Origin of the sequence: Erysipelothrix sp. strain 2 (EsS2-7-Brazil) (assembly GCF_016617655.1) — a bacterium.
Lineage (GTDB): Bacteria > Bacillota_I > Bacilli_A > Erysipelotrichales > Erysipelotrichaceae > Erysipelothrix > Erysipelothrix piscisicarius.
In genome coordinates this window covers 115,343-173,013 of record NZ_SCFT01000002.1, presented here as the reverse complement: position 1 = coordinate 173,013, position 57,671 = coordinate 115,343, and the positions used below count along the sequence as shown (strand labels likewise).

55 protein-coding genes, 1 tRNA gene and 1 pseudogene (2 of these 57 running past the window's edge) are annotated in these 57,671 nt (G+C 36.9%); 40 read left to right on the top strand and 17 right to left on the bottom strand.

Annotation, left to right across the window (positions count from 1 at the left end):
• The 5 genes from EPJ90_RS01845 to EPJ90_RS01825 all read left to right on the top strand — a co-directional run.
• Positions 1–409: the 3' end of an HdeD family acid-resistance protein gene (locus EPJ90_RS01845; RefSeq protein ID WP_161637582.1), read on the top strand. Its footprint begins 851 nt before the window's first position; only the last 409 of its 1,260 coding nucleotides appear in the window; its start codon lies beyond the left edge, outside the window; its stop codon occupies positions 407–409.
• 97 nt (positions 410–506) lie between these two features.
• Complete coding sequence (locus tag EPJ90_RS01840; RefSeq protein WP_161637581.1) at positions 507–1,493, top strand: ring-cleaving dioxygenase; 987 nt, start codon at positions 507–509, stop codon at positions 1,491–1,493.
• Positions 1,493–1,918: a MarR family winged helix-turn-helix transcriptional regulator gene (locus EPJ90_RS01835; protein ID WP_161637580.1), complete on the top strand. Its 426-nt coding sequence runs from the start codon at positions 1,493–1,495 to the stop codon at positions 1,916–1,918. Before EPJ90_RS01840 ends, EPJ90_RS01835 begins: the two co-directional genes overlap by 1 nt.
• Entirely contained in the window at positions 1,908–2,501 is a 594-nt protein-coding gene (locus tag EPJ90_RS01830) for an alpha/beta hydrolase (RefSeq protein ID WP_161637579.1), read from the top strand. The genes EPJ90_RS01835 and EPJ90_RS01830 overlap by 11 nt, the downstream gene beginning before the upstream one ends.
• Positions 2,491–3,102 (top strand): flavin reductase family protein, encoded by a 612-nt coding sequence (locus EPJ90_RS01825; protein WP_161637578.1) that lies wholly within the window; start codon positions 2,491–2,493, stop codon positions 3,100–3,102. Before EPJ90_RS01830 ends, EPJ90_RS01825 begins: the two co-directional genes overlap by 11 nt.
• A 28-nt stretch (positions 3,103–3,130) precedes the next feature.
• Here EPJ90_RS01825 and EPJ90_RS01820 read toward each other — a convergent pair whose 3' ends face one another.
• A complete protein-coding gene (locus EPJ90_RS01820; protein ID WP_161637577.1) occupies positions 3,131–4,363 on the bottom strand; it encodes a hydroxymethylglutaryl-CoA reductase, degradative in 1,233 nt (410 codons plus the stop codon).
• Positions 4,364–4,459: 96 nt separating this feature from the next.
• On the opposite strand from EPJ90_RS01820, the gene EPJ90_RS01815 reads away from it, so the two are divergent.
• From EPJ90_RS01815 to EPJ90_RS01765, 11 genes are all read left to right on the top strand, one after another.
• Positions 4,460–5,401, top strand: a complete 942-nt coding sequence (locus tag EPJ90_RS01815) for an L-lactate dehydrogenase (protein WP_161637576.1) — start codon at positions 4,460–4,462, stop codon at positions 5,399–5,401.
• Between the two features lie 152 nt (positions 5,402–5,553).
• Positions 5,554–7,365, top strand: coding sequence for a translational GTPase TypA (gene typA / locus EPJ90_RS01810; protein ID WP_161637575.1), 1,812 nt, complete (start codon positions 5,554–5,556; stop codon positions 7,363–7,365).
• Between the two features lie 17 nt (positions 7,366–7,382).
• Positions 7,383–8,534, top strand: coding sequence for a tRNA guanosine(34) transglycosylase Tgt (tgt, locus tag EPJ90_RS01805; RefSeq protein WP_200542503.1), 1,152 nt, complete (start codon positions 7,383–7,385; stop codon positions 8,532–8,534).
• Between the two features lie 133 nt (positions 8,535–8,667).
• Complete coding sequence (gene queA / locus EPJ90_RS01800) at positions 8,668–9,699, top strand: tRNA preQ1(34) S-adenosylmethionine ribosyltransferase-isomerase QueA (protein ID WP_200542502.1); 1,032 nt, start codon at positions 8,668–8,670, stop codon at positions 9,697–9,699.
• Between the two features lie 9 nt (positions 9,700–9,708).
• Positions 9,709–10,257: a hypothetical protein gene (locus tag EPJ90_RS01795; RefSeq protein WP_125163810.1), complete on the top strand. Its 549-nt coding sequence runs from the start codon at positions 9,709–9,711 to the stop codon at positions 10,255–10,257.
• Complete coding sequence (locus EPJ90_RS01790) at positions 10,254–10,592, top strand: hypothetical protein (protein WP_200542501.1); 339 nt, start codon at positions 10,254–10,256, stop codon at positions 10,590–10,592. Before EPJ90_RS01795 ends, EPJ90_RS01790 begins: the two co-directional genes overlap by 4 nt.
• Before the next feature lie 122 nt (positions 10,593–10,714).
• Entirely contained in the window at positions 10,715–11,449 is a 735-nt protein-coding gene (locus tag EPJ90_RS01785) for a TrmH family RNA methyltransferase (RefSeq protein WP_244660364.1), read from the top strand.
• Positions 11,446–13,200 carry an NAD(+) synthase gene (nadE, locus tag EPJ90_RS01780; protein ID WP_200542500.1) on the top strand — a complete coding sequence of 585 codons (1,755 nt, stop codon included), beginning with the start codon at positions 11,446–11,448 and terminating at the stop codon, positions 13,198–13,200. The genes EPJ90_RS01785 and nadE overlap by 4 nt, the downstream gene beginning before the upstream one ends.
• Positions 13,201–13,350: 150 nt before the next feature.
• Positions 13,351–15,207 (top strand): N-acetylmuramoyl-L-alanine amidase family protein, encoded by a 1,857-nt coding sequence (locus EPJ90_RS01775; RefSeq protein ID WP_200542499.1) that lies wholly within the window; start codon positions 13,351–13,353, stop codon positions 15,205–15,207.
• Between the two features lie 250 nt (positions 15,208–15,457).
• Complete coding sequence (locus tag EPJ90_RS01770; RefSeq protein WP_200542498.1) at positions 15,458–17,623, top strand: ABC transporter ATP-binding protein; 2,166 nt, start codon at positions 15,458–15,460, stop codon at positions 17,621–17,623.
• The gene (locus EPJ90_RS01765) at positions 17,610–19,415 is read left to right on the top strand and encodes an ABC transporter ATP-binding protein (protein WP_161637567.1); all 1,806 of its coding nucleotides are present in this window, start codon (positions 17,610–17,612) and stop codon (positions 19,413–19,415) included. Before EPJ90_RS01770 ends, EPJ90_RS01765 begins: the two co-directional genes overlap by 14 nt.
• Positions 19,416–19,478: 63 nt before the next feature.
• Here the strand turns inward: EPJ90_RS01765 and EPJ90_RS01760 are convergent, their stop codons facing one another.
• A complete protein-coding gene (locus EPJ90_RS01760; RefSeq protein WP_161637566.1) occupies positions 19,479–19,718 on the bottom strand; it encodes a NifU family protein in 240 nt (79 codons plus the stop codon).
• Positions 19,715–20,179, bottom strand: coding sequence for a divergent PAP2 family protein (locus tag EPJ90_RS01755; RefSeq protein WP_125163801.1), 465 nt, complete (start codon positions 20,177–20,179; stop codon positions 19,715–19,717). Before EPJ90_RS01755 ends, EPJ90_RS01760 begins: the two co-directional genes overlap by 4 nt.
• 78 nt (positions 20,180–20,257) lie before the next feature.
• Here EPJ90_RS01755 and EPJ90_RS08535 point away from each other — a divergent pair.
• Both EPJ90_RS08535 and EPJ90_RS01750 read left to right on the top strand, forming a co-directional pair.
• Positions 20,258–20,596, top strand: a pseudogene (locus EPJ90_RS08535) (S1 RNA-binding domain-containing protein); the annotation flags it as partial.
• Between the two features lie 24 nt (positions 20,597–20,620).
• The gene (locus tag EPJ90_RS01750; RefSeq protein ID WP_237558329.1) at positions 20,621–21,889 is read left to right on the top strand and encodes a glucose-6-phosphate isomerase; all 1,269 of its coding nucleotides are present in this window, start codon (positions 20,621–20,623) and stop codon (positions 21,887–21,889) included.
• 383 nt (positions 21,890–22,272) lie between these two features.
• Here the strand turns inward: EPJ90_RS01750 and msrA are convergent, their stop codons facing one another.
• On the bottom strand, positions 22,273–22,806 hold the full coding sequence (msrA, locus tag EPJ90_RS01745; RefSeq protein ID WP_200542497.1) for a peptide-methionine (S)-S-oxide reductase MsrA: 534 nt from the start codon (positions 22,804–22,806) through the stop codon (positions 22,273–22,275).
• Between the two features lie 245 nt (positions 22,807–23,051).
• Here msrA and EPJ90_RS01740 point away from each other — a divergent pair, with 245 nt between their 5' ends.
• Positions 23,052–23,783 carry a tyrosine-protein phosphatase gene (locus tag EPJ90_RS01740; protein ID WP_125163798.1) on the top strand — a complete coding sequence of 244 codons (732 nt, stop codon included), beginning with the start codon at positions 23,052–23,054 and terminating at the stop codon, positions 23,781–23,783.
• Between the two features lie 196 nt (positions 23,784–23,979).
• On the opposite strand, the gene nrdG is transcribed toward EPJ90_RS01740, so the two are convergent.
• Positions 23,980–24,525 (bottom strand): anaerobic ribonucleoside-triphosphate reductase activating protein, encoded by a 546-nt coding sequence (nrdG, locus tag EPJ90_RS01735; protein WP_161637239.1) that lies wholly within the window; start codon positions 24,523–24,525, stop codon positions 23,980–23,982.
• Positions 24,515–26,866 carry an anaerobic ribonucleoside triphosphate reductase gene (locus EPJ90_RS01730; protein WP_161637237.1) on the bottom strand — a complete coding sequence of 784 codons (2,352 nt, stop codon included), beginning with the start codon at positions 26,864–26,866 and terminating at the stop codon, positions 24,515–24,517. Before EPJ90_RS01730 ends, nrdG begins: the two co-directional genes overlap by 11 nt.
• 299 nt (positions 26,867–27,165) lie before the next feature.
• On the opposite strand from EPJ90_RS01730, the gene EPJ90_RS01725 reads away from it, so the two are divergent.
• The 16 genes from EPJ90_RS01725 (at position 27,166) to EPJ90_RS01650 (ending at position 44,772) form a co-directional block, all read left to right on the top strand.
• Positions 27,166–27,372, top strand: a complete 207-nt coding sequence (locus EPJ90_RS01725; protein WP_013852454.1) for a helix-turn-helix domain-containing protein — start codon at positions 27,166–27,168, stop codon at positions 27,370–27,372.
• 246 nt (positions 27,373–27,618) lie between these two features.
• Positions 27,619–27,846, top strand: coding sequence for a preprotein translocase subunit SecG (gene secG / locus EPJ90_RS01720; protein ID WP_125163795.1), 228 nt, complete (start codon positions 27,619–27,621; stop codon positions 27,844–27,846).
• A gap of 30 nt (positions 27,847–27,876) precedes the next feature.
• Entirely contained in the window at positions 27,877–30,066 is a 2,190-nt protein-coding gene (gene rnr, locus EPJ90_RS01715; protein WP_200542496.1) for a ribonuclease R, read from the top strand.
• The gene (gene smpB, locus EPJ90_RS01710; protein WP_237558307.1) at positions 30,041–30,481 is read left to right on the top strand and encodes an SsrA-binding protein SmpB; all 441 of its coding nucleotides are present in this window, start codon (positions 30,041–30,043) and stop codon (positions 30,479–30,481) included. Before rnr ends, smpB begins: the two co-directional genes overlap by 26 nt.
• 135 nt (positions 30,482–30,616) lie before the next feature.
• On the top strand, positions 30,617–31,171 hold the full coding sequence (locus tag EPJ90_RS01705; RefSeq protein ID WP_161637231.1) for a LemA family protein: 555 nt from the start codon (positions 30,617–30,619) through the stop codon (positions 31,169–31,171).
• 42 nt (positions 31,172–31,213) lie between these two features.
• Positions 31,214–33,157: a DUF2207 domain-containing protein gene (locus EPJ90_RS01700; protein ID WP_200542495.1), complete on the top strand. Its 1,944-nt coding sequence runs from the start codon at positions 31,214–31,216 to the stop codon at positions 33,155–33,157.
• 87 nt (positions 33,158–33,244) lie between these two features.
• The gene (locus EPJ90_RS01695) at positions 33,245–34,939 is read left to right on the top strand and encodes an ABC transporter ATP-binding protein (protein WP_161637228.1); all 1,695 of its coding nucleotides are present in this window, start codon (positions 33,245–33,247) and stop codon (positions 34,937–34,939) included.
• Entirely contained in the window at positions 34,926–36,608 is a 1,683-nt protein-coding gene (locus EPJ90_RS01690) for an ABC transporter ATP-binding protein (RefSeq protein ID WP_200542494.1), read from the top strand. The genes EPJ90_RS01695 and EPJ90_RS01690 overlap by 14 nt, the downstream gene beginning before the upstream one ends.
• A gap of 122 nt (positions 36,609–36,730) precedes the next feature.
• Positions 36,731–37,891 carry a diadenylate cyclase CdaA gene (cdaA, locus tag EPJ90_RS01685; protein WP_125163791.1) on the top strand — a complete coding sequence of 387 codons (1,161 nt, stop codon included), beginning with the start codon at positions 36,731–36,733 and terminating at the stop codon, positions 37,889–37,891.
• Complete coding sequence (locus EPJ90_RS01680) at positions 37,872–39,263, top strand: CdaR family protein (protein ID WP_161637224.1); 1,392 nt, start codon at positions 37,872–37,874, stop codon at positions 39,261–39,263. The genes cdaA and EPJ90_RS01680 overlap by 20 nt, the downstream gene beginning before the upstream one ends.
• Before the next feature lie 13 nt (positions 39,264–39,276).
• Positions 39,277–40,599 carry a phosphoglucosamine mutase gene (gene glmM, locus EPJ90_RS01675; protein ID WP_161637222.1) on the top strand — a complete coding sequence of 441 codons (1,323 nt, stop codon included), beginning with the start codon at positions 39,277–39,279 and terminating at the stop codon, positions 40,597–40,599.
• A gap of 10 nt (positions 40,600–40,609) precedes the next feature.
• On the top strand, positions 40,610–41,266 hold the full coding sequence (locus EPJ90_RS01670; protein ID WP_003775921.1) for a response regulator transcription factor: 657 nt from the start codon (positions 40,610–40,612) through the stop codon (positions 41,264–41,266).
• Complete coding sequence (locus tag EPJ90_RS01665) at positions 41,263–42,597, top strand: sensor histidine kinase (RefSeq protein ID WP_200542493.1); 1,335 nt, start codon at positions 41,263–41,265, stop codon at positions 42,595–42,597. The genes EPJ90_RS01670 and EPJ90_RS01665 overlap by 4 nt, the downstream gene beginning before the upstream one ends.
• Positions 42,598–43,323 carry an NYN domain-containing protein gene (locus EPJ90_RS01660; RefSeq protein ID WP_125163787.1) on the top strand — a complete coding sequence of 242 codons (726 nt, stop codon included), beginning with the start codon at positions 42,598–42,600 and terminating at the stop codon, positions 43,321–43,323.
• A 29-nt stretch (positions 43,324–43,352) separates the two neighbouring features.
• Positions 43,353–43,916, top strand: coding sequence for a Maf family protein (locus tag EPJ90_RS01655; RefSeq protein ID WP_125163786.1), 564 nt, complete (start codon positions 43,353–43,355; stop codon positions 43,914–43,916).
• A 259-nt stretch (positions 43,917–44,175) separates the two neighbouring features.
• Positions 44,176–44,772, top strand: coding sequence for a GNAT family N-acetyltransferase (locus EPJ90_RS01650; protein WP_200542492.1), 597 nt, complete (start codon positions 44,176–44,178; stop codon positions 44,770–44,772).
• A 29-nt stretch (positions 44,773–44,801) separates the two neighbouring features.
• Here EPJ90_RS01650 and EPJ90_RS01645 read toward each other — a convergent pair whose 3' ends face one another.
• The 6 genes from EPJ90_RS01645 to EPJ90_RS01620 form a co-directional block, all read right to left on the bottom strand.
• Complete coding sequence (locus tag EPJ90_RS01645; RefSeq protein ID WP_161637214.1) at positions 44,802–45,419, bottom strand: ECF transporter S component; 618 nt, start codon at positions 45,417–45,419, stop codon at positions 44,802–44,804.
• Positions 45,409–46,164: a type III pantothenate kinase gene (locus EPJ90_RS01640; RefSeq protein ID WP_161637212.1), complete on the bottom strand. Its 756-nt coding sequence runs from the start codon at positions 46,162–46,164 to the stop codon at positions 45,409–45,411. The genes EPJ90_RS01645 and EPJ90_RS01640 overlap by 11 nt, the downstream gene beginning before the upstream one ends.
• Positions 46,161–46,709: a phosphopantothenoylcysteine decarboxylase gene (locus EPJ90_RS01635; RefSeq protein ID WP_161637211.1), complete on the bottom strand. Its 549-nt coding sequence runs from the start codon at positions 46,707–46,709 to the stop codon at positions 46,161–46,163. Before EPJ90_RS01635 ends, EPJ90_RS01640 begins: the two co-directional genes overlap by 4 nt.
• Positions 46,706–47,464 (bottom strand): phosphopantothenoylcysteine decarboxylase, encoded by a 759-nt coding sequence (locus EPJ90_RS01630; RefSeq protein ID WP_161637210.1) that lies wholly within the window; start codon positions 47,462–47,464, stop codon positions 46,706–46,708. The genes EPJ90_RS01635 and EPJ90_RS01630 overlap by 4 nt, the downstream gene beginning before the upstream one ends.
• Positions 47,448–48,068 carry a TetR/AcrR family transcriptional regulator gene (locus EPJ90_RS01625; RefSeq protein ID WP_200542491.1) on the bottom strand — a complete coding sequence of 207 codons (621 nt, stop codon included), beginning with the start codon at positions 48,066–48,068 and terminating at the stop codon, positions 47,448–47,450. The genes EPJ90_RS01630 and EPJ90_RS01625 overlap by 17 nt, the downstream gene beginning before the upstream one ends.
• A 92-nt stretch (positions 48,069–48,160) precedes the next feature.
• The gene (locus EPJ90_RS01620) at positions 48,161–48,649 is read right to left on the bottom strand and encodes a GNAT family N-acetyltransferase (protein WP_161637207.1); all 489 of its coding nucleotides are present in this window, start codon (positions 48,647–48,649) and stop codon (positions 48,161–48,163) included.
• A 137-nt stretch (positions 48,650–48,786) separates the two neighbouring features.
• On the opposite strand from EPJ90_RS01620, the gene EPJ90_RS01615 reads away from it, so the two are divergent.
• Both EPJ90_RS01615 and EPJ90_RS01610 read left to right on the top strand, forming a co-directional pair.
• Positions 48,787–49,350 (top strand): Imm64 family immunity protein, encoded by a 564-nt coding sequence (locus EPJ90_RS01615; protein WP_161637205.1) that lies wholly within the window; start codon positions 48,787–48,789, stop codon positions 49,348–49,350.
• A gap of 247 nt (positions 49,351–49,597) precedes the next feature.
• A complete protein-coding gene (locus tag EPJ90_RS01610) occupies positions 49,598–50,167 on the top strand; it encodes a hypothetical protein (protein WP_125163777.1) in 570 nt (189 codons plus the stop codon).
• Between the two features lie 61 nt (positions 50,168–50,228).
• Here EPJ90_RS01610 and EPJ90_RS01605 read toward each other — a convergent pair.
• Positions 50,229–50,302: transfer RNA gene (locus EPJ90_RS01605), tRNA-Thr, on the bottom strand.
• A 183-nt stretch (positions 50,303–50,485) separates the two neighbouring features.
• On the opposite strand from EPJ90_RS01605, the gene EPJ90_RS01600 reads away from it, so the two are divergent.
• Together EPJ90_RS01600 and EPJ90_RS01595 are read left to right on the top strand one after the other, a co-directional pair.
• Positions 50,486–51,388: a nucleotidyltransferase family protein gene (locus tag EPJ90_RS01600; protein WP_161637204.1), complete on the top strand. Its 903-nt coding sequence runs from the start codon at positions 50,486–50,488 to the stop codon at positions 51,386–51,388.
• A gap of 110 nt (positions 51,389–51,498) precedes the next feature.
• Positions 51,499–52,218, top strand: coding sequence for a DUF695 domain-containing protein (locus EPJ90_RS01595; protein WP_161637202.1), 720 nt, complete (start codon positions 51,499–51,501; stop codon positions 52,216–52,218).
• Between the two features lie 65 nt (positions 52,219–52,283).
• Here EPJ90_RS01595 and EPJ90_RS01590 read toward each other — a convergent pair whose 3' ends face one another.
• The 4 genes from EPJ90_RS01590 to EPJ90_RS01575 are packed head-to-tail and all read right to left on the bottom strand — an operon-like array spanning position 52,284 to position 56,319.
• Entirely contained in the window at positions 52,284–53,630 is a 1,347-nt protein-coding gene (locus EPJ90_RS01590) for a PTS galactitol transporter subunit IIC (protein ID WP_161637200.1), read from the bottom strand.
• A 2-nt stretch (positions 53,631–53,632) separates the two neighbouring features.
• Positions 53,633–54,085: a PTS sugar transporter subunit IIA gene (locus EPJ90_RS01585; protein WP_202606003.1), complete on the bottom strand. Its 453-nt coding sequence runs from the start codon at positions 54,083–54,085 to the stop codon at positions 53,633–53,635.
• Between the two features lie 11 nt (positions 54,086–54,096).
• Complete coding sequence (locus EPJ90_RS01580; RefSeq protein WP_161637199.1) at positions 54,097–54,381, bottom strand: PTS sugar transporter subunit IIB; 285 nt, start codon at positions 54,379–54,381, stop codon at positions 54,097–54,099.
• A 12-nt stretch (positions 54,382–54,393) separates the two neighbouring features.
• Positions 54,394–56,319: a BglG family transcription antiterminator gene (locus tag EPJ90_RS01575; protein WP_161637197.1), complete on the bottom strand. Its 1,926-nt coding sequence runs from the start codon at positions 56,317–56,319 to the stop codon at positions 54,394–54,396.
• A gap of 184 nt (positions 56,320–56,503) precedes the next feature.
• Between EPJ90_RS01575 and EPJ90_RS01570 the strand changes: the two genes are divergently transcribed.
• Positions 56,504–57,671, top strand: partial view of an MFS transporter gene (locus EPJ90_RS01570; protein WP_161637195.1) — the 5' portion only. Its footprint extends 32 nt past the window's final position; only the first 1,168 of its 1,200 coding nucleotides appear in the window; the start codon lies at positions 56,504–56,506; its stop codon lies beyond the right edge, outside the window.

Below are 57,671 nucleotides of genomic sequence, written 5' to 3'. Positions count from 1 at the left end.
GTATGCGGTGGATGACGATACAACTGTTTTTCGATTTATTTGTGAGTTGTCAACGGAACAACGTGAATTCGTTGAAAAGCGTTTGGATGGGTTGTTTAAGTCTGCATACTATTTTAAGTGGCCCTATAATTTGGATACTAAAAAAGAACATCATCTTACGAATTTGATTGATGCGGGAGCTTCTGTTGATTATTATAAGTTTAAAGAAGGTGAATTTAAGACCTATAATGTTTTTACCACAAACTGTGTCTTAATTGCGGATTATGTTATTCAATCGACGGGTATGAAACTTTTTCAAATGAGTGGTGTTATTACACCGGGTGCTTATTATGATTATCTTGATAATCTACTCAATAAGCCAGGATCAATCGTTGTGAAGAGAGAAATATATCGCAAAAAAGAAGTTTAATGAACCCTTAGGGGTTCATTTTTTATTATTACCTGGGCATTATCATTGATATTATTTCGAATTCGAAATAATATGGTACTACAACCAGGAGGTAGTTATGAAACAGTTAAAAGGATTACACCATGTTACTGCAATTACAAGCAGTGCTGAAGAGATTTATAAATTTTATACATATATATTAGGAATGCGACTTGTTAAGAAAAATATTAATCAAGATGACATTCATACCTATCATTTATATTTTGCAGACGACCGAGGCAATCCCGGGACAAATATGACTTTTTTTGATTTTCCAAATATTTCTAAATCCCAACGGGGAACGAATGAGTTATCAAGAACGAGTTTTAGAGTTGCGTCGGATGATGCGCTTTCTTACTGGGAGAAACGCTTTACCAACTATGAAATTCCATTTGAATCAGACCAAATGTTCTTTGGTAAAAAAGCAATCACGTTCGAAGATTTTGATGGTCAACGCTATGCTTTAGTTTCAGATGAAACAAATATAGGAATTCCTTCCGGAGAGCCATGGTATAAAGGACCAGTTCCTGATGCTTATGCAATTACAGGGCTTGGACCGATGTTTATGGATGTTTCTAATCTTGAATTAACGCATCAAGTTCTTTCAACAGTATTTGGGATGCGAAAGATGAAGACCGAGGATACCTTAACGCTTTATGAGATGGGCGATGGCGGCAATGGTGGATCAATTATCGTCCGCGAGAATTTAACGCAAGGAAATGCCGTTCAAGGTTATGGTGGGGTGCATCATGTTGCTTTTAGAGTTGATGAGAAAGAAGATTTGATGAAATGGTATCGTGAGTTATCGGAAATGGGGATTCCAAGTTCGGGTTATGTTGAGCGATTTTATTTTGGTTCACTATATATCCGCATTCTTCCAAATATCCTTTTCGAGCTCGCAACAGATGGTCCAGGGTTTATTGATGACGAAGAATCGTATGAAGTTCTGGGAGAGATGTTAACATTACCACCACGTCTTCGTCCAAAACGTGACTATATTGAATCACAAATTAAAAATTTTGATACTGTACGCAGTACGCGTGAATTCAAGAAAGAGGTGTTTTAATGTCATCGCTTAAAACACTTACCATACTTTTCCGAACACATCAGACTATCTTAGATCACGTTAAGGAGAGTATTAAGGATTTTGATATTAATGTGAACGAGTTTCAAGCTCTAGAAGCACTCTATCATAAAGGAAAGCTCACGACTCAGGCTCTTTGTGATACCGTACTTGTGCCAGGCAGTAGTATGACATATGTTGTGGATCAATTAGAAAAGAAAGGTCTCGTTATGCGCTTGAAAGACGAACGTGATCGAAGAATAAACTATGTTATGTTAAGCAATAAGGGACTTTCAGAAATCGAAATTATCTATCGAACGCATGAACAGGAAATGCGAAAATGTTTCGACAGACTTTCGCCCGAGGAAGAGGCGACATTACAAACACTTCTTAAAAAAATAGGGAAAGAGGGATTGTATGATTCATAAGATGATACCAGGAACTTCAGAGCGGACGATTATAGGTTTACATGGAACGGGTGGAACGGAAGAGGATATGTTTCAGATTGCACGTTATATCGATCCAGAAGCTACATATATCGGCATTCGAGGGAATATTGTGGAAGATGGAATGAATCGATATTTCAGACGTATCGATATGAAAACATTCGATCTCGAAAGTTTGGAACAGGAAACAACGAATTTAAGAAATGAGATTCTAAAATTACTTAAAAATTATGATCGATCATTAGAGTGCGTTTCCGTTGTAGGATATTCAAATGGTGCGAATATTACGTTAAACTTACTAAAAATGAATTTTACGCTCTTTAAAAATGCACTGTTATTTCATCCAATGCATGTACAACCCACGATTCCATTTCCACAAAATTTACCAACCCGAGTATTGATAACCAGTGGTGAAGGGGATCCGTATACTGATGTTCAAGATATTGAATTGATGATTGAAAAACTGAACGCATCTAACATTTTCACAACACACTTTCACACGCACCATGGCCATCAATTAATTCCAGAAGAAATTAAACAAGCCCGAGATTTTTATGAAATTTAAAACACAAGATTTAAGTGCGAAAGAGCGTTATAAATTTTTAACAGGCAGTGTCGTTCCACGTCCTATTGCATGGATTACAACCCGAAACACCGATGCTTCAATCAACCTTGCACCATTCAGTTTTTTTAGTCTTGTTTCAACCGAAGTTCCAATTGTTTCCGTTGCAATTAATCGGAATAACGGAGAGCTTAAAGATACCAGTAAGAATCTCTTACAAACACGCGAGTGCGTGGTTCATATTGCAAATTACGAGAATGCGGAAGCAATGAATGAGAGTTCGATGATTCTATCTTATGGTGAAAGTGAAGTAACAAAGCTTAATCTCGAAACACAATCAAGTGTGATGATTGAGACTCCAAGTCTTAAAGATACAAAAATTAAACTTGAAACAGAATTATTTAGTCATCAAGAAATAAAAGATGCAAGGGGTGTATGTACAGATCTGTTTTTACTTAAAGTAATCCATTTAGATTTTGATGATTCAATTTTTGATCGGAAGCAGGGGTATCTTGATGTAAATAAACTTGGTCCGATTGCTCGTCTAGCGGGAAATCAATTCGCAGCATTGAAGCCAGTTTTTACCTTAAAACGTCCTATTTAAAAAGAAGCTCACAATTGAGCTTCTTTTCTTAAAGTTCTTGCAGTAATTTTTTCGCAACGTCCTGATTTAATTTCGGTTCTTGAAGTAATTTCGATACAAGACGTTCAACATCTTCGGATGGACAACCAACAGCTAAAGCGAGCGATTTCGCTTGAAGTTTCATATGTCCACTTTGAATTCCTACGGTTGTAAGGGCATAAAGTGCAGCAAAGTTTTGTGCTAAACCGACAGAGGCAAGAATCATCATCAGTTCTTCTGCATTTTTATATCCTAAAATTTTCCGGCTTAATTGAGCTTTGGGGTGAATTGCAATAGAACCTCCAACGGTACCAATTGGAAGCGGAAGTTTAATAATGCCTTCAATCATATTGTCCGAATTTATATTCCATGTTGCAAGGGGTTGATAACTTCCACTCATTGATGCATAACTATGAACCGCTGCTTCAATGGCACGCCAATCATTTCCGGTTGCGACTACAACGGCATCAATACCATTCATAATGCCTTTGTTGTGTGTTGTAGCCCGGTAAGGATCAACTTCAGCAAGATGACTTGCTTGTTGAATGCGAAGTGCAATATCGTCTGGATAACGAAGCGTTTTTGGATCAATAACGACACGGGCCTCAGCCAGACATTCCGTTGCAAGGTTTGAAAGGATGGACATCAACGGATGTTCATCAAAAACAGACTCAAGATGATTACCGATTGCCTCTAAGATTGTGTTCATCATGTTTGCGCCCATTGCTTCTTGCGTGTCAATGGTACAATAAACAATCAAAAAAGGTGTCTTATTGGGTTTATTTATATACGCGGTATGAATGTGACGCAAACCACCGCCTCGCTGCACAATTGAAGGATAAGCATCACGAGCAATTGTAAATAATCGATCACGATTATCTTCCAAATATTGTATCATTTCTGTTTGCCTTTGAGGATTTGCGAATGCAATTTGTCCGATCATATTGCGTTTATAAATACGAGCATGAATGCCACCATTACATTGCATAATTTTGGCGGCATTACTTGCAGCTGCAATTACAGAGGGTTCTTCGGTCACCATAGGAATCACATAGTCTTGATTATTTATCAAAAAATTTGGAGCACAACCCATTGGAATTTCATAAGTTGTGATTGCATTTTCAATCATATGATCATAAATTTCCGAACTGAGTGGAATATCGAGATCATCGTCATAACGGTTTTGATTTTCCAAAACATTACGGCGTTCTGTTATCGTCCTTTTATAAAATTTATTGTACATAATGAGCACTCCTTTTATAAATATCATACCGAATTTGATTATATATGCCAAGTAGAATTGAGAGGTGTGGTATTATATAAAAAAAGGAGTGATATGATGAAAACAAATAAAGTTTCTATTATTGGTGCAGGTTTTGTAGGTTCGACAACAGCTTTTGCGTTAATGAACAGCAATATTGCATCTGAAATCGTAATCGTTGATATTAACAAAGAAAAAGCTCAAGGTGAGGCAATGGACTTAGACCAAGGTCGTGTGTTTGTTTCTCCAGTTAAAATAATTGCTGGGGATTATCCAGAGACTCAGGGCTCCGATATTGTAATTATTACAGCTGGACTGGCACAAAAACCAGGAGAAACACGGATTGATCTTGTGAATCGTAACATTAAAATTTATGAAGAATTAGTTCCAAATATCGTGAAGTATAATCCAGACGCAATTTTACTTGTGGTTTCAAACCCGGTCGATATTTTGACACATATTACTTATAAACTTTCTGGTTTTCCAGCAGAGCGCGTAATTGGTTCGGGAACGGTTTTAGATACAGCACGTTTCCAATCGATGTTAGCGAATAAATTTGAAGTGGATGCACGAAATATTCACGCAAATATTATTGGAGAACACGGTGATAGTGAAATTGCTACGTGGTCCTTAACGACTGTAGCGGGGCTAACCATTGATCAATACTGTGAGAATGTGGGGATTGAGTTTACGGAAGAAACACGTCAAAAAGTTACACACGATGTGAAGACTGCTGCTTATGAAATTATTGATCGTAAAGGTTATACAAACTATGCCGTAGCACTTGCGATAACGCGTATTGTGAATGCGATTTTACGTGATGAGAATTCGATTTTAACCGTTTCAAGCCTTCAAAACGGAGCATATGGTATTGAAGATGTTTATATTTCTGTCCCAACAGTTGTTGGACGAACGGGTGTTAAGCATGTTATTGAAGTTCCGTACAGTTCCAATGAGGTTGAAGCACTCCAAGAATCTGCAGAGATGTTAAGAGAGATTGTTTCACAATCTAATTTATAATAATGAACACCATGTTTATCGTTAACATGGTGTTTTTATGTAAGCGTTTAAGTGAACTTATACGCAAAAAATGAGCATGAAGAGTGCATTTTCTGTCATTTCATGTTCAATTCATGTATAATGATACAGTTATAGGAAAAGAGACGATGTATATGAAAAAAATTATAAATATAGCAGTTATCGCGCACGTTGATGCGGGAAAATCTACATTAGTTGATGCAATGCTTAAATCAGCTGGTGTTTTCCATGAAAATCAAGTTGTTCTAGATCAAGTTATGGACAGCGATGATATCGAACGTGAACGTGGTATCACAATCTATTCCAAAAACTGTAGTGTAAATTATGGTGACATCAAAATTAATATTGTTGATACACCAGGTCACGCCGACTTCTCAAGTGAAGTCGAGCGTATCATTAAAACCGTAGATACAGTTATTCTCCTTGTGGATAGTGCAGAAGGCCCTATGCCACAAACACGCTTTGTACTTAAAAAATCACTTGAAGCCGGTCTGAAACCAATCTTATTAATTAATAAAATTGATAAGCCAGATCGTCGTGTTGAAGAAGTAATCGAGGAAGTTTATGAACTCTTTATGGACCTCGATGCTACGGATGAACAATTAGAATTCCCAATTCTTTATGGTATTGCGAAAAAATATATTGTTCAGAAGACACTTGAAGAAGAAGGAACAAACATTAAACCGTTGTTTGATACAATTGTGGAACACACACCACTTTACCCAGATTATGACAACGATCCATTACAATTCCAAATTTCTTCACTTGCATACGATGAGTATGTTGGACGTTTAGGAATTGGCCGTATTACGAAGGGTCAAGTTAAACGTGGACAAGCAGTCGTTGTAGCGGACAATGATGGAAGTACGAAACGTCAGAATATTTCTAAAATCTTTACATATGATGGGTTAAAACGTGTCGAAACAGATGTAGCTTATGCTGGAGATATTGTACTTGTTTCAGGTATTGATGATATTTCAATTGGTAATACGTTATGTGATGTCAATCATGTTGAACCATTGCCTCCAATTGTTATTGAAGAACCAACACTATCCATGAACTTCATGGTTAATGCTTCGCCATTTGCAGGAAAAGATGGTAAATATGTTACATCACGTAATATTAAAGAACGTCTTGAAAAAGAACTTGAAGTGAATGTGGGGTTACGTGTTGAAGCAACGGAATCCGCAGACTCATTTAAAGTTTCAGGTCGTGGAGAACTTCACTTATCAATCTTAATTGAAAACATGCGTCGTGAAGGCTATGAGCTTGCAATCAGTAAACCTCGTGTTATTACACAAGAAATTGATGGACGTAAATGTGAACCGATTGAAGAAGTTATTGTTGAAGTGCCAGAAAAATATTCAGGAACAATGATCAGCCAAATTAGTTTACGACAAGGTGAACTCACAAATATGGAAGAAGATCGTGGAATGGTAAAACAATTCTGGAATGTTCCAACACGTGGTCTGATTGGTTTCCGTGGTGACTTTATTAATATGACTCATGGTGAAGGAACGATGATTCGTCAATTCCATGGATATGAACCTATGAAGGGTGCAATTTCACAACGTTCAAATGGTTCAATGGTTTCAACTGAAACAGGTAAATCAATGACATACTCAATCTTCAACCTTCAAGAACGTGGTCAATTCTTTATTGGCGCACAAACAGATGTTTATGAAGGAATGATTTTAGGTATTGCAGCTCGTGATACTGATATGGATGTGAATCCAACAAAAAATAAAAAAGCAACAGCTGTTCGTAGTTCAGGACGTGATGAAGCGATGAAGCTAACACCACCGATTCCATTGACACTTGAATATGCTCTCGAGTTCATTCGTGATGATGAACTTGTTGAAGTAACACCGAACTTCCTACGATTACGCAAACGTTATTTAAAAGCAATCGATCGTAAACGAGCAGGACGTTCAGATATTGATTAATCAAGGAGATCGATAATATGAGTTTAGGTAATAAACCATTGAAGTTGACTTTAATTAAAAAATCAAATGAATCCAAGGCGCGTCTTACAACTATTGAAACGCACCATGGAACAGTAGAAACACCAATGTTTATGCCAGTAGGGACCCTTGCAAGTGTGAAATTTCTCTCACCAGAAGATTTACGAAATATAGGATCTCAAGTGATTCTAAGCAACACATACCATCTCTGGCTAAGACCGGGTGAAGAAGTAGTTCGCCAAGCAGGTGGACTTCATAAATTTATGAATTATAATGGACCCATTCTAACAGATAGTGGCGGATTCCAAGTGTTTTCACTGGGTAAGATTCGTACAATTTCTGAAGAGGGTGTTGAGTTTAGAAGCCATCTTAGTGGTGAAAAACTGTTCTTAACACCAGAAAAAGCAATTCAGGTTCAAAATGCATTAGGGCCAGACATTATGATGAGTTTTGATGAATGTCCTCCCTATCCTGCAACCTATGAGTATATGAAAAATTCGGTTGAGCGCACAATTCGTTGGGCTGCTCGTGGTAAAGCAGCACATCAAAATCCCGAGACGCAAGCGTTATTTGGTATTGTTCAAGGTGGTAAGTATGCAGACCTTCGTGAACATTGTGCCAAAGAATTAGTTGCAATGGATTTCCCAGGTTATTCAATTGGGGGAACAAGTGTTGGTGAACCCAAAGATGTTATGTGGCAAATGATTGACCACACCATTGATTTCTTACCGGAAGATAAACCCCGTTATTTAATGGGTGTCGGAAGTGTTGATGCGATATTTGAAGGTGTATTGCGCGGTGTTGATATGTTTGACTGCGTATTGCCTACACGAATTGCTCGACATGGTACTGCAATGACCTCAACCGGTCGTGTTAATATTAAAAATAAAAAGTGGGAGTATGATTTTTCGCCACTTGATGAAAACTGTGATTGCGAATGCTGTCAAAATTATACGAAATCCTATTTACGACATTTAATTCGTTGTAATGAAGGTTTTGGTATGCGACTCTTATCCATTCATAATTTGCGATTCTTATTAAAACTCATGGAAGATATCCGTGAAGCCATTAAAGAAGATCGATTGCTTGAACTTCGTGATCAAGTTTATGAAAGTTATGGAATTACAGGCGATGACCATCCAGGATGGTAATCAAACTAAAAACTTGGTTCATTCGAATCAAGTTTTTTTATGCAATTTTGTGAATTGCACAAAATCGTGTCAGAGCACGGTCTTTATGGTAAAATAGTGAAGATGTAATACGATACAAACCAAGGAGTAAACTATGAATGTAAATGATTTTGATTTTGATTTGCCAGAGGAACTGATTGCGCAAACTCCTGCTGAAAAGCGAAGTGAATCGCGACTGCTTGTTGTTGATGGTATGAACTTGGAAGATAAACATTTCTATAATATTATTGATTATTTAAATGAAGGGGATGTTTTAGTCCTCAACGATACACGCGTTATTGCAGCACGTCTGTTTGGTGAAAAGCCTGAAACAGGTGCACATGTTGAACTTTTAATTTTAAAATTTGAGGGAAAGACGGCGGAGTGTCTTGTCGGAAATGCAAAGGTTGTTAAGTTGGGTACCGAATTAAGTTTTGGTAATGGAAAATTAAAAGCAGTTTGTACACATGTTGGAGAAGAAGGTTTAAGAAATTTTGATCTGGTCTTTGACGGAATATTCTTAGAAATCTTAGATGAACTTGGACAAATGCCACTTCCACCATATATTCACGAACGATTGGAAGATAAAGAGCGTTATCAAACGGTATATTCTCGCGTTCAAGGGAGTGCGGCAGCACCCACTGCGGGGCTTCATTTTACACCGGAGTTGCTTGAAGCAATTGAAGCTAAGGGAATTACAATTGCCCCTGTAACACTTCATGTTGGACTGGGTACGTTTAGACCGGTTAAAGTCGATAATGTTCTTGAACATAAAATGCATAGTGAAGCCTATACGATGTCTCAAGAAACAGCAGAGATTTTAAATGATGCGAGACAAGATGGCCGCCGAATAATTGCAGTGGGTACAACTTCAGTTCGAACATTGGAAACTGTGATGTCAAAGTACGGCACGTTCAAAGAATGCCAAGGTAATAGTGAAATCTTTATTTATCCTGGTTATGAATGGAAAGCAGTGGATGCAATCATTACTAATTTTCACTTACCAAAATCAACATTAATTATGTTAGTAAGTGCATTTATGGGTAAAGAAGCAATCGATCATGCCTATAAACATGCAGTTGATTCAAAATACCGATTCTTCTCATTTGGAGATAGTATGTTTTTAAAAGCACGTAATACGAAGTAGGAGATATTTATGGAACAAACACAAACAACGGATGCTAAGCCAAGTGGTTTTACGCGACTTAAATTATTTTTTAAGCAAGGGGACTATAAGTTTTTAGGAATTATTCTAATGATTCATGTTCTTCTAGGCACAATACATCTTTTTGCCTATAATTCGCTTCATCCACTCTCAAAACTTTTGGCAAATCTTCCGATGATTTTTCAAATTATTATTGTATCGATCTATGGACTTCTGGCATATGCAATTCCTGGATACCTAATTGTCATTGCAATTAAAAATAAGAGTCGAATTTTAAAGAGTGTTGACTTTGCATTAATCGTTTTATTTATGATCCTCTTTATAACCTTTATCGTGCTCTATATTCTATCGTTTTTTGAATCAAGTCGTGTCATATGGATGATTTATAGTTTTGTAAATCCATTAATGGGGACATTCTCTGAGAAGTTAATGCGCATTCATTGGTCGTCCATTTTATGGATTATTTCCGCAGCGGTTCCGTCATTTGGTTTACTGATTGGGATGTATTTGAGACTTAAATGTGAGGGGGTTGTGGAATGAAACGAACATGGTCTGCTTTATTGGTGATTCTTGCCAGTGCTATTGTTTATAAATTTCTTATTTCTGTTTTACCATCCTCATTAGAGAGCATTGCAACGACAATTTGGATGGTGTTGATGCTTGTGATTGGTTATTTCTTAGCACCGCTTCAAAAGAAGAATAATCGATGGGTGGGAAAAGTAGTACTATCCTTTGTGATTATTTGTGTTTTTGGATATCGCTTGAATGTTTTATCAATTCCAGAATTTTCGACATTGCTCAACGCAATTGGTATAACTGGAACCTTTTTAGATATACTCCTCATTTACTGTGGATGGGCTTTTTTTCAAGTTTAATATACGTCAAGAAACAATAAAGAAAGCAATCTTTGTTGTTTTTTTTATCCAACAGGGATAAGTATTCGTATATCTAATTGGGATTGTTGTATAATTAAGGTAGTAGTCGTAGTCAAGTGGTTATGACGCGTCAAGGAGAAATTATGATTGTATCAGGAAAAATTAGTGTTAAGGCAATACTTAAAGAGCGAAAACGTGAGATTGAATATGTAGCAATCTTGGATAAACACAATGACAAGGAATCACGATATGTTGAGCGTATCGCTGAGGGGATTATAATTAAACGATTATCTCGTGATGAGATGGATTTGCTTGCGTCGAATAAAACGCATGGTGGCTATCTTGTCTCATGTGGGAAGCGAAGCAGTGATTCCCTAAGTCATCTACCGAAACAGACCCTTTCATTAATGTGTATTGAAGGCGTTACTGATCCATTTAACCTTGGAGAAATTTGTAGAACCGTCGCATCCCTTGGATTTGACGGTATTATTACTCCAAATTATGATTTTTATGAACATGAAGCAAAGCTAATTCGTGCCAGTGCGGGCGCAAGTGAATCGTTATGGTGGCTTCAAAGTGATGATTTAAGTTCTGACTTGAAATCAATCCAAGCTAAGAATGTAGTAATGGCAGCAGCATATCGCGGAGATGAGAGCGAGTCACTTTTAAACTATAATTTACCAGATCGTGTATGCATCTGTTTAGGTGGTGCTTTAAGAGGTCTTTCGAAGAGTGTGTTAGAAATTAGTGATGTTCATGTACGTATTGATTACGATGCGCGCGTTTCATTAAGCAGTGTTGGTGCATGCAGTGTGTTTGCTTATGAACGCTATCGACAATTGGAGGCGAGAAAATGAAAATTGCTATTGCACAATTAAGAGTAAAAGCAAATCAACCACAGGAAAATTTTGAAGCAATTCAAGCAATTGTAGAAGAATCGATTGGTAAAGCAGACCTGGTTGTGTTCCCAGAATTAGCGGTAGGCGGTTATCTCATTGGCGATCGCATGAATAATCAAGCAAGTATCGATGAGATGATGGTCTATAACGACCGTATACGCTGCTTATCACAAGAGATAGGGATTGTTTGGGGAAATCTTTACCAAAAAGAAGATAAACTCTATAATGCGGCTTTTTTCGCATATCAAGGCGAATGGGTTAAACGTGCAAACCATGAATCCGAAGGTGTATATACAAAGCACCTTCTACCTAACTATGGTGTTTTTGACGATAAAAGATATTTTGATCCTGGAAATCACAACTTTGAACCGTTCATTTTTAAGGGTGATCGTATTAGTATCCAAATCTGTGAAGATTTGTGGGATGATGCAAGTGATTTAAAACCTACCGCGTTAATGATGCAACACAGTCCCGATCTCATGATTAACATCTCATGTTCACCATGGCACAAAAATAAGGAATCCATGCGCTTAGCAGAAATTAAAAGACAGAATTTGGACATACCTTTTATTTATGTGAATGCGACAGGGATGCAAAATAACGGCAAGAATGTTGTACTGTTTGATGGTGGAAGTATGATTGTATCTCCTGAATCGGTGACATATTTGGATGCTAATTTTAAACAGACACTTGATATATTCGATTTAAATTCTCAAGCATCAAATACACCCGACGATGACGATAAGATGTATCATGCATTGATTTCAGCAATTCGTTACTTTGATGAAGAAGCACTACCTTATGGACCAAAGTGGATTGTTGGTGTTTCGGGAGGATTGGATAGTAGTGTGTCCATTGCGTTACTTGTTAAGGCATTAGGGAAAGATCGTGTGGTGGGGGTAACAATGCCTAGCCAGTTCAATCGCGACATAACCAAAAATAATGCATATCATCTCAGTAACGTTTTAGGATTTAAGTTCTTGGAAATCCCAATTGCTGCAATGACCGATGCAACGGTTGAGAGTATGGCGTTTGGTGGCTACAAAGATGTACAAGGACTCGCATTTGAAAATGTTCAAGCACGACTTAGAGGCCATACGCTCATGACCATCTCAAGTCTTGAAAATGGTGTTGTGATGAATAATGGTAATAAGATTGAAGTGGCACTTGGATATGCAACCCTTTATGGAGATGCAATCGGTGCACTCGCCATTTTAGGTGATCTCACAAAAATGGAAGTCGGTATGATTGGTCGTACTTTAAATCGTATTGCAGGTACAGAAATTGTTCCTCAAAATCTGATTCCTACCGAAATGGAAGATCGTGTCGATTGGGAGTTTGCACCGAGTGCGGAACTTGCGCAAGGTCAATTTGATCCTATGAAATGGGGATACCATGATGCGTTGGTCAATGCCCTCATGCATGGACAGTTGGAAGCCATACTTAAATCATATCTCGATCAATCGATTTATAAGTCGGAACTCGGGAAGTATTTAACATCATACGGTTTAGAAAATGGTAAAATGTTTATCGATGATTTAAAATGGGTTCTTAAGACGATGAATACTGCAGTCTATAAACGTGTACAAATGCCGCCGATTGTAATGGTATCAGATTGTGCATTTGGGACACCGTATCGTGAGAGTCAATACGCGCTACATCTTACAGAGACTGAATTGAAATTAATGAATATAATCTATAATCTCTAATTAAAAACCATCCGAAAGGGTGGTTTTTCTTTCAAAAAGTATTGTTTATAGTACTAAATTTACTACTGAAAAGAGTATATTTCAGAATGTATTTACAAATTATGCCATCATATATTATTCTTCAAGTGGAAATCAAGAGGGGGATAAATTATGAAAAAGAAAAAACACCTATTTCCGAAAGTAAGCCTTATGTCATGCTTACTTTTAACCGCAATGCCATTACAAACAGCGTTTGCAGATGCGCCCAATTTTTTAGTTGAGCCTATAGCAGGAACTCAAATCGGAACACTTCCAATCATACCTGGAATTCATGATGATATGATTCAAGAAATGATCGAAGCATATAAAGAACAAACTAAAAAATTAGTGATTCAAAAAATAAAGCCCTTTTTAATCAATGAGGCACAATATCATCGTGATGTTGAGTCAATCAACAATGACATTAATTCATTGATTGAAGAGATTGAATCTGAAGAAAATGGATTGTACGGAATCCATTTAGCACTCAAACAAGAAATTCAGCGTATTGCTGCAGAGTTGAGCTACTATAAGTTTACGCAAGAGGCAAAGTATCTTGAAGATTCTGGGAAATTAACATTTCCGGAATTGGATGAAGCTTATATTGATTTGCTCGTGAACCATAAAACATCACACCGTACACTTGTTAAGTACGAGAATAAGGTTGAAGGAAGAGCACCACTTGAAGCGCTCATCGTCCCGTTAAGAAGTCGATTGAGAACGATTCATGGCCTTTCTTTTGAAGTGAGTCTCCTTCCAGAGACCCACGAGTCATTCTTAGAATACCAAGCTTCAAACATTCAAGATAAAATTGTGGAAGTGAGCCGTGTGCTAGCACAAGGTGTGAGCGAGTTTATTGATTACAAACGCCTTGAAAATCTTATGGAAAAAGAAGTAAATCCATTACTCTTAGAACTCTCTACATTGAGAAGAAATCGACAAATTCAAATGCTACGCGATGTTTATCCAGATTTTGAACAAGCTAATGAATTAGTTGAATCTCTAAAAACAACTCAAGATTCGAAAGAAAAATATAAAAAATTCCACGAACTTCTTGAGTTGTATATTCAAAGGGGAGGTGATATTCGAAAACAAGATGTGTTTCAGAGATTTTATAGAACGTATCAAACCGTAGTTGAGGCAGAAAAAGAAAATCTTCGCGATTACTTAGAATCTAATATCTTTGATTCTCAATTCGTACAAGGAGAAAAAGTAAAGAATAAAGAAGTAAAACTCGTGAATCGAGACGCCTTTTTAAATATGATTCAAAATGCTCGAACGATGGTGGAAATTAAAGGCATTCAGTTAGAACTTGATTCAATCGCTAAATCTTTCCAAAAAGGAAAGGGAGATGGCAAGGTTGAACCTGAAAGTCCTATTAAAGTAGAAAAACCGGGTGATCAAAAGAAACCGGGTGATCAGAAGAAACCAATAGATCAGAAGAAACCAATAGATCAGAAAAAACCGGTGGATGAAGCAAAACCAGAAAAAAATCAAACGCTAAAAGAAGGCTGGAATAAGAAAGACGATAAGTGGTACTATGTTGAGAAATCCGGAGCGGTTGCGAAAGGTTGGAAGAAAGTCTCAAACAAATGGTACTACCTTGAGAAATCCGGCGCAATGGCAACAGGTTGGAAGAAAGTCTCAAACAAATGGTACTACCTTGAGAAATCTGGTGCAATGGCAACAGGCTGGAAGAAAGTCTCAAACAAATGGTACTACCTTGAGAAATCCGGCGCAATGGCAACAGGTTGGAAGAAAGTTTCAAACAAATGGTACTACCTTGAGAAATCCGGTGCAATGGCAACAGGTTGGAAGAAAGTTTCAAACAAATGGTACTACCTTGAGAAATCCGGCGCAATGGCAACAGGCTGGAAGAAAGTCTCAAACAAGTGGTACTACCTTGATAACTCAGGAATGATGGTTACAGGTTCAAAGACCATTAATGGGAAAAAGTATACATTTAAAAGTGATGGAAGTTTAAAATAGACGGTAAAGCCGTCTATTTTTTTTATCAATTTATGAAAGTCGGATTTGTATAAATATTTATACATTTTTTTAAGTAAATGTATTGCACAATAAAAAAAATAGGAATATACTAATAAATGAACATTGTTCATTATATCGATAGTGAACTACAATATGTAATATTTTTGAAACATCTTTAATGTGAGGGTTTAATAAAATAACCTAAACTTTGATGTGCTAAGATATGCATAGATAAGAAAGAGGTTAGTATATGAAACGAGTCCTAAAAAATTTAAAACCATTCTTAGGTGCAATACTCATTTCAATTGCGTTCTTGTTTGTCCAAGCTTTCGCGGATTTGAAGTTACCAAATTACATGTCTCATATCGTTAATGTTGGTATTCAACAAAATGGTGTTGAACATGCAAGTCCCGATGAAATAAGCAAAGATGGTCATGACTTAATTGTAGCGATATTGCCACAAGAACAAGGTAAAGCATTCTCATCATCATATGAGATGAGTGGTGATCGATATGTTATTAAACAAAATATTGATCGCGAAGCAACAGATATTCTTGTAGGTGAGAGTGTTTGGACCTTAATGAATCTTGGTGAAGGTTCAGGCTCAGAAATGCCTGCATTGAGTGGTCAAATCACAGATGATTTTGACATCAAACAAATGTATGCTTTAACACCAATGTTCCAATACATGGATCCTGCAACCAAAGCATTAGCATATGAAAAGGCTGCCGGGATGGAAGACAGTTTGAAAGAACAAACGGGTGTCGTTTTCGCGAAAATGTTCTATGAAGAACTCGGAAAAGACATTCCAACAATGCAAAATCAATATATCTTAAAAAAAGGTGGCGGAATGATCGGAATTACGATTATTGGTATGATTGCAACCATTGCGGTAGCATTCGTATCTGCTAAAATCGGATCTGGTTTTTCTAAAAATCTCCGTAAAGAAATTTTTGAAAAAGTTCAAAGCTTTTCTTCGGAAGAGTTTGATAAGTTTTCATCATCATCGATGGTCGTTCGAACTGTCAATGATGTAACACAAGTTCAACAGATGATAACAATGGGAATTCGGATGTTCTTCTATGCGCCAATTATGGCAATTGGTGGAATTATTATGATTTCTCAACGAGATACATCGATGACATGGATTATCGTCGTAACATGTGCTGCCCTCCTCGCATTTTTAGTTGTTATTTACTTTGTGGCGGTACCTAAGTTTAAGGTTATGCAAAAATTTGTTGATCGATTGAACTTAGTTTTTAGAGAAAATCTAAGTGGTGTTATGGTTATTCGTGCATTTGGAAACAAAGATTTTGAAAATAAACGCTTTGATAAAGCAAACTCGGAACGTGCAGATCTTGCGCTCTTCATCAACCGTGTGATGTCATTGATGATGCCGCTGATGAACTTCCTTATGAATGCGACAATGCTTGCCATCATTTGGTTTGGTTCACATCAAATCTCTGAAGGAATCCTTCAAATTGGGGATATGATGGCGTTCATGCAATATTCAATGCAAATTATTATGTCATTCTTAATGATCGCAATGATGTTTATTTTTGTACCACGTGCTGTTGTATCATTGAATCGTATTAATGAATTGCTTAATACAGAAAATACAATTCATGAGCCAATTGAAGCAAAAACATTTAACGCTTCAGAACGTGGACTCGTTGAATTTGAGAATGTAGACTTTAAATATGGTGATGCGGATGAATATGTACTTCATGATATAAACTTCGTGGCAAAACCAGGAGAGACAACTGCATTTATCGGTTCAACCGGATCCGGTAAATCTACCTTAATTAACCTAGTACCACGATTCTATGATGTCACTTCGGGTACCGTTAAGGTGAATGGAGTCGATGTTAAAGATGTATCAACCCATGATTTACGTGAAGAAATCGGATATGTACCTCAAAAAGGTGTGCTTCTTACAGGGACCGCAAAATCAAATCTTGTCTACGGTAAAGAAGATGCAACAGATGAAGAAGTAACGAAGGCACTTGAAATTGCGCAAGCAAATTTCATCCTTGATAAAAAAGATGGACTTGATTATGAAATTGCCCAAGGTGGTACAAACGTATCAGGTGGTCAAAAACAACGTCTAAGTATTGCGAGAGCACTTGTAAAAGATGCATCAATCTTTATTTTTGATGACAGCTTCTCAGCTTTAGACTTTAAAACAGATCAACTTCTACGTAAATCAATTCATGAAAACTTAAATCATGCGACCCTGCTTATTGTTGCCCAACGTGTCAACACAATTATGGATGCAGACCAAATAATCGTTTTAGATGAGGGACGAATTGTTGGTAAGGGGACTCATAACGAGTTATTGAAAACCTGTCCAACTTACTATGAAATCGCATCATCACAATTATCGGAGGAGGAATTAAACTATGAATCAAAATAAAGCTTCAGTAAAACCTTCGAAACCAGAAAATTCTAAAGCAGTTCTTAAAAAAATGATTGCACTCATTAAACCATACAGTGTAAAAATGATTGTTGTGATTATCTTTGCGTTGTTATCCACAATCTTCGCGATTGTGGGTCCAAAAGTAATGGGTCAAGCAACGACCGTTTTATTTGAGGGATTAATGGCGAAAGTACAGGGAGTTGGCTCGGTTGATTTTGATAAAATCAAAGGAATCGTGTTATGGCTACTTGGTATCTATCTTGCAAGTTTACTCTTTAGTTATATTCAAGGGTGGATTATGGCACGTGTATCACGTGACTTAACATACAACCTTCGTAAACGTATGCATGAAAAAATCGAGAAACTACCGTTAAAATATTTTGATGGAACGACAACAGGGGAAGTGCTCTCCCTTGTTACCAATGACATCGATGTCATCGATCAGAACTTAACAAGCAGTATTACTCAAGTTATTACATCCATCACGACGATTGTAGGGATTCTCTACATGATGTTCTCGATTAACTGGCAAATGACCTTAGCGGCATTATTGGTCTTACCACTCTCCTTTGGACTTATCTTCTTCATTATGTCGAAATCACAAGTGTTCTTTAGAAATCAACAAAAATATCTAGGATCCCTTAATGGTCATATTGAAGAAATGTATGGAAGCCATGTTGTTGTGAAAGCATACAATGGTGAAGCACGGTCAATTGCAGAATTTGATGATCACAATAATAATCTTTACGATGCAGCTTGGAAGAGTAGTTTCTTTTCCGGGATGATTCACCCAATTATGAACTTTGTTGGGAACTTCGGTTATGTTGTGGTAAGTATTCTTGGTGGTTATTTTGCTTCCGGCGGAATTATTAGTGTAGGGGATATTCAGTCTTTCATTCAATATATGAGAAGTTTTATGAACCCGATTGCGCAATTGGGTAACTTGTCTTCTACGTTCCAACAATCTCTTGCTGCTGCGGAACGTGTCTTTAACTATTTAGAAGAACCTGAAGAAGTTGAAGATGCAGATACCGTTATTGATGTAAGTAAGGTAGAAGGTCATGTTTCCTTTGAAAATGTTAATTTTGGATATGATCCAGATGTAACGATTATTAATAATTTCAGTGCCGACGTTAAGCCAGGTCAAAAGATTGCGATTGTAGGTCCAACGGGCGCTGGAAAGACAACGATTGTTAAACTTTTGATGAGATTCTATGACGTAACTTCCGGATCGATTAAGGTTGATGATCATGATATTCGTGATCTTAAACGTGAGGATCTTCGTAATTTAATTGGGATGGTTCTTCAAGATACTTGGTTGTATAGCGATACCATAAATGAAAATATTCGCTATGGTAAATTGGATGCAACGGATGAAGAAGTCCACGAGGCAGCTATGAAGGCTCAGGTTGATTACTTTGTACGTACACTACCAGAGGGCTATCAAACTGTTCTTAATGAAGAAACGACCAATATCTCTCAAGGACAAAAACAACTCTTAACGATTGCACGTGCGATTCTTGCGGATCCAAAAATCCTCATCCTTGATGAGGCTACCAGTTCCGTAGATACACGTACAGAGGTTCTGATTCAAAAAGCATTGGATGTTTTAATGGAAGGACGCACAAGTTTTATTATTGCGCACCGTCTATCAACAATTCGAAACGCTGATTTAATCCTTGTTATGGATAAAGGGGATATTGTTGAAAAGGGAAGTCATGATGAGTTACTTGCTCAAAATGGATTCTATGCAACACTTTACAACAGTCAATTTTCAGAAGAAGACTAGGGAATTTTCCCTAGTCTTTTTTATTGGAGATGCGAATGCAAAAAAAAATGAGAACGTTAGTTCTCATTCAAAATAATCTTGGGCAATAACGCCGGTAACTTCAGGAATTTCATCCATGAGTAAGGCTTCAACACCGCCTTTTAAAGTATAATCGATTAATCCACAGCCGATACAAGCACCGAGGAGTTTAACGGTAACAACACCGTGCTCATCAACACTGACAAACTCCATGTCACCGCCATCACGTTGGATGTAGGGACGTATTTTATCGAGAGATTCAATAATGCGTTCTTCTAGGGTCATGATGGTATCCTCATAAAGTAGAGTAGTGAAGCAGTAATAAAGCCTAGTAAAAAGCCACCAACGACCTCAACCCATTTATGGCCGAGGACTTCTTTTATTTTTTGTCTATAAATTGGATTCTCTAATGTTGTTTGTGTTAAGACTTCAATATCCTGAATTAATTGTTTGGTAATTTTAATGTTTTGTCCGGCGTAATAGCGTACATTCGCAGCATCATAAATCACTGTTAATGAAAAGACAAGTGAAATAAAGAAATATTGCGAAGAAAAGCCAGATTGGTATCCAAGTGCAAGTGTTAAACCAATAACAAGAGCGGTATGGGAACTTGGAAAGCCACCACTTTCAAAAATCATACTTAAGTTCTTTTCGCCTGTTTTTAAATAGTGGAAAAATGGTTTTAGAACTTGAGCTAAAATATTTGCAACAAGTGCAGAAACAATGGGGTAAAAATTATCGCTCATGTGGTCACCTCTTCGGAAGTTATTATATCATACATTAGATACTGTGTTATAATAACAATGTTATTGAGGTAGAGATTTATGAAAAGAATGTATATGAACGGACAGATTGTTGAGGGGACCATTACAGGAATTCAGCCTTATGGAGCCTTTGTCTCAATCGATGAAAATACAACTGGATTAATTCACATATCTGAAATTTCAGATGATTTTGTGCGTGATATTCGCCAATTTGTGAGCCAAGGTGAACGTATCATTGCGAAAATAATTGATGTGAGTGAAGGACCACATCAATTACGACTCTCGTTGAAAGCATTGAATTACTCTTCACGTAAAGATCGTCAGTCAAAAGATCACAAGAGACCTTTAGTCCCAAGTGATTCCATTGGCTTTGAAACGCTTGCGGATATGATGCCTCAGTGGTTATCGGAAAAGGAGAATCCAATGATTAGAGTAGATTTAAAACATGCTTTATTAGAAGAAGATGTATTAAGTTATCAAGACGATGTGAGTCGTATTCATGAAATGATTCATTCACGAAGCGGTAAAGGTAATGATTACCTGGGTTGGCTTGATTGGGCAGAACGCTATGATGTTGAAGAGTTTGCACGTATTAAAGAATGTGCAAAACGCATTCAAGATCAAGCTGACGTTTTACTTGTTTGTGGAATTGGCGGTTCTTATTTGGGAAGTCGTGCGGCGATTGAAATGATTCAAGGGCCTTTCCCAAAAAATGATTTAGAGATTATTTATGTTGGGAATACATTCTCATCAACTTCTGTAGTTCGTATTTTAGACTATATTAAAGATAAAGAAGTTGCATGTAATGTAATTTCCAAATCCGGTACTACAACCGAAACAGCATTAGCATTTAGAATGATTCGTCAATTTATGGAAGAGAAATATGGCGCAGATGCTTCTAAACGTATCTATGCAACAACGGACAAAGAACGAGGACTTTTAAAACCCCAAGCAGATGCCAAGGGATATGAATCGTTTGTAATCCCAGATGATATTGGGGGTCGTTTCTCAGTTATTACACCTGTGGGATTATTACCAATGGCAGCAGCTGGCTTAGATATCGATAAGTTTATGGCTGGTGTTAAGAAAGCAACATTTGAGTTAAATAATCCTGATTTATCTGCCAACCCTGCATATGTATACGCTGTTGTACGTCGTATGCTTGAGAAGCAAGGGAAATCAGTGGAAATGTTTGTTAGTTATGAATCACACCTTGTGTTTCTTGCGGAGTGGTGGAAACAACTTTTTGGAGAATCAGAAGGAAAAGACGGAAAAGGCTTGTTACCTGCAAGTGTAAACTTCTCAACCGACCTTCATTCAATGGGGCAATTTGTTCAAGACGGGAATAAAGTTTTATTCGAGACTGTTGTTCTTGTGGATAAACCTATTGCTGATATGGTCGTTCCGACTGAAGAAGATGACTTAGACCAAATGAATTATTTGGCTGGTAAGAGTTTGCACTGGATTAATGAGAAAGCATTCGAAGGAACTTTAGAGGCACATGAAGTAACAGGTGGTGTGCCCAATGTTCTTATTCATCTTGATGAAGCCAATGAAGAGAACTTAGGTTATGCGATGTACTTCTTCTTTAAAGCACTTGCAATGTCGGTGTATATGTTGGATGTGAATCCATTTGATCAACCCGGTGTTGAAGTTTATAAGAAAAACATGTTTAAGCTTTTAGGTAAATAATAAAAAACCACCAATCTGGTGGTTTTTTATTATTTATTTATGATTCCATTCGAATTGAAGTTGAAGGGAATTTTTTAATTAAGGACAGGCACAATTGCCTTAATTAAACCTTTTGTTGAAAAAGGAAGTTGTGTTTAATCGATAACTTAGATGAGATTAAACGATTTGAGTATTAGAATCAATCATCCTACCAAAGATGATATCATACTGAATTAAATCAAAATCTAATTCACAAGAATATTATATAGTAGGATTTATTATGTGAATCAACAAAAACATGAATTCAGACACAATCAGCCTCTATTTGTATCGTGTTAAACACGAACAGCACAAATATGTGAAATTAATAATAAACTTCCACAAATTCAATCTAAAACACGTTATCAATTTTGTTGTTCTTTTAACTCAGTTTTCTTAGCACGTGAAAAGTCAATGTGACAATATCCACCAGGATTCATTTCTAGATAATCTTGATGCTCTTCTTCAGCCCTTGTGAAGTTTAAAAGTGGAAGCACTTCAACTGCAAGTGGTTTTGAATATTGCTCTTGATATGCAATTAATAGGGATTCAAGATGTTCGTAATCACTCTCGTGTTCAAAATAGATTCCAGTACGGTATTGTGTCCCGATATCATTACCTTGTTTGTTGAGGCTGGTAGGATCGATAATTCGAAAAAGGTGATCGACGATTGCATCAAGAGAGATGACTGCATGATTGTATTGAATCATTACAGCTTCTACGGCCCCTGTGTTACCTGAACAAACATCACGATATGAAATGTCTTCTTGATTACTGTTTGCATAACCCACAGCAGTATTCTCAATTCCTTTTAACCGCTTATAATATTCTTGAACTCCCCAGAAACAGCCACCGGCTACAAATATTGTTCGTAATTCTCGTGTATATGGATTTCTCATTGTAGTACCTCCTATGGTTAAAAGATACCATAACTCCAGTGTATTTCTAAAGCAAAAGGCACTTTGAAGTGCCTTAAACCCAGTGGTCTATGCTGGGATAGAATACGATCATGGAGTCGATTGTATTCTATGAGCGTGTGCTCTATTTAATAATATAGTGTATAATCGTTATAATATGATGAAGGAATTGTTAATTTTACGTTAAAACGTGATTTATGATACAATGCTTAAATGGAGGAATTACTATGAGTGAATTAATAAATTTTAGAGATTTTGGTGGTTACCCGACAAAAGATGGCCGAAAAATTAAGACGGGTATTTTCTATCGTTCTGGTTCATATCGTGATTTGACAGAAGCGGATCGTGCTTACGTTAAAACATTAAACATTCAAAATTTACATGATTTTAGAGAACCAACAGAGTTGGATAAGGATGAACGTAAAGAAGGACTTGCAAAGAATGTTCATGATATTTCCGCATCATTACATCTTGGAGGGTTTGAAGAAGATCCAAGTGTTCCGTATACTGTTTTATCTTCCGAAAGTATGATTGAGTTTTACGAAAAATTACCTTTTTCAAATCCTGCATATCAAAATGTTTTTAAAGTGTTACAGGAAGACAATGCTGTTCCTTACTTACATAATTGTACTGCTGGAAAAGATCGCACCGGTGTCGCAACTGCATTAATCCAATTAGCGCTCGGTATGCATGAAGATGCAATTATTTATGATTACATGCTTTCTATGGAAGCTTATGACGCAATCTTTGAAAACGAAGTGCGTCGTCTTAAAGAAGGACGTACTGTGGAAACATTACTATATAAAGTTCCAGGACTCATTATTAAGCCGGGCTATTTAAAGAGTGCACTTTCAGCTATCCTTGAAAAATATGGATCATACGAATCCTATTTCGAAGAAGAGTATGGATTGGATGCTGATAAACTTGCAGCGATGCGCGATCGTTACACTGAGCGATAACATAATCTAACATAGTTTTAGAGTATCAATAACACAATTATTTTGTATACTCTAGGTGTAAGAAGAAATCTTACCTGTATGAACCTCTTCTCCAAAATATTCATATCCCCTTATGAATAACAACAATAATAATATTCATACAGAATTCTTTCCCCTTAATATAAAGAAAGCACCTTAGTTCGCTAAGGTGCTTTCTTTATATAAAGATATCGTTTACCCGTTCAGTTTTTTCTGAGAATTCATCACGGTATTTTTCGGCGATAATGGCCTCACCTTTTTGGAGTGATGCTTGAACATCAATAATTCGTTGGTTTGTAGAACCTCTGAACAGCGCAGCGAGGTTTTTCTTTTTTATTAAAAAGCGTCCGTCAATGAGAATGTCTAATTGTGAAAGAAATTTTTGTACAAAAGGATCTCGATGACGTAAGAGTGCTTCAAAGGTGTAACCGCTGTATGACCATAAGTTGTAGCCTTCTTCTTTTAGTCTTTTCGCAATGAAATAAAGTTGTTCAGCCTGGACAAAGGGTTCACCACCAGAAAAGGTCACTCGTTTTAAATCAGCTCGAAGAATTTGTTGAATCACTTCGTCAACTTCAATAAGCTCACCACCATCGAAAGGAATGGACCTTTGATTATGGCATCCAGGACAGTTGTGAGGACAGCCCTGTGTAAAAACTACAGAGCGTATCCCTTCACCGTCCACAATGGAGTCTGAAATAAATGAAGCCAATCTAATTTTCATAGCGATGTTTAACTCGGTCGTGTTCTTCAGAACGTTTTGCATCATTAAAGCGATCTAGAGTCCCAACAAGATACCCGGTAATCCGACGGATGCGTTCAAATCCATAATCACCGTCGTTTTCAAGTCGTCCACAACTTGGACATTCTTCGTTAATGATTCCTGTATAACCGCAGATTGGATCGCGATCAACGGGATGGTTGATTGCACCATATCCAATTTCGTTGTCATGCATCATACGCACGACTTCTTCAAATGCTTCAAGATTTTGGGTCGTGTCCCCATCAAGCTCTACATAAGTGATATGACCACCATTTGTGAGTGCGTGGTAAGGTGCTTCAATTGCCAATTTATCTTTGATAGAAATATCATAATAAACAGGAACATGGAATGAATTTGTATAGTATGTACGGTCAGTAACTTCTGGAATTGATCCGAAAATTGAACGATCAATACCAACAAATCGACCTGATAAACCTTCGGCTGGAGTTGCAATGAGTGAGAAGTTAAGTTGTTCTTCTTCAGTGTATTTATCGGCTAAATCACGCATAAATCCAACGATTTCAAGTCCAATACGTTGGGACTCAGGACTTTCACCATGATGTGCACCCGTTAACGCTTTTAGACATTCTGCAAGACCGATAAATCCAAATGCAAGTGAACCGTGTTTTAATACTTTACGTAGGTTGTCTTTAGGCTTAAGATCTTTTGAATTTTTCCAAACCCCTTGACCCAATAAAAATTTAAAATTCGATACGGATTTACTACATTGAATTTCGAAACGCTCAAGCAATTGATCTTTCACAAGTTCCATAAGGTGTTCAAGTTCTTTATAGAAACCATCAAAGTCCGGTTCGTCATGATTCAGAATTCCATGCTTGATTCCAAGTCTCACAAGATTAATAGATGTGAAGCTTAGGTTACCACGGCCGGTTACTTCTTCGTGTTCTGGATCTGTAACATCTCCCATTACACGTGTACGACAGCCCATATACGTGATTTCAGTTTCATAACGACCATCTTTGTAATATTGTTTATTAAATGGTGAGTCAATAAATGAGAAATTTGGGAAAAGACGTTTTGCGGATGTTTTAATTGCAAGTTTAAACAAATCATAGTTTGGATCTTCAGGATAGTAGTTGACACCTTCCTTAATTTTAAAGATGGAGATTGGGAAAATAGGTGTTTCCCCCTTACCGAGTCCCTTATCAAGTGCTTTAAGGTAGTTTTCCATAACCATTCTACCTTCAGGTGTTATGTCCGTTCCAAAGTTTATTGAACTAAATGGAACTTGAGCACCTGCACGAGAATGCATGGTGTTTAAGTTGTGGATAAATGCTTCCATTGCTTGGAATGTAATACGATCAGTAGTTCTTAGAGCCTTATCATAAGCCTTATCCACCAAGTTCATTAAGACATCATTCTTTTTCATGAGGGGTTCAAACGCTTGGATGTCAACGGTGATTGATGGCAGCTGGTCAATATGCTTAATAACTTTCGAAAAATCAACTTCGTCGAGGTGTTCTGTTATTTCTAAAAAATCATAAAGCTTTTGTTTGAATTGTTTTTTAAAGGTCGCAAGCACACCAGGAGCCATATAATAATCAAATGCAGGAATACTTTGTCCTCCATGTTGGTCATTTTGGTTTGATTGAATTGCGATTGCGGCCAATGCGGCATACGAAATGATATCCTTTGGTTTGCGTAAGTGTCCGTGTCCTGTTGAAAAGCCATCCTCAAAGAGTTGTTCTAGATTAATTTGGTTACAGGTTGTTGTTCCCATGGGTAAGAAATCCATATCATGAATATGAATTTGTCCAGCATCATGGGCTTCATAGTAATCCTCACTCATTTGATAAGCTTTTGCGAATTCTTTAGAAACGGTTGAGCCAAACTGCAACATCATCCCCATTGGACTGTTTCCATCAACATTAGCATTCTCACGCTTGGAATCTTCATCGACGGCCTCTTTTTGGTTTAATTTTTCAATTGCCTTCAAAAATTTATGCTGTTTAGAGATGAAAATTTTTCGTGATTCATTTCGACGATTACGGTATTGGGAAAATGATTCGTAAACATCAGTATAATTTTGACGGAGTAGTTCACGTTCAATTAAGTCTTGAATATGTTCAATGGAAATATAGTCTTCATGCACTGCGATTTCTTCGATTTGTTTTAAAACCTCCATGTAGACGTGGTTTGCATCATCGTTTGAATATTTATTTGATTCGAGTGAATCAAAACCTTTTTTGATTGCAATTGCAATTTTCTCGCCATTAAATTTCATTTTTTGATTATCACGCTTTAGTATCGTGATTTTATCTAGGTGTTCTAATCCTTCCATTTTTACCTCCTACAGTATTTTGATCACGGACTTTTATCCATGATTATCTTGTATATCTATCATACATTTAGATAGAAATCTTGCCAAGATGAAATGGGGTCGCAATCGATTAGTACACTACTTCACAAGTAAAAGCGTATAATATTTAATGATAATCGTTATTAATTCAAGAAACATTCATGTTTTTTCTTGTTTTTTTAGGTTATAATGCCTTATACAGTGTATAAATGAAAATCGTGAAAATATATGATGATTATCATTGTGTGATATAATCAAATTAGAAAGATAGGGGTGACGAAGTGATAATTGTAAGACTAGATCGGGTCATGGCAGATCGTAAAATGACTCTAAAAGAGTTGTCGGAACGTACAGGGCTTTCTGAAGTGAACCTTTCGAAATTAAAAAATTCTCGTGTCAAAGCGATTCGGTTTTCAACCTTGAACGCCATCTGCACAGAATTGAAGTGTCAACCACGCGATATCTTGGAGTTTGTTTATGATATCTAGTGGTGAATGGGTGAGGGGTTATCGATTCGTGATACTTATTTAAAACCAAGAGGGTGATCTCTTGGTTTTTATTATATATATAAGGATAGTTTAATAATATGGATAATATTATTTATGTAGCGGTTAGAATGATTGACATATATGTTGGAATAGCATAAGGTGTTTTTGGTATATATAAGAATAAATTGTATTTTGAATGAATATTTGTTAAAATTAATCTAGAAAAGATAGAAAAGGTTGGATATTATGGCAAAAGTATTATTACTAATCATATCTGCGGTTATAATTGTTTTATCTCTATTACAAAGTGGAAAATCAGAAGGATTTACAGGCGCTTTCTCAGGCGGAAAAGGATTGGACTTATTCTCGAACACAAAAGAACGTGGTGCTGAGAAGGTTATCTCTAATCTAACAATGGGTGCAGGAATTATATTCTTTGCTCTTGTTTTGTTTATCCTAAAAACACAAGTATAGGAGAAACCGCTTAAAGCGGTTTTTATTTTTATGAGTAAATATAAAAATTATGAAGCAGTAAAGACTCAGTTGGAGTCATTAAAAGAACAAGTGTTGTTAAGTACGTTTATAGAGAGCGTAGTTGAAAACAAAAAATTAAATGTTGATGAAATTAATGAGGTACTTGAAGAAATGTCTTTGGGTAAAGAGATTGTCATCGATGGTGAAAATCTTTACTATATTGATAATGTGAAGTATGGTATTGGTTCTTTTCGTGTTGTCCGAGAAACATTTGCGTTTGCGGAAACACTAAGTGATTCATTTTATATCGGGAAAGATGATTTTAATGGAGCGCTCGATATGGATGATGTACTCTTCGAAATTAAAAGCAATGAAAAACGATTTGGGGTTGTGATTAAATCATTAAAACGAAACCGTGATGTAATTTTAGGTACGATGAAAAAAGATGGAAAAAAATTATTCTTTATTCCTTATGATAACAAAATTACATTTAAAGTTGAGTATGATCCATTGAATCATGATTTGAAGGAAAATGATCGTTGTATTGGTCGTATCACTTCAGTTGGTGAGCGCATTCATGTAGCGATTATTTCTGTGTTAGGTCAAGCGGATGAACCAGGAATGGATGTTCTAAGTGTTCTTTTTGTTTATGGCATTGATAATGAATTTAAACAAGAAGTTTTAGATGAAGTGAAGAATGTTCCGACTGAAATTGATCAAAATGAAACGAAACATCGTATGGACCATCGTGATCAATATGTTATTACAATTGATGGTGAAGATGCGAAAGATTTGGATGATGCGATCTATATGGAGGCATTAAACGGTGGATACCGTCTCTATGTCCATATTGCGGATGTTGGCCATTATGTTCAACCTCAAACTGCTTTAGATCGAAGTGCCTATGAACGTAGTTCCTCAGTCTATATGGTTGATCGTGTGGTCCCAATGTTGCCGAAAGAACTTTCTAACGGTATTTGTTCGCTTCATCCTAACGTCGATCGATTGACGATGACATGTCAGATGGATATCAGTTATGCAGGGGAAATTATTGACTATAACATTTATGAGTCTGTTATTTGTTCCAAACGTCGTATGAGCTATAAAGAGGTAAATACATCACCCGATCTTGGTGAAGTTCAAGATATGGTAAGTATGATGCTCGATTGTGCACGACGTCTTCAATACAAGCGTAATCAAGCAGGTCAAATTGGTTTTGATAGCGCCGAAAGTCAGTTTGTTATTGATCACGAAGGAAATGTATTGGATATTTTCTTAAGAGAACGTGGTGAAGCAGAAGAGATGATTGAATCCTTTATGGTTATTGCGAATGAGGTTGTGGCACAACACTGCCGTTATCAATCGATTCCAGTATTATACCGTGTCCATGAAGCACCTGACCGTGAAAAGATGCAAGAGTTAAGTCATACACTTCGTATTCTCGGTTATCGCCTTAAAGGGAATTTAGAAGAGATAAGACCTAAAGAAATTCAAAAAGCATTGAAGTATTTTGAAGGGAAACCAGAATATCCTGTTGTATCACGTCTTATGTTGCGCTCGATGACCAAAGCGAAGTACAGTCAAGAACCGCTTGGCCATTTTGGTCTCGCCCTAGAAGACTATACTCACTTTACATCTCCAATACGACGTTACGCTGATTTATTACTACACCAACGAATCAAACAATATGCTGTTAAACATGATTTTTCTAAATTAGAAAAAGATGAGCAGTTTACGATTGAAGCTGGTTTGCATGTGTCGAATAAAGAACGCTCGATTTTAGATGCAGAACGTCAAGTTGAGAAGATTAAAAAAGCTCAATTTATGTCTAATAAAATTGGCGAAGAGTATGTTGGTTTCATTAGCGGGATTAGTAATTTTGGAATTTTTGTGGAGCTCCCCAATACAGTCGAAGGACTCATCCATGTTAGAAATTTAAATGATGATTTTTATACCTTTGATGGCCCTTCACAAAAAATGATTGGTGAGCGAACTGGAAGAACATACTCAATTGGTCAAAAACTTAAAGTAAAACTTGTTTCGGTTGATGAGCTTGAACATGTTGTTAATTTTGAGATCATCGGTCAAAAGAAAATAAGTCGTCGTAAACCAAACTCAAACAAGGACAGTTTCAAGCGCAATGAACGTCCGAATGAAAAAAAATATAAAGAAAAGCGAAAGGGGCGAAGAATTAATGACCGTCGTCGCAAAAAATCGTAAAGCATTTCATGAATATTATATTGAAGATCGTTATGAGGCGGGTATTGTTCTAACAGGTACAGAAATTAAATCTGTACGACAAGGTAAGGTTCAATTAAAAGATGCCTTTATCTCGATTGTTAACGGTGAAGCCTATATTAAGGGAATGCATATCGCTCAGTTTGAACAAGGAAATCGATTTAATCATGATGAGACCCGCGAGCGTAAGTTATTGTTGCATCGACATGAAATTGAAAAACTTGTTAAAGCTCAACAACTTCAAGGGTACACAATTGTTCCGTTAGATCTCCATTTATCACGAGGTCGTGCTAAACTTGAAATTGCGACAGCAAAAGGGAAGCATCTCTTTGACAAACGCCAAGTTGAAAAAGAACGAAGTATTAAACGAGACATTGAGAAAGCGATGAAACGATAAGAAGCATTTATGCTTCTTTTTTTAAGGGGAGGAATGATTGGTTACAAATTTAGAAATGCACGAATGCTCTAGAGGATTTATTGACTTATTTCTGATTAAGTTGTACTATCAAGATAACACATGGAGGTGTTGAATATGAAACTTTGGATGATAATCTTAGCGATTGTAGTTGTAATTGCTTTGTTTGCGATTTCAGCTTACAACGGATTAGTTAAACTTCGAAATATGGTTGAGGAAGCTTTCTCAACAATGGATGTATATTTGAAAAAACGTTATGACTTAATTCCAAACCTCGTTGAAACGGTTAAGGGATATGCAGGTCATGAAAAAGATACACTTGAAAATGTCATTGCAGCACGAAATAAAGCGGTAAATGCTCAAGGTATGGAAGAACAGTTAGCTGCTGAAGGTGATTTAAGTAAAACAATGGGACGTCTATTTGCGCTTACAGAAAGCTATCCTGATCTTAAAGCAAATACAAACTTTATGGATTTGCAAGGTCAACTTAAAACGATCGAAACAGAAATTGCACAATCCCGTAAGTACTATAATGGTGTTACACGTCAATATAATATAAAACGTGAAACATTCCCTACAAATATTTTTGCGAATATGTTCGGATTTGCACGTAAACCTCTTTATGAAGTTGATAATGAGACAGAACGTCAAAACGTTAAAGTTCAGTTCTAATTGAGGGAGGTTACTCCCTTTTTTTATAAGGAGGATTCTTTTATGAAGCGTATAAAACAGTTAATATTTGCAATGGTACTCGCTCTAACATTATTCATCACTCCTTTATCAGCAAATGAAACAAGGAGTAAAGTCGCGAGCTTACCGAGTCCTAATTCTTCTGATATTCAGAATCATTATAAAGATTATGGTTTTCCAGTTGTCGGAGAATCGTTTGATATCGCTTTAGATGTCAAAGAAGATGGTCGTATAAACGTTAATATTGTATTGGATGCATATTTTCATGAACCAAGACAAGGGATTTTTGTTACAATAGCGGACCGCTATAACGATTATGATTTTGGTAATGGTCCTAAAGATTATGTATTTCCGACCTCTGACATTCGTGTGAAAAATCGTGATGTGGAGATAGATCATAATAGTGATGGTGCAGTGTTAAAAATTGGGACACCCGGAAAATTTTTACAAGGTTCTCAACGCTATGAATTTTCGTATGTGATTAACACAAGAGACTTAGAATTAGAACAAGGTGATTTGTTATATCAAAACTTAATTACACAGTACTGGGATTTTCCAATGATGAAAACTTCATTTAAAATCCAAATGCCAAAGTCTTTTGATGCAACACCCAAGTTTTATGCAACAGCGCATAATCTACCAGTGGAATACAAAGTAGATGGAACAACAATCACAGGATCCTTTAATCAACCCCTTTATCAAGAGGCGTTGAGTGTGTGGTTGGATTTACCTCATAACTATTTCGTTTTTCCAATTTTCGATAAGACCCCAATTACTGTTGGGATATCGGGCGTGTTAGCGCTAATCATGGCTATACTTTTCTTCAAATACGGTCGTGAATATCCAATTGTGGATACGGTTGAATTTAGTGCGCCTTACGGACTTTCGAGTGCTGAAACTGGATACGTTTATCGCGGTTATTCGAAGGCCAATGATATTGTCTCGTTAATCATTTACTGGGCATCTAAGGGCTATCTAACAATTGAAGAATTGGATGAAAAAGGAAAGAATATAAAATTAACAAAAATTGCTGAGTTATCGGATGTCCGCAATCGTGAAGAATTGCGTGTATTTAATGCACTCTTTAAAAATCGAGAAGAAGTGACAACGAAAGAACTCAATACAAAATTTGGGAACGTAATTAGTAATGCTACGGCATCCTTGTCACTGAGATTCAGACAGAATAAAGAAGAACGTATTTTTTCGAAATCTTCAACTGTTTTAAAAACAATCGGTATGTTTGTGGCACCCATTGGTATTGCAATCGTTTTAGCATCAGTAGGTTATGCACGTATGGGTATTGAGGATGATGCGTATATCTTTGGGATAATGGGATATAGTTTGTTTATGGTACTCGGAATTTTTGGTTATTACGCTACGTCATTTGATGGTGTTGCGGGAACTCGAAAACCTAAGAGTATGTCCCTATTGTTTATTATCATAAGCGCAATTGCGACCGTCGCATTGACCATCGCAACCGGATGGGGTTTTAAAAATCCGCTTCCAATGATCTTGGCGTATGTTTTTTTCTTAATAAGTGTTGTAAGTGTTGCGAATATGGGCCGAAGAACAAAAATCGGTTCAGAATGGTATGGACAGATTCTAGGGCTCAAGCGCTTTATTGAGGTTGCGGAGCAAAGTCGTCTTGAAGCATTGGCTGAAGAAACTCCAGAAATCTTCTATGATATCCTTCCATATGCTTATGTTCTGGGTGTAACGGATGTTTGGTCTAAGAAATTTGAATCCATTGCAATCCAACAACCGGACTGGTATATTTCATCTCAACCGAATTTCTCTACATACTATATGTGGCATTCTTTGAGTCGATCGATGAATACATTACAGGCTTCTATGGTTTCAATACCTGCACCAACTGCCTCTTCAGGTGGTGGCGGGTCATTTGGCTCTGGCGGCGGTGGCGGATTCTCCGGAGGAGGATTTGGCGGTACCGGTGGTGGAAGCTGGTAAAAGCATCTCGTAAGAGATGCTTTTTTCTTTATACTCAGGAAAATAAAATATGAGGTATAATATTAGTAATGTATATAGGGGGTTATGATGGATTTTTTTAGAGGCTATAAATTTAAAACAATTATCGCGATCATCTTTAAGTTCATTGAGGCAGTTTTTGAACTGCTCTTGCCACTTTTGATGGTCAAGTTAATTGATGTCGGAATTGTGGGCAATGATTTAAACTATATTTATAAAATAAGTGGTTTCATGCTGCTGTTTACAATTTTGGGTTATTTATCATCAATTGTCTGCCAATATTTGGCATCACAAATATCACAGCAGGTAGGAGGGCGTATTCGTCTTTCGTTGTTTGAAAAAATTAATTCATTATCACTTGGTGATACAGATTTATTTTCCAGTTCAATGCTCACAACGCGTGTTACAACGGATGTGAATCAAATTCAGGAAATGATTGCTAAGACCATTCGGCTTGCGGTTCGAGCACCCATGATTATGTTAGGAAGCCTCTATGCGCTTTACCATCTTAGCCCAATACTTGGAAAGCAGTTATTGTTTACGCTTCCTCTGTTTCTTATCGTTGTGGGTTTGTTTATGCGTTTTTCGATGGTCTATCATCTTGATGCACAGTCTAAACTTGATCAAGTCGGTCAAAAAGTTAAAGAATATCTTAGTGGTGTAAGAATTGTTCGTGCTTTTTCTCAGACTGAGAGAGAAATTAATAATTTTTCACGTCGTAATAAGTCTTTAGAACAGAAACAACTAAAAGTTGGTTTTGTGTCTACCCTATCAAGCCCGCTTACCTCGTTTATGATGAATCTCGTTCTTGTGGTATTAGTTTATTCTGGAGCACTCCAAATCAATGAAGGATTCATGACACAAGGCCAAATGGTTGCCGTTATTAACTATTGTACTCAACTTGTTATGACCCTCATCGTTTTTATGAACCTCGTGATGATTTTTGCTAGAGGGTATACCTCTAAGAAGCGCGTTGATGAGATTTTACACTTAGAGTCCAGTATGGATATATCAGGGAAAGAAGGTCTATATGCTGGTCCCTTGGACATCGAATTTCAAAATGTATCGTTTGCATATCCGAATACCAATAGAAATGTACTCAAAGATATCAATCTAAAAATCAGACCCAAAGAAACATTAGGTATTATTGGTCTCACCGGGAGTGGTAAAAGCAGTTTAGTAAAACTCTTGCCACGTTTATATGATGTGAGTGAGGGAAGCATTCAAATTAATAATCAAGATATTAAGGTTTATTCTATAGATTCATTACGAGAACATATTGGTTATGTTTCTCAAAGTGCTTCATTTCTAAGTTTGACAATGGAGGAGAACATAGAAATGGAACAGAAGCGAGATGTCGTGAGTGCACTTCATCATGCTGAAGGGAAAGAATTAATTGATAAAGGTTTAGATTTTCAAATTCAGGAAGGTGCAACGAATTTATCCGGTGGCCAACGTCAACGTCTAAGTATCGCAAGAGCCCTTGCGAAAAATCCAGGCCTCCTAATTTTTGATGATTCATTCAGTGCGTTGGACTACCTCACAGATAAGCGTTTACGTGAAAATTTAGAACGTTATTATGGGGAAAGTACCAAAATCATCATTAGTCAGCGGACGAGTTCGGTTATGAACGCTGAAAATATTATTGTGATCGATAACGGCGTCATCATCGCACAAGGAAACCATCAAACGCTTCTAGAGAGCTGTGATTTATACAGACGCATCAACGCATTGCAAGAGGAGGGAAATGATGAGAAACAATAAAAAACTTCTTTTGTTATGTGTCCTAGCGAGCATCATTTCGAGCTTCGCCTTGGTTATAACTCCATATTTCCTAGGAAAAGCCATAGATGGCATGGTGGGATATCAAAATGTCGATCTCCAATTTGCCACAAAAATGTTAAGCTACACCGCGGTGGCGTATTTTATGCACTTTATTTTGAGCTGGGCGACAAACCGTATGGCGAATCGTTTTTCAGTTCGATTCGTATCAAATTTGCGAAGTGATCTCATGAAGAAAATTACGCACTTACCAATTTCATTTATTGATCAACATGCGCATGGAGATCTTCAAAATTTATTTGTTATGGATAGTGAACTGATTATTGATGGAATGTATCTTTTGTTGACACAGTTTTTAGGTGGTGTCTTCGTAGTCTTGGTTGCAGCTTATTACATGATTCGTATTAACTTAGTAATGAGTCTTGTGGTATTTGTGATGGTGCCAATCGTTTATTTTACCTCGAAATTAATTTCTCGAAAATCGTTTGGCTACTTCCAAAAACAACAAGAGCTTTCCGGGAAACTTAGCGGTAAAACCTCTGAATTTGTAGACAATTATCATCTTGTGCTTACAAGTAATTACAAGAACCAAGCCATTCAAGAATTTTCAAATATTAACAATGAACTAAACAAGGTTGGTGAAAAAGCACAATTCATGTCTGCATTAACCAACCCGACAACTCGATTAATGAACAACTTATCCTATGTTTTATTAGGATTAACGGGCGCTTTCGGCGTATTAAATAACACCCTTACAGTAGGGTTGATGACAAGCTTTTTGAGTTATTCGATGATGTTCTCAAAACCGTTTAATGAATTCAGCGCAATTATTTCGCAAATTATTGCAGCGAAAGCAAGTTATCAGCGGCAACAAAAGGTTTTTAACGAAACAAACGAAGTAGATTGTCTTCAAGAAACAAAATTAGAAGGAAAGACAGTTGCATTTGAAGATGTTAATTTTTCATATGATGGAAAACATACCATTATAGAAAATCTTAATTTACAAATAAATCCTTTAAGTAAAGTTGCGATTGTCGGTCCTACCGGTGCGGGGAAATCGACACTGCTAAATTTATTGATGCGATACTATGATGCAGATTCCGGCTCAATACTCATTGATGGATTAGAAGTAAATGATGTGTCTCGATCAAGTATTCGTCAGACGATGTCAATTGTCTTACAAGATCCGTGGCTGTTTGAGGGTACAATCCGTGAGAATATTTCTTATGGCAATGAAAAAGCGACGGAGGAAGAAATTATTCGTGCGGCAAAACAAGCGGGATGTCATGATTATATTATGTCACTTGATGGTGGATACGATGCCCCTATAAAACTGGGGTCACAAAATATATCTTTAGGTCAAAAGCAACTTATTACAATTGCGCGTGCTCTTTTAATGGATGTTCCAATCATTATACTCGATGAGGCAACAAGCAGCGTTGATGTTGTAACGGAACGACATATTCAAAATGTCTTCACCCAGATCATGAAATCTCACACAACATTTTTTGTAGCACATAGACTTTCAACGGTAACAGACTCAGATATGATTCTTGTTATGAAATCGGGAAGGCTTGTCGAACAAGGGACACACGAGGAACTGATGGAACTTAGAGGCTTTTATTATGAACTCTACACGAGTCAGTACTGATGTGAAGTTATGTGACAATCTTATGAATATATTTAATAAAAACACAAAATATGATATTCTTATAGACAGTCATGAATATTCACCGATAGCGTGATATAATTAATGAGAATAAGGAGGTTCTTATGCCATTCGCCTTAATAACATTTCAATCAATTATCAATAGTTTAAAGGCTATCGTAGACTTTTCAATTATTTGGGTTTTGGTTTATTACATTCTGAGAATTGTTAGAAACAACTCTCGAACTGTTCAAATTTTCAAAGGTATCGTATTAATCATTGCGATGCGTTTTGTTGCTCATAAACTAAGTCTCACTACATTAAAAGCGCTACTCGATCTATTGATTCAATATGGATTCTTGGTCGTAGTCATTATTTTTGTACCAGAAATTCGAGCAATGTTGGAACGACTCGGGAAAACATCTGTTTTTTCTGCGCTCCATTCTTTATCAGGTAATGAAAAGGAAAAACTTGTGGATGAACTTGTGGATGCTGCAACAGTGCTAGCTGAACGCAAAACAGGTGCACTTATCACACTAGAACAAGGGCATTCATTAGCGGATTATATTAAAACAGGAACTCCAATTAATTCATCCGTTACTTCTGAACTTTTATGTTCAATTTTTGTTACGTCGACGCCTTTACATGATGGTGCTGTAATTATTCAAGGGGATCGAATTGCATGTGCATCTGCATATTTCCCACCAACCGCTCAAGATTTACCAACGCGCTATGGTGCACGCCATCGTGCTGCAATTGGATTAAGTGAAGTTACCGATTCCGTAACAATTATTGTTTCTGAAGAGACAGGGACAATTTCAATTGCTGAGGGTGGAAAACTTCGCGAAATGGATGCAGCAAGTCTTCGAGAGTATCTCAATTTGTTAATCCAAAATAGCGAAAAAGAAGTAAGTCAAAGCTTAGGTGCTCATCGTAAACAGCGTAAGTTTAACTTATCAAAATTAAATGTTGATCCTATTAAGATTGAAAAAGTTGATAGCTCAGATTTAAACCTTAAATCAACTGAATCTGTAGAATCAAATGCTGAAAAGAGAGACTTTTCAAAATTAATGGGTATTTTCAAAAAGAAACCTAAAGATAACGATGCTAAAGATAAAACTGGAGATGACGCTAAAGCTGTAATAGGTAGCGAAACCAGTGCTCCTCAAGAAGATGAATCAAAAACGTCCGAAAATGTGGATCCCGTAACGACCGTAGATGATACGAATTCATCCGATAAACTAAACGATGAAGGAGGTGAGCCAAATGAGTCCGAAGAAAGATAAAAAGAATAAAAAATTTGATTCTGAGGATAAACTTGAGCTTGCGCAGATTATCGCAGAACGATCTGAAAAAATTACGAATCTAACGGAATCAGTCGGCGATGCATTTTTACGCGTTTTACGTTGGTTAAGTGCATGGTTTGACCGTATTCTCTTTAACCCTCGACACGCTAAACTTGTTGCGTTTGCAGTCGCATTGCTTATTTATTTTGCATTCAATGTTTCTGCTTCAACACCATCACCTGTGAACCAAGCACGTCAAATTCCAGATGTCCCAGTTGTTGTAAAATATAACTCTGAAATGTATGAAGTTGTGGACTTTGATGAAAAGGTTGATGTGATTGTGTTTGGGGATTATAGTGATATATCAATGGTAAACCCACAAAACGATCTTAAGGTTGAACTTGACTTAAGTGGACTTGCAGAAGGTACACATCAAGTAAATTACAAAACAAATATTACGTCTGCACGAATTCGAACAACGATAACACCAGCCTCTGCGAATGTTACAATTCGAATCAAAGAGGCAAAACGTATGACCTTAAGTACAGAATTTGTAAACCAAAATAAACTCGGAAGCCAATATGTCTTAGGTACTCCTGAGCTCGAAACACAAGATGTTACAATTAAAGCCTCGAAAGAAACAATGGCTCAAGTTGCCTTTGTAAAAGCATTGATTGATGTAAGTGGACAAACTGAACAGTTCACAACAGACGCAGAAATCGTTGCATACAATCAACAAGGAGAACGCTTAACAACTGTTGACGTACTACCGAAGACTGTCAAAGCGAAGGTAGATGTAACATCACCGAATAAAACAGTTCCGATTAAACCCGTCTTCCAAGGTGATATTCCGGAAGGTAAGGCAATTGCATCGCTATCGATGGATAATGAAGCGATGACAATTTACGCACAGCAATCGGTACTTGATAGTATTGAAGAAATTAAAGTTCCAATTCAAGCGAGCGGTTTAACAAAAGATACGAAACTCGTTCATAATATTAGTCTTCCTTCAGGAGTCCGTCATGGTACGGTTTCAAAAGTTAACTTTGATATCAAACTCGGTGAAGGGGAAACTAAGAAATTTGATGATATTCCAATTCTATTTGTTCATAATGTCAACCAGTTAAAAATCTCACCAGGTACTTCGGGTGATCAAAAGACTGCGACAACAACATCTCTAGAAGTATTTGGAACCAAAGAAAATATTGAGAAATTCAAACCTGAGAACGTTAAAGTATATATTGATATGCGTGACATTGAACCAGGTGATAATCAAGAAGTGAAACTTTATGTTGAGTATAACGATCCAACATCGTCACTCTACTCAGTTAAATCAACAAAAGAAACGGCAGTATTTAGTTTTAGAAAATAAGAGGTAAGTATTTATGGGTAAGTATTTTGGAACAGACGGACTTCGCGGTAAAGCGAATGATGCTCTGAGTTTAGATATTGCAATTAAAGTGGGACAATACTTGGGTTACTCGTTTAAAGGGCAGAGAATTGTAGTTGGACAAGACACAAGACTTTCGTCAGGAATGTTCGCAAGTGCAATTGCTGCAGGGGCGACATCAATGGGTGCTGATGTATATCTACTAGGTGTTTGTGCTACACCGGCACTAGCATATGCAGTAAAAAACGAAGGCTTCGCAGGAGGTGTAATGATTTCTGCGAGTCACAATCCTTACTACGATAACGGTTTAAAATGCTTTGCTTCGACGGGTATGAAAATATCGGCAGAATTAGAAGAAAAAATTGAGGCATACATCGATGGTGAAATTTCCATCGATGTTGCCCAAAGCAATGAAATTGGACGTGTAGTGGAATTTCCGGAAGGATTAGAAACATACATTCAATATCTCGAATCTTTAATTGATGTGCGATTTGATGGATTAAAAATTGTTCTTGATACCGCAAATGGATCGGCTGTATCTTCTGCGGAAAGACTGTTTAAAGATTTAGGCGCTCAGGTGACTGTGATGAATAATAATCCGGATGGGATTAATATCAACACGGAATGTGGATCAACACATCCCGAATCATTGCAAGCAAAGGTCGTAGAGTTAGGAGCAGATATGGGATTTGCTTTTGATGGTGATGCAGACCGCTGTTTAGCAGTTAACCATAAAGGTGAAATGGTTGATGGTGATGAAATCTTATTTATTCTTGGTCGTTTCTTTAAATCAAGAGAGCAACTTAAAGAAAACACAATTGTATCAACTGTTATGGCAAATTTAGGGTTTTTAAAATCATGTCAAAAATCGGGTTTGAATGTAATTACTACAGACGTTGGTGATAAGCATGTTTATGCATCGATGAATGAGAATGATTTTAAACTTGGCGGAGAACAGTCGGGACATATTATTTTAAAAGACTATGCGACAACAGGTGATGGTGTACTTACAGCACTTGTTATTGCGGAAGTAGCATCAAAAGCTGGAAAAACATTAGCAGAGCTCGGTTCGGAATGTATTCGATTCCCACAACTTCTTCAAAATGTTCGTGTTAATGATAAACAAGCAGTTATGAACCATGAAGCTGTTAAAGAAGCAGAGCAACGAATTCATCATGAACTTGGTGATGAAGGTCGTTTGCTTCTAAGACCTTCAGGTACAGAGCCACTTGTCCGCGTCATGGTTGAAGCACAAACAGATGATTTGTGTGAACACTATGTCAATGATATGATTAATGTAATCAATAACATTGAGTAAGGGTGATAATATGAAATATGTGATCAGTATTGTAGAAGATGAAAAAGATTTAAATGAGCTTGTCAAAAGTTATTTAGAAAACGCTGGTTATGAAGTCCGCTCTTATTATACATATGATGAAGCAAATGCTCATGTCCAAGATGATGATGTTCATCTTTGGATTTTGGATATTATGCTTGATGATAAGAGTGGTTTTGACTTGATTGAACGGATAAAAATGCACTCACCTGCAACACCTGTAATCTTTATGTCTGCGCGAGATAAAGAGTTTGATCGAATCATTGGTTTGGAAAAGGGAAGTGATGACTACATTACAAAACCTTTTTCGCCCAAGGAATTGGTATTGCGTGTTAATAACATTATTAAACGTTCTTATAATCAAGATCTTCAAACCGAAGTTGATGGTTATGTCATTGATGAGAAACAACGTAAAGCGAGCAAAGATGGCTATGAACTTGAACTTACAACAAAAGAGTTTGATCTCCTGATGCTTTTCGTCAAAAATAGAGGTGTCGCCTTTACACGTGAACAAATTCTTGTTCATGTATGGGAAACCAATTATTTTGGGTCAGATCGAGTTGTTGATGATACCTTAAGACGTCTTCGAAAAAAAATGCCTGGTCTTAATATACAAACAATATACGGATTTGGATATCGTCTTGGATGATGAGAAATATTCGTGAGTTTATTAGAAAGCTATCGTTAACACAGCAATTAATTGCAATTGTTGTTTTTACGTTTGCTTTCTTTTTAGTATTCTTTTTTGGAGCGTTATCACTGAATATCGATAAGTTTGTGGATAAGCAAATGTATGACTTAATTCATCGAACGCAACAGAATGTTATTTATAACTATAAACGGGGCTTAGATGATGTCGATTTATATGGAGCTAATGACCCAAACATTATCCATGTTATTCGTAACAAAGATGGCAGTATCAAATCAAATGGTTTAAGTTTGATTAATGTCGATTTACTCAAACAAGTTAAAATTCAAATGGATGCAGTTGAGTTGGAACAGAGCATCAACTATCGTTTTAAGGATAGTAGCCTCTATACAATTACAAACATCCCTGATAAACAAGCTAGCATTGCGACACTAATTTCTCGAAATTACCAAAATGAGTTTAAATCGTTATTACTTAATAACGTAATTAATATGATTTTGATTATCATCGGTGTTGTATTTTTACTGTTACTTGTATGGGTAAGTTATATTATCCATCCTTTAAATCAAATTCGTGCGTACATCGAAAAAATCAAACGTAATGAGGATGCGGAATTGAATATTGAGCGTCATGATGAAATCGGAGAATTGGCAGATGTTCTCGTCGAAATGAATGAAGAGTTAAAGCGGCAAGAACGTGTAAAAGAAGAGATGATTCAAAATATATCTCACGATCTTAAAACACCGATAGCAACAATTAAATCATACAGTGAAGCGATTAAAGACGGCGTGTATCCTTACGAAACACTTGAAAAATCAGTGGATGTTATTATTCAACATGCTGACCGGTTAGAGAAAAAAGTCTATAATCTATTAATGTTGAATCGGATGGATTATATGACCCACGAACAAATTGATCAGGATAGTAATGTTGAACTGCGAGAAACAATGGAATCTGTAATCGTTTCTTCAAGTCAAATAAGACCAGAAATTGACTTAATTTTAAATGCAGAAGAACAGAATGTGTTTTTTGGAACGGAAGAACCATGGCGTGTTGTGGTAGAAAATCTTCTTGATAATGCATTACGTTACGCAGAAACCAAAATTGTGATTACATTAAAGAATGATTATTTATCCGTATACAATGATGGTTCGACCATTAATGAAAACCGAACAGAACAAATTTTTAATGCTTATGAAAAGGGAGAGGGAGGTCAATTTGGACTGGGGCTCTCTATTGTAAATAAAGTAGCGACAAATTATGGTTATGTCGTTAGTGCTTCAAACGTCGATGAAGGCGTAGTTTTTGAAATTAGAAAGGCAGGAATTTAAATGAAACAAAAAATTGATTCACGTATTGCTGTACTGATTGATGCAGAGAACGTTCCATATGCTAATATTGGCGGTGTATTAAGAGAAGTTGCACGTTATGGTACGCCAACCGTTAAAAGAATATACGGAGACTGGACGAAACAAACAGCTTCAGGTTGGAAAAGCCACTTATTGGAACATGCAATTACACCAATCCAACAATACTCCTATACAACAGGTAAAAATTCATCCGATTCCGCGATGATTATTGACGCGATGGATATTTTGTATGAAGGAAATGTTGAATCCTTTTGCATTGTCTCTTCTGATAGCGATTTTACTCGTTTAGCGGTGCGTTTAAGAGAAGCGGGCAAGTATGTTATCGGTATTGGCGAACAGAAGACACCAAGCGCTTTTATTGCTTCATGCGATAAATTCATTTATATAGAAATTATTGACTTGGTTGAAACGGAGCGTGTTGATTCTAAAACTAAACTTTCAGTTGATAAGAAAAATAAATTACATCAACTGATTGCTTCATCAGTAAATGATCTCGCAGATGATAATGGTTTTGTTTTTATGGGGGATTTAGGGAATTTAATTATGAAAAAGCAACCGGATTTTGATCCTCGGAATTATGGTTATTACCAACTAACCCCGCTCATCAAAGCACTTGGACAATTTGACATCGACGAAAGAAGGATTCCAAATAGTAATGTTAAACATGTGTACATCCGAAACAAATAGTTTATAATATAAGTGAAAAGAGGATTTGTATGCATAAGAAATTAGTTTTAGCGAGTCAATCACCAAGAAGACGTGAATTAGTAACGAAACTTGGGGTGGCTTTTAATGTTGTTTCACCAACCAGTGATGAGACCCTTGATTTATCACTTACAGTTGAGGAGCAAATTGAAAGAATATCTGAAGAGAAAGCATTAAGTGTGTTTGAAAACTATCAAGATTGTGTTGTTTTAGGATCGGATACCGTCGTTGTGTTCAATGGAGAAGTCCTAGGAAAACCCAAAAATGAAGAAGACGCAAAAAATACATTAATGAAATTATCCGGATCAAAACATGACGTCATTACAGGTGTATGTCTTGTTTCATCAGAATGCAAACGTGTATTCTCAGTAAAAACTGAAGTTGAATTCTTTGAACTAACAGAAGCAGAAATTGATGCTTATGTTGCTACTAAAGAACCTTTAGATAAAGCTGGCAGTTACAGTATACAAGGGTTTGGTTCTGTATTTGTGAAGTCAATTATTGGAGATTTCTATTCGGTAATGGGACTTCCAATATCTCAAGTAAATCAAGAGTTAATCCACAACGAGTGGTAAAAAAACGAAGAAATTCGTTTTTTTTTATGCATTTTATATCAAAAATTATAACTTTTATACCATATTTAACCTAAATTTCAATAAACTAAGGTATTGTTAGGAAGTAATAACTATTGGTAGCAAAACTATCATGCCTTTCAAATGAAGGAATAGAAGGTGCGTGGGGCATCTTTTATTTACAATAAAAATAGCGATTCATTCGTTATTTTTTTTTACGCATTTGCATATTTTGCTCAATATGTCATGATATACATAGAGAATGAAAGTAGAAGGTATTAATGTGGATTACGAAATAAAAGAATTGGATTATGAGGCGTTCATTCCCATCTACAACAATTTTATGATCAACGATTTCCCAGATGATGAATTGAGATCGTTACACAGTATTAAACGGATGTTTAAAGACGGACGTTACTCCGTTTTAGTCATGGTTGAAGATGAACGTGTACTCGCTTATGCAAACTTTATTACGGATGAAGATGAACGCGTTGCACTTTTAGATTATTATGCTGTTACCCAAGCAAGACGAGGACAAGGAATCGGTACGTTGTTCTTACAGAAAATACGGGAGACACTTGATGTGGACGGGTTACTCATTGAGAGTGAAAGACCGGATAAAGCGGAAACAGAGGATGATCGTATTATTCGAATGAAGCGTATTGATTTTTATGAACAAAATGATTCGGTCGTAACAGAGTATACATGGGAAGCTTATGGTGTTATCTATAATCTTCTTTATCTACCCATTGCGAAAGATGTGGATGCGGTTGATGTTGGCTTCAAAATTAAGGAAATGTATGGTTTTACATTACCCAAGGCATTGTTAGAAAAGTATACCAAGTTGTATGTAGAATAAATAAAAAATCTCGACGAAATCGAGATTTTTTATTTATTTCTTCGTATTTTATAGAGTGCCTTCGCTACAGGAATCGTAATGATTGTGGATACAAACGCTTCTGGAATCCCGTTAATAATGATAACACTAAGGATTGCTTTTGTAACTGCAATACCTTCAATACCACGCGCAGATCCGTAGGCATCTTTAAAGAGAAGATAGATGAGCCCCATTACGAATATTGTATTGGTCATGGAACCAAGGAATCCAGCAAGACCTAAACGTACTGAATCGTTTTTAATGACACGACTTTCCACAATATAGTAAGGAATAACACCGACTAAAATACGAGGGAAAAGTGCAATGACAAGGGCTAAGGGACTTCCCGATGTTGTACCAATAACAGGAACAAGTGGTGAAAATGCGAATGATAGAATGGATGGGCTAAGGGTGTTGTTGATCATTGAGTTTATCCCAAAGATTAAACCCAATCCTGCACCCGCCGTTGGCCCAAGGATAATTGAACCGATAATGACAGGGATATGTACAATTGTTGCTTTTATAAAGCCGAGATGAATAAACCCAAGGGGTGTCATTGATAGTAGGATGATAATCGCGGCAAAAAGCGTAAAGAGTGTATAATTGAGCGTTTTCTTTTTAGCTTTCATAATTGTTTCCTTTTTGTATCCACCATGAGAGGAGGCCTTGTAGTAGTAAGTCGGGTTCGAAATGCCAAGATCCATTACATAACGGTAAGATTGCCTTTGAATTGCCACCGGTTACGACAAAGGTTGTACTTGGATAATCTTCAGATATAAGCGCACGGTAGTTTTTTAATATGGAGGCAGTACCATATAATGCACCTGATAATATATTCTGTTCTGTATTGAGACCAAGGTAATGAGGTGTATCATTAAGATTAATGGTCGGAAGAAGTCCAGTTTTTTCACCCAGAACGCTTAAACCCAGGCGTACCCCAGGCATAATAGCGCCACCTTTAAATTGATTCTCAGAGAGCACATTAACGGTCGTGGCTGTTCCTAAATCAAAAACAGCAATGTCGTTGCCATAAAGTTCTTTAGCACCATACAATGCGAGGATACGGTCCATACCCAGTTTTCCATCGGGATAAAGGGAGAAGTCCATTCCAAAATCATCGCTGTGTTCTAGAACTTTCGCATTCAGTTTGAAATAGGAATCCATAGAACTTTTAATTAATTGAGTTTTATCAGGTCTTACGGATGCGATAATACAAACATTAATCTTTTGATGTCTATTTTGCATTTCAAAATACTTTAAGAAATCATTTTGGGTTTGGTAAGCATGAGTCGGAATGGTAAATTGATCTGATAATTCATATTCACCAAATCCAAATGCGGTATTAGTATTCCCAATATTAATCACACAAATCATGCGGAAACTCCTTGAAATAAAGCATCAACATGATCGAGAATTGTGTCAATTTCGGCAAGCGCTCCTTTTCCTTGATCGCCACATGCAAGTACTGAACTTCTTGGCTCAATTTCAACCCAACCTCGTTTTTCCAAAAGTTCTAAGTTATCTTGTGTTGCTTCGTTTTCATACATATAAGTATTCATAGCGGGTGCAATGAGTTTCGGAATACCATGTACGGCTAGCGTTGTTGTTGATAACATATCATCGGCAATGCCATGAGCGATTTTCGCGATAATATTTGCGGTAGCTGGTGCAATTAAAAGAAGATCTGCAGACTTTACAAGGTCAATATGCATGATTTTATTTGGATCACCCTCACTTAATACATCATAATGAACAAGATTTTTAGTGAGTGACTGGAACGTTAAAGGGGTAATAAAAGCTTGTGCAGAATGGGTCATAATAACGTGGACTGTATATCCGCGTTTTGTCAGCTCGTTGGCTAAATCTGCAGATTTATACGCGGAAATACTTCCACTAACACCTAATATAATTGTTTTCATATTGACTCCTGACTCTGTGTGTAGAGTAATTGTACGAGTGAAGACGCAATGGCTTCCTTGGTATGCGCTTGGTGAATCAAGCCGGTTTTATCAATAAAGTACGCTATGTGTTCGCTGTGATGAATATCCTCTAACCGATTCGCAACAACAAGGTCGCTTCCAGCCTGGTTTATTTGAGATTCGGCTGCGATTTTTAAGGATTCTAAGTTTGTATTGGATAATAATTTAAAGCCGACCAAAAAAACATCGGGTTGTTTTAGTTTAAGTTGATTTATGACCTTCGGTGTTTGTTTCAAGGTCAGTACCAGGTTTTTATTGGAAGAAGATATCTTCGCACTCATGGGTTCTTTTGAATCCAATAAAACTTGTCTAATATCTTCTTTTGTTGGTTGTGGATTCTGTTGCAAGAATTCAAAAACATTGGATGTCATGCGATCAAGAGACGTAATTGCATCCACTTCATAATCACTTATAGCCATAGCATGAATCATTACATCAAAAGAAACGGTATCAAAGAGGTGTGTAAGCACTCTAGAAACGGAGGCTACCGTATCCACTTCAAATTGTCGACACGACAGGGTAGGAAGGGCACTGCCTCGTGCATAGACATAATAAACATTTGCCCCTGCTTCGATGAATGCATCCGCAATTTTGCTTCCTAAACGACCCGTTGAGGTATTGGTGATGCGACGAACCGTATCGATGGGTTCAGAAGTTCCACCAGAAGTAATACATACATTAAAATTCGTTTTCATAAGAGACATCCTTTGCTAAAATCATGGCCCGAAGTTGTTTAAATTGTTCATCAACATTTGCTTCGGTAAGCCCTCCTAAAAGGGAATACACACTTAACCCTTCAATCATAAACATCATATGGTCGCGGAGCGCGTCGATATTGGGGCTTACAACATAATTTTGTTTAACCCCTAAAGACAACATCTCCTCAAGTGTGTTACGAATGCTATCCACTTGAGCCTCACGAAATGCAAAATCTGCTTCAGATCGATGCGTAAAGTTGTATTCATACATGGCTCGTAATAAACTCTCGCTCATATTGAGAAGACGTTTCTTCTGCGTTAGAAAATAAGCGTCCAACAATTCCAAAAAATCAACATTTTGATGAACAGAGTCGCGAATCCCTTCGAATTTACGACGTTCTCGGGATAAGACAACATCTTTAAATATTTCTTCGACAGAGCTAAAATAAAGATAAATTCCTCCACGACTAATCTCACATTCTTCGATAATATCTTTCATCGTAACGCCAGCATACCCTTTACGGCAAAACACAAGGCGTGCTTTCTCGAGAATCAGTTCATATTTTGCCTTTCGCATTGCTTCATTTGAAACACGAGTCATCGAAACACCTCACTTAATGACACCAGTGTCATTTTTCTAAGCTTATTTTATGACACTGATGTCATTAAGTCAAGCGCAAATAAAAAAAGCCATCAAAATGGCTTCGTCTCACAACACAATGTAATGACTTGATCGGCTTCATCAAGAATTTTGAATCCAAGGTTTTGAAATAAGCGTAAAGAAAACGTATTGTGGTTTCTAACCTGTGCAAAGATTTCGGGGATACCTAATACAGTTGCTCGAAATAACAATCCTTCGACCGCAGCAGTTCCAATATGTTGGTTTTGATATTTTGGATCGATGATAATCTTAATTTGATTTCGAATAAGGGCGATACTACCACATTGATGGAAGGTATCCCCATGAAGAATTTCTATATAGTAAAGCTCACCATTCTCAGCAAGATTTGCATAATACGATTCGACTTCTTGATCCGAAAAAATCATACGATCGCCGCGAAGCGCAAACATCAAATCTTCGTTTTCCATCCATGATCGTGCTTCATCGGACAAAACATCAAATTTCACAAGATGTAAGGATTCTGATAAGTGTATAAAAGCTGGTTGATTCTTTGTATTCATAGTTACCCCTCCTTTAAGACAGTTTATCATGTGTCCCCTTCGAACTTGGTGAATGTTTATGGAAAATTCCCAAGCGCGTGTGTCTTTACATAAACGATTAGGTATTGTATATTTGTTTTACTTTAAAGGAGGATACGATGAATACAATTATAGGACTTGGTATTGTACTTGAAGCCTCAGATAAAACAATTGGACAAATTGAGAATATCATGGATCTTGTGGATAGTTATAAAACTAAAATGGAAATAACACATCCGAAAGAAGGGGATTATCACGATTGGATTACCGAAACTGTGGATGGAAATATCTATTCCACAATCGAAAAACTTGCCTATCGAACATCCTATGCTGATATTGAATTTAGAATTGGCGATACAGATGTGGAAGCGCGCATGAGCATCACGAATGAAACAGATGCATTGGTCGTGAAATTTGATATTGCGGAAGAACACATTCTACCGGAAAAGAGTGTAGAGCATTTAGAATCTGCGACACAATTAATAACACAAATTTTTGAGATTATTGATCGCAATGTCGAATATGAGTACTTATTCTGTGATAATGAAGCGGAATACCTCTATTCAAAAGAACGCCTCTTAGAAGTGGGTCATCAACCCTATGCGCTCTTCAAAATGAATGATCGCAATACAGTGTATGCACAATGGTATCTTGATGGTTTTACATTGAGAGGATCCCATTAAAGAATCAAAACCAGGTCTTTAGACCTGGTTTTTTTATAAAATAACTAGATTTTCATGTAAGCGATATGCGCTTGAACCAAATCGATTTCTAAAATAACCAATAAAGCAAGCACATTTAAGGAAGAAATTTATTTAAGCCGCTACAAATCACATCCGTTTTACGGTTTTTATCTCAAGATGGACAAGAAAAGGGCAGTATTTAAGGTGTAAAAGAAGTATGCTTAGTACTGTTTGGGAGGCGATGTCCATGGAAGAAACTAAAAAAATTAAGAGAAGAATCTTTTTAAGTGTTTTTGTATTAATCGTTGCATGCGCATGTCTATATTTCTTAGTAACATTTGAAGCGAGTGCAAGCCCTCAAGAATTTCCGCTTGAGAGTGGAAACTACATTGTGGGAACGGATCTCGAGCCAGGAGAATATATGCTTCTGACAGATCAAGAAGGGTATTTTGAAATAAGAAATCAAAATGCGACTCAAATTAAGAGTAATGATAATTTTAAAGGAAACTCAATTATCACGTTAAAGGAAAACGAAACAATTGAAGTATCAAAAGCACGTTTATATCCTTATGCCACATCACCGAAACTTAACCCACAGGCCGATGGCATGTATAAGATTGGTGAGCATTTAGAAGCGGGAACGTATAAACTACAAACTGAATTAAGTGGTTATTATGAAATCACAACAACATCCAATCACAATGTGGATGATATACTTGAAAATAATAATTTTACGGATCCAGTTACGATATATGTTAAGGATGGAGAGTATCTAAAGCTTAATTCAGCCTCAATTCTTGAACGTCCATCCTCATAAAATGAATAAAAAGCACTTACTGGAGACGGAATCGCCAATAAGTGCTTTGTTTTAATTAAAATGGTGCCGCCACCGAGAATCGAACTCGGAACTGAGCATTACCATTGCTCTATTTTGCCATTGAACTATGGCGGCATTGCATTACTATAATACTCAATGTAATTCAAAAAATCAAATACTATTTCAAATAAACTTCAAGGAAATATTTTTTAGTTAAGAATTCCCGTTATTTAGTAATGCTTTACTAATTTTTAGAAGTAACTTTTACTGATGAAAGCGTTATAACTGTGGTACAATGTTAAAAAATAGGAGGCAAGTATGAAGGATTTAACTTTAGTAATATTAGCTGCTGGAATGGGAAGCCGTTACGGTGGATTAAAACAAATTGACAAATTCGGAAAAAGTGGAGAGGCAATCATTGATTTTTCAATCTATGATGCAATTCAAGCAGGATTTAATAAACTTGTATTAATTATTCGTGAAGAGCATGAAGCAATTTTTGAAGCAGAACTTGTTGGGAAAATTCGTCCATTTATTAATGTGGAATATGCTTTCCAAAGCACAAGTGATGTTCCTGAGTGGTTTGAAGGGGTTGAAGGCCGTGAAAAACCTTGGGGAACAACACATGCGCTGCTTGCTGCACGGAACCATGTATCGGGACCTTTTATGATTATTAATGCAGATGACTACTACGGAAAAGCTGCTTTTGTGGAAATGGCACGATTCTTAAATGAAGAAGTTACAGATCAACAAGCTGCAATGATGGGATACATTGTGGACAATACGATTACTGATAATGGAACAGTAACGCGTGGGGTCTGTAAAAATGTAGAAGGTTTCTTAACGGATATTGTGGAAACAGATGGCATTAAGCGTACAGATAAAGGGGTTGTTGGTGGACCTGATGAAACCCTGATTCCTGATGGAACACAAGTTTCAATGAACTTCTGGGGCTTTACACCGGCAATCTTTGATCTAATGGAAACAAAATTTGAAACATTCTTAAAAGAAGATGTTGCGAAAAACCCTATGAAATCAGAAGCATTACTCCCTAATGATGTGGGATCTTTAATCCATGATGGTAAATTATCGGTTAAGATTTTAGATACACCCGATCGTTGGTTCGGTGTAACCTATCAAGAAGATAAACCAATGGTTCTTGCGCAGTTTGCGAAGTTCCAAGAAGATGGTACATACCCGGAAAAACTTTGGGATAAATAATTTACAAAAGGCTACGAATTATCGTAGCTTTTTTTTATGGCTTTATCGATACACGGTGGCATTAATTGAAAAGCTGTCGTATTATAGAAACATAAAGGTAGGTTATTGTTATGTATGAATCAAATTTTCAATTTTATCCAATCACAATGGATGAAAAACCACACAGTGTTCGTGTGGATCTTAATGCCCTTGTTATTGAACCGGATTATCCCCATCTCTATGTTGTTAGAAAGCCGTATAACGGGCGAGACAACGGATTTCCTACGGAGTTAGCTTTTGATACCCTAAATGAATTTGAAACTGCTGTCACAGATTTCTTAAGCCCTATGGATGTTCAGTTAATTGGAGCGATAACTGGAAATGATGTTTGTGACTATTTCTTTGTTTCAAAAGCGTGTATAAGTCTTGAATCCATCCTTAAAGAACGCTTCCCCCAAGAAGTCATGGGTGTCATTGTTCGTGAACATGATGATTTTGAAATCTACAAAAGTGTTCTATTCCCCAACGAATATCAATTAGCGATGATCTACAATCAAAATCTTTGTTTGAACCTTGAACGCGAAGGAGAACGATTTGAAGTAGAACGGGATGTCGAAGTGTTAACGGTGTTTGAACGACAAGAAGATGCACAACTATTCAGTCAACACTTTGAACAATTTGCACATACCCAAACCATCGAGCCAAGGGAAGATGGTTTGATTCAAACCCGAATGATTGCTTCAATTGTTCCAACATTACCCACTATGAATGGTATTTCACAACACATCGTATCCCTCACGAATCAATATAACGGATCATACGAAGGTTGGTATTGCAACGTTCACAAATAAAAAAAGGATTGAAATCGGCACCATTACCGAATTCAATCCTTTTTATTTTTTTAATCGAAAAGAGACTAAGCTTGATCTTTAATTGCTTGTTCTTTAAGAATTAACTTACGGTTCCAAACCATAAGAACCGCTGAGATAGCACCGGCAATTGCAACACCGATCCATTTATACTCAACAAGTTTTACCATCATAAATGGTAACCATGAACTACCATAATCAATACTTGAAATCAATGCAGAACCGCCTGGGATTGCAAAGTTGGCTGCTTTTGCAGCTTCAGTAAAGATTGGAGCAATATTTGTACCAATTAAAAGACCAATCGATACGGTAAAGATTCCAACGATCAGTGTACGGAAGAAGTCTCCACCACAAAGAGGTGCAATTAAAACAAACATAAATGGTAAACCAGCAAGACTTGCGAACGGCAAGAATTGGTTACCTGGAATGATAAAGGCAAGAATAATTGTGATGGGAACCATTACAAGTGAAATGGTAAGGGTAACAGGGTTACCAACACCGACTGCTGAATCAAGTCCAATAAGAAGGTTTGAGTTTTCTCCATATTTCTTTTGGATTTTAGCTTGAACTGCTTCACTAATGGGCATTAAACCTTCCATAAGAATTGCGGACATTTTTGGTGTTAAGACTAAAACAGCCGCCATCACGATTGCAAGGTTTGTAATCCCTTTGAAATCATAACCGGCAACAAGACCTAATAAAATCCCAACAACAGTACCAAGGATTGCAGGATCACCAAACATACCAAATTTTTTCTGGAATGCTTTTTCATCAAGTTTAATTTTATTAATACCTGGAATTTTATCAATAATTGCATTTAAAACATAAGCGATGGGTGCAAAAGATGCGGTAAATGCATGTGGAATTGAAATACCGGGTAACCCAAGTTGTTTTTCAACAAGTGGTGCGGTACGGTCTCCAATAACCATGATAATCACCATATTAAAGGCTGCCATTAATAGACTCACAATTAAATCATTGGTAATCATAAAAACAAGAGAACCTGTAAAGGCAAAATGCCAGAAGTTCCAAATATCAACGTTAACCGTTTTTGTTGTTTTTGTTGATAACATAAGAATGTTAACCAAAATCCCAACAGGGATAATTAATACCCCAACAGCAGAACCGAATGCAATAGCACTTGCTGCAGGCCAACCAACATCAAGAACCGTTAAGTTTAGACCAAAATTCGCAACCATCTGTTTTGCAGCAGGTTCCAAATTCTTTGTAAGTAATTCAATAACGATATTTAATCCAATAAAACCAATACCAACCATTAATCCTGATTTAAATGCTTTACTAAACTTAACCCCGAGCGCTAACGCAAAGATGGTAAAGATGATCGGCATCATTACAGCAGGACCAAGGTCAACAATAAAATTTAAAATTGACATGACTATGCTACTCCTTTAGTTAAAATATCTAAGATTTCCTGATTCGTTTTTCCTTGTAATAATTGATTTAAGAAATCGTCATCGGAAAATGTCCCCATAAGTTTACTTAAAATTTGCACTTGTTCTTCTTTGTTTTTCACAAGTAAGAAAAAGAACAGTTTTACATTGAGATCATTATCCGTAACCATTTCTTTATATGCGATTGCTTCAGATACACGTACAAAGGCAATCCCTGGTTTATGAATGTATGTTGAATCGACATGAGGGATTGCAACGCTGCATACAGGGGCTGCAAGTCCTGTTGGATAGGTAGCTTCGCGTTCCTTTAGTGCACCTAAATAAGCTTCATTAACGTATCCAAGATCGAGAAGATGTTGATTCATCACATCAAACAATTCATCTTGCGATGATACGTCTAAATCTAAAAATACTAAATCTTCATTAAACACTGTCATCACCACGTTTTCTATAAGCCGAGAATTTCAATAACGTTATCAATGGTTGCTTGAGCACCCATTCCCGTTAAAAGGGATAGCCCTGATACAACAGGAATTCCATAACCTTCTCCACCTTGAGCTGTAGTTACGATTACATCTTGATCCGATGCAATGGATGGCAATTCAGCAAGTGAAGTTTGAATAAATTTAACGTGGTCAAGAAGCCCTTTTGCTTCGAGTCCTGCTTTAAGTTTTGATGTGGCAACAGTACTTGTTGCGATACCAGAGCCGCATGCTACAATAATAGTTTTCATAAAATACCTTTCCTACTCAGTAAAGAGTGATTTCAAATAAGAAATATTCTTATTTTTAATAATGTTTGACACTTTGTATTGATGGTCGATTTCCGTATAGAGTTCTGCGAATAAGTCGGAATATTGGGTGCGATGGTCTTGATCAATGAGAATCATGAGAATAAGTTGAACGTGATCATATTTCCACGGGATGGGTTTATCGAGAACACATGCCACAATGGAGGGTCGGTATACAGAACCTTCGATATTGTGAGGGATACAAACAAGGTTACCGACCTCAGTAGAACCAAGCGCTTCGCGTTCTAGAATCGATTCTTGACACGCTTTATCGATATAGCCAAGGGTGAGGGCTTTTTGGCTCATCATTTCAAGAAGTTCTTGAGGTGATTGCGCATCAGGATTAACTAAAAAAAGTTTCTCGTCGAATAAATCTGCGACAGAATGAGTGTTTGTGGGTTCGCCTTTGATATATCGCTTAATATGTGCGATATCCTGGTCGGTAACAATTGCGGAAACTACAACTGTAGGAACCCCTAAATTACGATCGATGTGGACCGTAGAAATAAGCAAATCCACATCATCCATATCGTGTTTATCAAGTTGATAAAGAGCACTTACTTTTTTAATTTCAAGTGCCTCTTTAAATTGAGACTCTAATTTCGCTTTCAGAAGCATTGCAGTCCCGACTCCTGTCGTGCATACAACAATTGCGCGTGTTGTTTCACTTTTTTCGTCGTGCCGGGCGCGTTCGCGAGCACCACAGAAATGAAGGGCGAGGAACCCAATTTCATCTAAGTTAAAGGCTACTGCGTTTGTTTTTAAAAAATGAAAGGCAAGAACTTTCGCAATTTGAATTTCAAAAGGATAATTCTTCTCGATATCATCCAATAATTCGTTACGGATTGAAAGTCCAAGTTCAATGCGTTTGAGCGCACTTTCGAGGTGAGTCATCAAGCCTTGTTTTAGAATCTCATCGTTACGGAAATCACTACCATAAATCCGATAAATGTCATCGAGGGCTTCATTGAGGATCTGTAAATTGCGATGGGACTCAGAATTGACATTATCAACATCTGTATGGAGTTTTTTTTGAGAACTTAAATGGATATAAATATTAATGATTTCACTCTTCGGAATTTTAATGGCTAATGCCTCTTCCAGCATCACCGCTAACGCTTCGGCACATAAATAAGCTTTTGAATCCGTTTGAATTGATGTGGTTGTATTGCTTAAACCCAGCTTACCTTGTTCAATACGTGTCAAAGCAATTTCAATGTGAATCGAAAGATTTTTAAATCCAATATCTGTGAGATGGAGTTGATACTCTTGAATGCATGTCACAATAATGCGCTCAATGATATCCATGCGAGGGGTATTTTGTCCGATAATACGATTCATGTCAATGGTAGATTTTTCCATGACAAGGTAATCATTGATGAGACGACGAATGCTGTTTTCATCACCGGTTAGGACCAACCCTCGCTTATAGTCATTTTCCAGGAAAATATGATATTCCCTTAGAATCCGTCTTACACTAACAAGATCTCTTTTGAGTGTTGATAAACTTATAAATAAATTATCAGCAAGTGCTTCTAATGTAAAATAAGTACTGTTCAAAGTTCCGTTCGCAATTTTACGAATAATCCATTCAACCCGAGATTGTCTTACATTCGGTAATACGTTATTATCGAACTCATCATTATAGAAATAGGTTTTCCACATTTCGTTTTTGTATGAGTCATCGATCAGATAACCTTTACCGCGTAACGAGGTGATGGCCATGTTGCTTTTTTTAAGGATGTGATCGATTGCCTGAACTTCCCGTTGAACCGTTTTGCTCGATATATTCAGTTCAGTTGCAATATCATCACTTGTAATTGCATCATGTGCATTGATTATCAACAACAGAATACTACTTTGTCTTTGTGTTAATTCCATCAACATCACCTCTCACACATAGTTTACTTTATTCTATATAGTGTGCAGTTCGTGTTTGTCCTTTGTCAACGGACATGCTTAGGGTGAGAAGTCTGTTGGGAAGCGACAGGGTAAAAAGCGAGTTGATAAGAATTTGGGAAGGCATATGCTATAATGACCAAAGAACATTAAGTGGAGGAACGTTGTGAAGTTATTGATTGAAAAGTATAAGATGAGTATATTTGTGGTGTTAAATTTACTCTTAACCATTGGAATGAATTTGGGGCATCCTGTAACACCGACTCTTTTAAAATCGATGGATTTACCACCGCATGTTTTTGGCTTGTCGTTTGCGGCGATGTGTCTTACAAATTTTATTTTTGCTCTTGTGTGGTCGAATGTCGCAAATGGGATGAAAAAGACACGTATTTTAATGATATCCTCGATTGGTTATGCGATTGCTCAATTGCTTTTTGGGTATGCGTTAAATCGCTATAGTATTTATTTTGCGAGACTTTTAAGTGGTATTTTCGCTGGAGGATTCCAAGTAGGTCTTATGAGTTATGTAGTGAATGAAGCACCAGAAGAACGCCAATCTCATTACATAACAATCTCATCGATTATAGTCAGTGTAGGGGCAGCACTTGGATTCTTTATTGGTGGGTATCTTGGTGATTTTTCTGTGCGACTCACGTTTGTGATTCAAGCGGTATTTCAAATTGTACTAGGTGTTTTATTTTATTTTATTTTAGGACGATATGAGAAAATCGAAGAAAAGATGGAATGGTCCATGATTCGCAACTCCAATCCTTTAAAGGTCCTTCAGTCATCGCGTCATTTAATGAAAGATGTGGTTTTGATTTTATTGATTGTAACGTTCACATCATCCGTTGGAACAACTTTGTTTGACCAAAGTTTTAATTATTATATAAAAGATATTTTCAACTTTGTACCCAGCCAAAATGGAATTATTAAAGCCATTACCGGATTGTTTGCGGTTGTGTTGAATGTTATTTTAATTCGACGTCGCAATCGTAAAAAACAAGCGGTTGAGTTGGGTCTTTTAAAAACCGTGTTTATTGCGATGGGAACGCTCGCTATGATTGTAAGTTTTAGCCAGACATCAAAACCCTTTGTTGGTTTTGCGTTAGCGTGGTTTGGTATGTACACAGTGATGATTCCTATTCTTCAAAATTCAGTAATCTCAAACAAACGCAGTGTTGAGGAAGGGAACCAACTGGCAGGCCTCTATAATTCATTATTAATGCTCGGAAAAATTTTCGGGGCATTACTTACGAGTCTGGTTTATACGATTTCGCCGTCATCAACTTTTCTCTTTGCTGGCTTTATCTTTATTCTGTCATTTATCGTTT

Bases quoted from the DNA above. Each gene is read 5' to 3' on its own strand.
- EPJ90_RS01840 (WP_161637581.1), top strand. From the start codon at position 507: ATGAAACAGTTAAAAGGATTACACCATGTTACTGCAATTACAAGCAGT.
- EPJ90_RS01835 (WP_161637580.1), top strand. From the start codon at position 1,493: ATGTCATCGCTTAAAACACTTACCATACTTTTCCGAACACATCAGACT.
- EPJ90_RS01830 (WP_161637579.1), top strand. From the start codon at position 1,908: ATGATTCATAAGATGATACCAGGAACTTCAGAGCGGACGATTATAGGT.
- EPJ90_RS01825 (WP_161637578.1), top strand. From the start codon at position 2,491: ATGAAATTTAAAACACAAGATTTAAGTGCGAAAGAGCGTTATAAATTT.
- EPJ90_RS01820 (WP_161637577.1), bottom strand. From the start codon at position 4,363: ATGTACAATAAATTTTATAAAAGGACGATAACAGAACGCCGTAATGTT.
- EPJ90_RS01815 (WP_161637576.1), top strand. From the start codon at position 4,460: ATGAAAACAAATAAAGTTTCTATTATTGGTGCAGGTTTTGTAGGTTCG.
- typA (WP_161637575.1), top strand. From the start codon at position 5,554: ATGAAAAAAATTATAAATATAGCAGTTATCGCGCACGTTGATGCGGGA.
- tgt (WP_200542503.1), top strand. From the start codon at position 7,383: ATGAGTTTAGGTAATAAACCATTGAAGTTGACTTTAATTAAAAAATCA.
- queA (WP_200542502.1), top strand. From the start codon at position 8,668: ATGAATGTAAATGATTTTGATTTTGATTTGCCAGAGGAACTGATTGCG.
- EPJ90_RS01795 (WP_125163810.1), top strand. From the start codon at position 9,709: ATGGAACAAACACAAACAACGGATGCTAAGCCAAGTGGTTTTACGCGA.
- EPJ90_RS01790 (WP_200542501.1), top strand. From the start codon at position 10,254: ATGAAACGAACATGGTCTGCTTTATTGGTGATTCTTGCCAGTGCTATT.
- EPJ90_RS01785 (WP_244660364.1), top strand. From the start codon at position 10,715: ATGACGCGTCAAGGAGAAATTATGATTGTATCAGGAAAAATTAGTGTT.
- nadE (WP_200542500.1), top strand. From the start codon at position 11,446: ATGAAAATTGCTATTGCACAATTAAGAGTAAAAGCAAATCAACCACAG.
- EPJ90_RS01775 (WP_200542499.1), top strand. From the start codon at position 13,351: ATGAAAAAGAAAAAACACCTATTTCCGAAAGTAAGCCTTATGTCATGC.
- EPJ90_RS01770 (WP_200542498.1), top strand. From the start codon at position 15,458: ATGAAACGAGTCCTAAAAAATTTAAAACCATTCTTAGGTGCAATACTC.
- EPJ90_RS01765 (WP_161637567.1), top strand. From the start codon at position 17,610: ATGAATCAAAATAAAGCTTCAGTAAAACCTTCGAAACCAGAAAATTCT.
- EPJ90_RS01760 (WP_161637566.1), bottom strand. From the start codon at position 19,718: ATGACCCTAGAAGAACGCATTATTGAATCTCTCGATAAAATACGTCCC.
- EPJ90_RS01755 (WP_125163801.1), bottom strand. From the start codon at position 20,179: ATGAGCGATAATTTTTACCCCATTGTTTCTGCACTTGTTGCAAATATT.
- EPJ90_RS01750 (WP_237558329.1), top strand. From the start codon at position 20,621: ATGATTAGAGTAGATTTAAAACATGCTTTATTAGAAGAAGATGTATTA.
- msrA (WP_200542497.1), bottom strand. From the start codon at position 22,806: ATGAGAAATCCATATACACGAGAATTACGAACAATATTTGTAGCCGGT.
- EPJ90_RS01740 (WP_125163798.1), top strand. From the start codon at position 23,052: ATGAGTGAATTAATAAATTTTAGAGATTTTGGTGGTTACCCGACAAAA.
- nrdG (WP_161637239.1), bottom strand. From the start codon at position 24,525: ATGAAAATTAGATTGGCTTCATTTATTTCAGACTCCATTGTGGACGGT.
- EPJ90_RS01730 (WP_161637237.1), bottom strand. From the start codon at position 26,866: ATGGAAGGATTAGAACACCTAGATAAAATCACGATACTAAAGCGTGAT.
- secG (WP_125163795.1), top strand. From the start codon at position 27,619: ATGGCAAAAGTATTATTACTAATCATATCTGCGGTTATAATTGTTTTA.
- rnr (WP_200542496.1), top strand. From the start codon at position 27,877: ATGAGTAAATATAAAAATTATGAAGCAGTAAAGACTCAGTTGGAGTCA.
- smpB (WP_237558307.1), top strand. From the start codon at position 30,041: ATGACCGTCGTCGCAAAAAATCGTAAAGCATTTCATGAATATTATATT.
- EPJ90_RS01705 (WP_161637231.1), top strand. From the start codon at position 30,617: ATGAAACTTTGGATGATAATCTTAGCGATTGTAGTTGTAATTGCTTTG.
- EPJ90_RS01700 (WP_200542495.1), top strand. From the start codon at position 31,214: ATGAAGCGTATAAAACAGTTAATATTTGCAATGGTACTCGCTCTAACA.
- EPJ90_RS01695 (WP_161637228.1), top strand. From the start codon at position 33,245: ATGGATTTTTTTAGAGGCTATAAATTTAAAACAATTATCGCGATCATC.
- EPJ90_RS01690 (WP_200542494.1), top strand. From the start codon at position 34,926: ATGAGAAACAATAAAAAACTTCTTTTGTTATGTGTCCTAGCGAGCATC.
- cdaA (WP_125163791.1), top strand. From the start codon at position 36,731: ATGCCATTCGCCTTAATAACATTTCAATCAATTATCAATAGTTTAAAG.
- EPJ90_RS01680 (WP_161637224.1), top strand. From the start codon at position 37,872: ATGAGTCCGAAGAAAGATAAAAAGAATAAAAAATTTGATTCTGAGGAT.
- glmM (WP_161637222.1), top strand. From the start codon at position 39,277: ATGGGTAAGTATTTTGGAACAGACGGACTTCGCGGTAAAGCGAATGAT.
- EPJ90_RS01670 (WP_003775921.1), top strand. From the start codon at position 40,610: ATGAAATATGTGATCAGTATTGTAGAAGATGAAAAAGATTTAAATGAG.
- EPJ90_RS01665 (WP_200542493.1), top strand. From the start codon at position 41,263: ATGATGAGAAATATTCGTGAGTTTATTAGAAAGCTATCGTTAACACAG.
- EPJ90_RS01660 (WP_125163787.1), top strand. From the start codon at position 42,598: ATGAAACAAAAAATTGATTCACGTATTGCTGTACTGATTGATGCAGAG.
- EPJ90_RS01655 (WP_125163786.1), top strand. From the start codon at position 43,353: ATGCATAAGAAATTAGTTTTAGCGAGTCAATCACCAAGAAGACGTGAA.
- EPJ90_RS01650 (WP_200542492.1), top strand. From the start codon at position 44,176: ATGAAAGTAGAAGGTATTAATGTGGATTACGAAATAAAAGAATTGGAT.
- EPJ90_RS01645 (WP_161637214.1), bottom strand. From the start codon at position 45,419: ATGAAAGCTAAAAAGAAAACGCTCAATTATACACTCTTTACGCTTTTT.
- EPJ90_RS01640 (WP_161637212.1), bottom strand. From the start codon at position 46,164: ATGATTTGTGTGATTAATATTGGGAATACTAATACCGCATTTGGATTT.
- EPJ90_RS01635 (WP_161637211.1), bottom strand. From the start codon at position 46,709: ATGAAAACAATTATATTAGGTGTTAGTGGAAGTATTTCCGCGTATAAA.
- EPJ90_RS01630 (WP_161637210.1), bottom strand. From the start codon at position 47,464: ATGAAAACGAATTTTAATGTATGTATTACTTCTGGTGGAACTTCTGAA.
- EPJ90_RS01625 (WP_200542491.1), bottom strand. From the start codon at position 48,068: ATGACTCGTGTTTCAAATGAAGCAATGCGAAAGGCAAAATATGAACTG.
- EPJ90_RS01620 (WP_161637207.1), bottom strand. From the start codon at position 48,649: ATGAATACAAAGAATCAACCAGCTTTTATACACTTATCAGAATCCTTA.
- EPJ90_RS01615 (WP_161637205.1), top strand. From the start codon at position 48,787: ATGAATACAATTATAGGACTTGGTATTGTACTTGAAGCCTCAGATAAA.
- EPJ90_RS01610 (WP_125163777.1), top strand. From the start codon at position 49,598: ATGGAAGAAACTAAAAAAATTAAGAGAAGAATCTTTTTAAGTGTTTTT.
- EPJ90_RS01600 (WP_161637204.1), top strand. From the start codon at position 50,486: ATGAAGGATTTAACTTTAGTAATATTAGCTGCTGGAATGGGAAGCCGT.
- EPJ90_RS01595 (WP_161637202.1), top strand. From the start codon at position 51,499: ATGTATGAATCAAATTTTCAATTTTATCCAATCACAATGGATGAAAAA.
- EPJ90_RS01590 (WP_161637200.1), bottom strand. From the start codon at position 53,630: ATGTCAATTTTAAATTTTATTGTTGACCTTGGTCCTGCTGTAATGATG.
- EPJ90_RS01585 (WP_202606003.1), bottom strand. From the start codon at position 54,085: ATGACAGTGTTTAATGAAGATTTAGTATTTTTAGATTTAGACGTATCA.
- EPJ90_RS01580 (WP_161637199.1), bottom strand. From the start codon at position 54,381: ATGAAAACTATTATTGTAGCATGCGGCTCTGGTATCGCAACAAGTACT.
- EPJ90_RS01575 (WP_161637197.1), bottom strand. From the start codon at position 56,319: ATGGAATTAACACAAAGACAAAGTAGTATTCTGTTGTTGATAATCAAT.